Source organism: Paenibacillus diazotrophicus, assembly GCF_042610465.1.
This window is the reverse complement of the sequence record NZ_JBGJZN010000008.1, coordinates 115,344-171,693: the sequence shown is the minus strand read 5'-3', so window position 1 is coordinate 171,693 and position 56,350 is coordinate 115,344. Positions and strand designations below refer to the sequence as shown.

General features: G+C 50.5%; 67 protein-coding genes (2 of these 67 only partly in view). 14 read left to right on the top strand and 53 right to left on the bottom strand.

Translation table 11 applies throughout. The annotated features are described in order from the left end of the window. Positions 1–143: the end of a serine hydrolase domain-containing protein gene (locus tag ACAN54_RS25345; RefSeq protein ID WP_379162082.1), read on the top strand. The gene continues 895 nt to the left of window position 1, outside the view; the window shows 143 of its 1,038 coding nt (coding positions 896–1,038); its start codon lies off the left edge, out of view; it ends in the stop codon at positions 141–143. A gap of 375 nt (positions 144–518) precedes the next feature. On the opposite strand, the gene ACAN54_RS25340 is transcribed toward ACAN54_RS25345, so the two are convergent. The 10 genes from ACAN54_RS25340 to ACAN54_RS25295 form a co-directional block, all read right to left on the bottom strand. After that, positions 519–1,850, bottom strand: a complete 1,332-nt coding sequence (locus ACAN54_RS25340; RefSeq protein ID WP_379162079.1) for a pyrimidine-nucleoside phosphorylase — start codon at positions 1,848–1,850, stop codon at positions 519–521. Then, complete coding sequence (locus tag ACAN54_RS25335; protein WP_379162076.1) at positions 1,850–2,713, bottom strand: purine-nucleoside phosphorylase; 864 nt, start codon at positions 2,711–2,713, stop codon at positions 1,850–1,852. Before ACAN54_RS25335 ends, ACAN54_RS25340 begins: the two co-directional genes overlap by 1 nt. Before the next feature lie 64 nt (positions 2,714–2,777). Continuing rightward, a complete protein-coding gene (locus tag ACAN54_RS25330) occupies positions 2,778–3,602 on the bottom strand; it encodes a purine-nucleoside phosphorylase (RefSeq protein WP_379162073.1) in 825 nt (274 codons plus the stop codon). Between the two features lie 33 nt (positions 3,603–3,635). After that, entirely contained in the window at positions 3,636–4,814 is a 1,179-nt protein-coding gene (gene deoB, locus ACAN54_RS25325; protein WP_379162534.1) for a phosphopentomutase, read from the bottom strand. A 183-nt stretch (positions 4,815–4,997) separates the two neighbouring features. Beyond that, positions 4,998–5,891: a site-specific tyrosine recombinase XerD gene (xerD, locus tag ACAN54_RS25320; RefSeq protein ID WP_379162070.1), complete on the bottom strand. Its 894-nt coding sequence runs from the start codon at positions 5,889–5,891 to the stop codon at positions 4,998–5,000. 155 nt (positions 5,892–6,046) lie between these two features. After that, the gene (locus ACAN54_RS25315) at positions 6,047–6,280 is read right to left on the bottom strand and encodes a DUF4227 family protein (protein WP_379162067.1); all 234 of its coding nucleotides are present in this window, start codon (positions 6,278–6,280) and stop codon (positions 6,047–6,049) included. Positions 6,281–6,449: 169 nt separating this feature from the next. Beyond that, complete coding sequence (gene fur / locus ACAN54_RS25310) at positions 6,450–6,917, bottom strand: ferric iron uptake transcriptional regulator (protein WP_379162065.1); 468 nt, start codon at positions 6,915–6,917, stop codon at positions 6,450–6,452. A 129-nt stretch (positions 6,918–7,046) separates the two neighbouring features. Further along, positions 7,047–7,679 carry a stage II sporulation protein M gene (spoIIM, locus tag ACAN54_RS25305; RefSeq protein ID WP_379162062.1) on the bottom strand — a complete coding sequence of 211 codons (633 nt, stop codon included), beginning with the start codon at positions 7,677–7,679 and terminating at the stop codon, positions 7,047–7,049. A gap of 167 nt (positions 7,680–7,846) precedes the next feature. Further along, entirely contained in the window at positions 7,847–9,040 is a 1,194-nt protein-coding gene (locus ACAN54_RS25300; RefSeq protein ID WP_379162059.1) for an endonuclease Q family protein, read from the bottom strand. Next, on the bottom strand, positions 9,031–9,603 hold the full coding sequence (locus tag ACAN54_RS25295; RefSeq protein WP_379162056.1) for an NUDIX hydrolase: 573 nt from the start codon (positions 9,601–9,603) through the stop codon (positions 9,031–9,033). Before ACAN54_RS25295 ends, ACAN54_RS25300 begins: the two co-directional genes overlap by 10 nt. 77 nt (positions 9,604–9,680) lie before the next feature. On the opposite strand from ACAN54_RS25295, the gene ACAN54_RS25290 reads away from it, so the two are divergent. After that, on the top strand, positions 9,681–9,857 hold the full coding sequence (locus ACAN54_RS25290) for a hypothetical protein (protein ID WP_379162053.1): 177 nt from the start codon (positions 9,681–9,683) through the stop codon (positions 9,855–9,857). Between the two features lie 122 nt (positions 9,858–9,979). Here ACAN54_RS25290 and ACAN54_RS25285 read toward each other — a convergent pair whose 3' ends face one another. Continuing rightward, positions 9,980–11,107, bottom strand: a complete 1,128-nt coding sequence (locus ACAN54_RS25285) for a M20/M25/M40 family metallo-hydrolase (RefSeq protein ID WP_379162050.1) — start codon at positions 11,105–11,107, stop codon at positions 9,980–9,982. Between the two features lie 96 nt (positions 11,108–11,203). Here ACAN54_RS25285 and prli42 point away from each other — a divergent pair, with 96 nt between their 5' ends. Next, positions 11,204–11,305 (top strand): stressosome-associated protein Prli42, encoded by a 102-nt coding sequence (prli42, locus tag ACAN54_RS25280; protein ID WP_143186211.1) that lies wholly within the window; start codon positions 11,204–11,206, stop codon positions 11,303–11,305. Between the two features lie 79 nt (positions 11,306–11,384). On the opposite strand, the gene lipB is transcribed toward prli42, so the two are convergent. From lipB to lpdA, 5 genes are all read right to left on the bottom strand, one after another. Beyond that, positions 11,385–12,107, bottom strand: coding sequence for a lipoyl(octanoyl) transferase LipB (gene lipB, locus ACAN54_RS25275; RefSeq protein ID WP_379162047.1), 723 nt, complete (start codon positions 12,105–12,107; stop codon positions 11,385–11,387). Positions 12,108–12,160: 53 nt separating this feature from the next. Then, positions 12,161–13,585, bottom strand: a complete 1,425-nt coding sequence (locus ACAN54_RS25270) for a dihydrolipoamide acetyltransferase family protein (protein ID WP_379162044.1) — start codon at positions 13,583–13,585, stop codon at positions 12,161–12,163. A gap of 121 nt (positions 13,586–13,706) precedes the next feature. After that, complete coding sequence (locus ACAN54_RS25265) at positions 13,707–14,693, bottom strand: alpha-ketoacid dehydrogenase subunit beta (RefSeq protein WP_379162041.1); 987 nt, start codon at positions 14,691–14,693, stop codon at positions 13,707–13,709. Positions 14,694–14,696: 3 nt separating this feature from the next. Then, positions 14,697–15,728, bottom strand: a complete 1,032-nt coding sequence (locus ACAN54_RS25260) for a thiamine pyrophosphate-dependent dehydrogenase E1 component subunit alpha (protein ID WP_379162038.1) — start codon at positions 15,726–15,728, stop codon at positions 14,697–14,699. A 250-nt stretch (positions 15,729–15,978) separates the two neighbouring features. After that, complete coding sequence (gene lpdA / locus ACAN54_RS25255; protein WP_379162035.1) at positions 15,979–17,400, bottom strand: dihydrolipoyl dehydrogenase; 1,422 nt, start codon at positions 17,398–17,400, stop codon at positions 15,979–15,981. Between the two features lie 167 nt (positions 17,401–17,567). On the opposite strand from lpdA, the gene ACAN54_RS25250 reads away from it, so the two are divergent. After that, entirely contained in the window at positions 17,568–17,873 is a 306-nt protein-coding gene (locus tag ACAN54_RS25250; RefSeq protein ID WP_379162032.1) for a DUF2627 domain-containing protein, read from the top strand. A gap of 95 nt (positions 17,874–17,968) precedes the next feature. Here ACAN54_RS25250 and ACAN54_RS25245 read toward each other — a convergent pair whose 3' ends face one another. The 3 genes from ACAN54_RS25245 to ACAN54_RS25235 are packed head-to-tail and all read right to left on the bottom strand — an operon-like array spanning position 17,969 to position 21,768. Next, entirely contained in the window at positions 17,969–19,816 is a 1,848-nt protein-coding gene (locus ACAN54_RS25245) for an ABC transporter ATP-binding protein (protein WP_379162029.1), read from the bottom strand. Then, positions 19,797–21,542: an ABC transporter ATP-binding protein gene (locus tag ACAN54_RS25240; protein WP_379162026.1), complete on the bottom strand. Its 1,746-nt coding sequence runs from the start codon at positions 21,540–21,542 to the stop codon at positions 19,797–19,799. The genes ACAN54_RS25245 and ACAN54_RS25240 overlap by 20 nt, the downstream gene beginning before the upstream one ends. 19 nt (positions 21,543–21,561) lie before the next feature. Next, a complete protein-coding gene (locus ACAN54_RS25235; RefSeq protein ID WP_379162023.1) occupies positions 21,562–21,768 on the bottom strand; it encodes a hypothetical protein in 207 nt (68 codons plus the stop codon). A 185-nt stretch (positions 21,769–21,953) separates the two neighbouring features. Between ACAN54_RS25235 and ACAN54_RS25230 the strand changes: the two genes are divergently transcribed. Next, complete coding sequence (locus tag ACAN54_RS25230; RefSeq protein ID WP_379162020.1) at positions 21,954–22,523, top strand: thymidine kinase; 570 nt, start codon at positions 21,954–21,956, stop codon at positions 22,521–22,523. A gap of 76 nt (positions 22,524–22,599) precedes the next feature. On the opposite strand, the gene ACAN54_RS25225 is transcribed toward ACAN54_RS25230, so the two are convergent. Continuing rightward, positions 22,600–22,854 (bottom strand): hypothetical protein, encoded by a 255-nt coding sequence (locus ACAN54_RS25225; RefSeq protein ID WP_379162017.1) that lies wholly within the window; start codon positions 22,852–22,854, stop codon positions 22,600–22,602. A 48-nt stretch (positions 22,855–22,902) separates the two neighbouring features. Beyond that, positions 22,903–23,421: a DinB family protein gene (locus ACAN54_RS25220; protein ID WP_379162014.1), complete on the bottom strand. Its 519-nt coding sequence runs from the start codon at positions 23,419–23,421 to the stop codon at positions 22,903–22,905. 129 nt (positions 23,422–23,550) lie between these two features. Between ACAN54_RS25220 and ACAN54_RS25215 the strand changes: the two genes are divergently transcribed. The 5 genes from ACAN54_RS25215 (at position 23,551) to ACAN54_RS25195 (ending at position 25,588) form a co-directional block, all read left to right on the top strand. Continuing rightward, on the top strand, positions 23,551–24,207 hold the full coding sequence (locus ACAN54_RS25215; protein WP_379162011.1) for a hypothetical protein: 657 nt from the start codon (positions 23,551–23,553) through the stop codon (positions 24,205–24,207). After that, positions 24,204–24,719 carry an accessory gene regulator ArgB-like protein gene (locus ACAN54_RS25210; RefSeq protein WP_379162008.1) on the top strand — a complete coding sequence of 172 codons (516 nt, stop codon included), beginning with the start codon at positions 24,204–24,206 and terminating at the stop codon, positions 24,717–24,719. The genes ACAN54_RS25215 and ACAN54_RS25210 overlap by 4 nt, the downstream gene beginning before the upstream one ends. A gap of 1 nt (position 24,720) precedes the next feature. Beyond that, positions 24,721–24,840, top strand: coding sequence for a cyclic lactone autoinducer peptide (locus ACAN54_RS25205; RefSeq protein ID WP_379162005.1), 120 nt, complete (start codon positions 24,721–24,723; stop codon positions 24,838–24,840). A 29-nt stretch (positions 24,841–24,869) separates the two neighbouring features. After that, positions 24,870–25,196: a LytTR family DNA-binding domain-containing protein gene (locus tag ACAN54_RS25200; protein ID WP_379162002.1), complete on the top strand. Its 327-nt coding sequence runs from the start codon at positions 24,870–24,872 to the stop codon at positions 25,194–25,196. Positions 25,197–25,408: 212 nt separating this feature from the next. Further along, positions 25,409–25,588, top strand: a complete 180-nt coding sequence (locus ACAN54_RS25195) for a sporulation histidine kinase inhibitor Sda (RefSeq protein WP_379161999.1) — start codon at positions 25,409–25,411, stop codon at positions 25,586–25,588. A gap of 129 nt (positions 25,589–25,717) precedes the next feature. Here ACAN54_RS25195 and ACAN54_RS25190 read toward each other — a convergent pair whose 3' ends face one another. Next, positions 25,718–26,026 (bottom strand): hypothetical protein, encoded by a 309-nt coding sequence (locus ACAN54_RS25190; protein ID WP_379161996.1) that lies wholly within the window; start codon positions 26,024–26,026, stop codon positions 25,718–25,720. 117 nt (positions 26,027–26,143) lie between these two features. Further along, positions 26,144–26,803, bottom strand: a complete 660-nt coding sequence (locus ACAN54_RS25185) for a helix-turn-helix domain-containing protein (RefSeq protein WP_379161993.1) — start codon at positions 26,801–26,803, stop codon at positions 26,144–26,146. A gap of 274 nt (positions 26,804–27,077) precedes the next feature. On the opposite strand from ACAN54_RS25185, the gene ACAN54_RS25180 reads away from it, so the two are divergent. Further along, positions 27,078–27,476, top strand: a complete 399-nt coding sequence (locus ACAN54_RS25180; protein ID WP_379161990.1) for a TM2 domain-containing protein — start codon at positions 27,078–27,080, stop codon at positions 27,474–27,476. Positions 27,477–27,640: 164 nt separating this feature from the next. Further along, positions 27,641–28,363 carry a FlxA-like family protein gene (locus ACAN54_RS25175; RefSeq protein WP_379161988.1) on the top strand — a complete coding sequence of 241 codons (723 nt, stop codon included), beginning with the start codon at positions 27,641–27,643 and terminating at the stop codon, positions 28,361–28,363. 110 nt (positions 28,364–28,473) lie between these two features. On the opposite strand, the gene spo0A is transcribed toward ACAN54_RS25175, so the two are convergent. The 26 genes from spo0A to ACAN54_RS25045 form a co-directional block, all read right to left on the bottom strand. Further along, the gene (gene spo0A, locus ACAN54_RS25170) at positions 28,474–29,289 is read right to left on the bottom strand and encodes a sporulation transcription factor Spo0A (protein WP_379161985.1); all 816 of its coding nucleotides are present in this window, start codon (positions 29,287–29,289) and stop codon (positions 28,474–28,476) included. Between the two features lie 196 nt (positions 29,290–29,485). Then, positions 29,486–30,595, bottom strand: a complete 1,110-nt coding sequence (spoIVB, locus tag ACAN54_RS25165; RefSeq protein ID WP_379161982.1) for a SpoIVB peptidase — start codon at positions 30,593–30,595, stop codon at positions 29,486–29,488. Positions 30,596–30,733: 138 nt separating this feature from the next. Beyond that, positions 30,734–32,461 (bottom strand): DNA repair protein RecN, encoded by a 1,728-nt coding sequence (recN, locus tag ACAN54_RS25160; protein ID WP_379161979.1) that lies wholly within the window; start codon positions 32,459–32,461, stop codon positions 30,734–30,736. A 41-nt stretch (positions 32,462–32,502) separates the two neighbouring features. After that, complete coding sequence (ahrC, locus tag ACAN54_RS25155) at positions 32,503–32,952, bottom strand: transcriptional regulator AhrC/ArgR (protein WP_379161976.1); 450 nt, start codon at positions 32,950–32,952, stop codon at positions 32,503–32,505. A 30-nt stretch (positions 32,953–32,982) separates the two neighbouring features. Further along, positions 32,983–33,507: a hypothetical protein gene (locus ACAN54_RS25150; RefSeq protein ID WP_379161972.1), complete on the bottom strand. Its 525-nt coding sequence runs from the start codon at positions 33,505–33,507 to the stop codon at positions 32,983–32,985. Between the two features lie 120 nt (positions 33,508–33,627). Beyond that, positions 33,628–34,506 carry a TlyA family RNA methyltransferase gene (locus ACAN54_RS25145; RefSeq protein ID WP_379161969.1) on the bottom strand — a complete coding sequence of 293 codons (879 nt, stop codon included), beginning with the start codon at positions 34,504–34,506 and terminating at the stop codon, positions 33,628–33,630. Between the two features lie 46 nt (positions 34,507–34,552). Next, positions 34,553–36,457 (bottom strand): 1-deoxy-D-xylulose-5-phosphate synthase, encoded by a 1,905-nt coding sequence (dxs, locus tag ACAN54_RS25140; RefSeq protein WP_379161966.1) that lies wholly within the window; start codon positions 36,455–36,457, stop codon positions 34,553–34,555. Between the two features lie 98 nt (positions 36,458–36,555). Continuing rightward, entirely contained in the window at positions 36,556–37,503 is a 948-nt protein-coding gene (locus ACAN54_RS25135) for a polyprenyl synthetase family protein (protein WP_379161963.1), read from the bottom strand. Continuing rightward, positions 37,490–37,747 (bottom strand): exodeoxyribonuclease VII small subunit, encoded by a 258-nt coding sequence (gene xseB / locus ACAN54_RS25130; protein ID WP_379161960.1) that lies wholly within the window; start codon positions 37,745–37,747, stop codon positions 37,490–37,492. Before xseB ends, ACAN54_RS25135 begins: the two co-directional genes overlap by 14 nt. Next, entirely contained in the window at positions 37,731–39,104 is a 1,374-nt protein-coding gene (gene xseA, locus ACAN54_RS25125; RefSeq protein ID WP_379161957.1) for an exodeoxyribonuclease VII large subunit, read from the bottom strand. Before xseA ends, xseB begins: the two co-directional genes overlap by 17 nt. A gap of 9 nt (positions 39,105–39,113) precedes the next feature. Continuing rightward, a complete protein-coding gene (gene folD / locus ACAN54_RS25120) occupies positions 39,114–39,977 on the bottom strand; it encodes a bifunctional methylenetetrahydrofolate dehydrogenase/methenyltetrahydrofolate cyclohydrolase FolD (RefSeq protein ID WP_379161954.1) in 864 nt (287 codons plus the stop codon). A gap of 63 nt (positions 39,978–40,040) precedes the next feature. Continuing rightward, a complete protein-coding gene (gene nusB, locus ACAN54_RS25115) occupies positions 40,041–40,490 on the bottom strand; it encodes a transcription antitermination factor NusB (protein WP_379161951.1) in 450 nt (149 codons plus the stop codon). Between the two features lie 197 nt (positions 40,491–40,687). Continuing rightward, complete coding sequence (locus ACAN54_RS25110; protein WP_379161948.1) at positions 40,688–40,921, bottom strand: DUF2273 domain-containing protein; 234 nt, start codon at positions 40,919–40,921, stop codon at positions 40,688–40,690. Positions 40,922–40,936: 15 nt separating this feature from the next. Further along, on the bottom strand, positions 40,937–41,476 hold the full coding sequence (gene amaP / locus ACAN54_RS25105; protein ID WP_379161945.1) for an alkaline shock response membrane anchor protein AmaP: 540 nt from the start codon (positions 41,474–41,476) through the stop codon (positions 40,937–40,939). Between the two features lie 73 nt (positions 41,477–41,549). Further along, positions 41,550–41,966 (bottom strand): Asp23/Gls24 family envelope stress response protein, encoded by a 417-nt coding sequence (locus tag ACAN54_RS25100; protein ID WP_379161942.1) that lies wholly within the window; start codon positions 41,964–41,966, stop codon positions 41,550–41,552. Positions 41,967–42,081: 115 nt separating this feature from the next. Then, positions 42,082–43,425 carry an acetyl-CoA carboxylase biotin carboxylase subunit gene (gene accC / locus ACAN54_RS25095; RefSeq protein WP_379161939.1) on the bottom strand — a complete coding sequence of 448 codons (1,344 nt, stop codon included), beginning with the start codon at positions 43,423–43,425 and terminating at the stop codon, positions 42,082–42,084. 56 nt (positions 43,426–43,481) lie between these two features. Beyond that, a complete protein-coding gene (accB, locus tag ACAN54_RS25090) occupies positions 43,482–43,988 on the bottom strand; it encodes an acetyl-CoA carboxylase biotin carboxyl carrier protein (protein ID WP_379161936.1) in 507 nt (168 codons plus the stop codon). A 179-nt stretch (positions 43,989–44,167) separates the two neighbouring features. Next, positions 44,168–45,058: a SpoIIIAH-like family protein gene (locus ACAN54_RS25085; protein WP_379161933.1), complete on the bottom strand. Its 891-nt coding sequence runs from the start codon at positions 45,056–45,058 to the stop codon at positions 44,168–44,170. 52 nt (positions 45,059–45,110) lie between these two features. Beyond that, a complete protein-coding gene (spoIIIAG, locus tag ACAN54_RS25080) occupies positions 45,111–45,755 on the bottom strand; it encodes a stage III sporulation protein AG (protein ID WP_379161930.1) in 645 nt (214 codons plus the stop codon). 30 nt (positions 45,756–45,785) lie between these two features. Continuing rightward, the gene (spoIIIAF, locus tag ACAN54_RS25075) at positions 45,786–46,577 is read right to left on the bottom strand and encodes a stage III sporulation protein AF (protein ID WP_379161927.1); all 792 of its coding nucleotides are present in this window, start codon (positions 46,575–46,577) and stop codon (positions 45,786–45,788) included. Between the two features lie 77 nt (positions 46,578–46,654). Further along, the gene (spoIIIAE, locus tag ACAN54_RS25070; RefSeq protein WP_379161924.1) at positions 46,655–47,908 is read right to left on the bottom strand and encodes a stage III sporulation protein AE; all 1,254 of its coding nucleotides are present in this window, start codon (positions 47,906–47,908) and stop codon (positions 46,655–46,657) included. Positions 47,909–47,959: 51 nt separating this feature from the next. After that, the gene (gene spoIIIAD / locus ACAN54_RS25065; protein WP_039875230.1) at positions 47,960–48,349 is read right to left on the bottom strand and encodes a stage III sporulation protein AD; all 390 of its coding nucleotides are present in this window, start codon (positions 48,347–48,349) and stop codon (positions 47,960–47,962) included. Between the two features lie 9 nt (positions 48,350–48,358). Beyond that, positions 48,359–48,562 carry a stage III sporulation protein AC gene (gene spoIIIAC, locus ACAN54_RS25060; RefSeq protein WP_020426549.1) on the bottom strand — a complete coding sequence of 68 codons (204 nt, stop codon included), beginning with the start codon at positions 48,560–48,562 and terminating at the stop codon, positions 48,359–48,361. 13 nt (positions 48,563–48,575) lie between these two features. Next, positions 48,576–49,094, bottom strand: a complete 519-nt coding sequence (gene spoIIIAB / locus ACAN54_RS25055; RefSeq protein ID WP_379162531.1) for a stage III sporulation protein SpoIIIAB — start codon at positions 49,092–49,094, stop codon at positions 48,576–48,578. Further along, positions 49,087–50,091, bottom strand: coding sequence for a stage III sporulation protein AA (gene spoIIIAA, locus ACAN54_RS25050; protein ID WP_379161919.1), 1,005 nt, complete (start codon positions 50,089–50,091; stop codon positions 49,087–49,089). The genes spoIIIAB and spoIIIAA overlap by 8 nt, the downstream gene beginning before the upstream one ends. Before the next feature lie 83 nt (positions 50,092–50,174). Beyond that, positions 50,175–50,438 (bottom strand): YqhV family protein, encoded by a 264-nt coding sequence (locus ACAN54_RS25045; protein ID WP_379161916.1) that lies wholly within the window; start codon positions 50,436–50,438, stop codon positions 50,175–50,177. Positions 50,439–50,754: 316 nt separating this feature from the next. Between ACAN54_RS25045 and ACAN54_RS25040 the strand changes: the two genes are divergently transcribed. Continuing rightward, complete coding sequence (locus ACAN54_RS25040; RefSeq protein WP_379161913.1) at positions 50,755–51,621, top strand: YitT family protein; 867 nt, start codon at positions 50,755–50,757, stop codon at positions 51,619–51,621. 55 nt (positions 51,622–51,676) lie between these two features. On the opposite strand, the gene ACAN54_RS25035 is transcribed toward ACAN54_RS25040, so the two are convergent. The 4 genes from ACAN54_RS25035 to ACAN54_RS25020 all read right to left on the bottom strand — a co-directional run bounded on the left by ACAN54_RS25035 (position 51,677) and on the right by ACAN54_RS25020 (position 55,362). Beyond that, complete coding sequence (locus tag ACAN54_RS25035; protein WP_379161910.1) at positions 51,677–52,930, bottom strand: aspartate kinase; 1,254 nt, start codon at positions 52,928–52,930, stop codon at positions 51,677–51,679. Between the two features lie 195 nt (positions 52,931–53,125). Beyond that, complete coding sequence (gene efp / locus ACAN54_RS25030; protein ID WP_379161907.1) at positions 53,126–53,683, bottom strand: elongation factor P; 558 nt, start codon at positions 53,681–53,683, stop codon at positions 53,126–53,128. A gap of 45 nt (positions 53,684–53,728) precedes the next feature. Beyond that, entirely contained in the window at positions 53,729–54,796 is a 1,068-nt protein-coding gene (locus ACAN54_RS25025) for a M24 family metallopeptidase (protein WP_379161904.1), read from the bottom strand. A 74-nt stretch (positions 54,797–54,870) separates the two neighbouring features. After that, a complete protein-coding gene (locus ACAN54_RS25020; RefSeq protein WP_379161901.1) occupies positions 54,871–55,362 on the bottom strand; it encodes a YqhR family membrane protein in 492 nt (163 codons plus the stop codon). Between the two features lie 206 nt (positions 55,363–55,568). On the opposite strand from ACAN54_RS25020, the gene ACAN54_RS25015 reads away from it, so the two are divergent. After that, positions 55,569–56,350: the 5' portion of a DUF1385 domain-containing protein gene (locus ACAN54_RS25015; RefSeq protein WP_379162528.1), read on the top strand. The gene runs 166 nt beyond the window's last position; only the first 782 of its 948 coding nucleotides appear in the window; the start codon lies at positions 55,569–55,571; its stop codon lies off the right edge, out of view.

Genomic DNA, 56,350 nt, shown 5'->3' with positions numbered 1-56,350 from the left:
GCTACGACCCCGGTGTATCTTTCCATTCTGCACACTATCCTGCTAACGGTATTACAGCGTCTGCGCTCAGTAATCACAGCCAGGGGGCATACCGGATGATGCGAGCTATTGAGGAGTGCCTGGACCCGCAGGCGGATGTATGAAGCTTGAGATTCTTACGGGTGCAAACGGACGAAAGAGTTCTATAGTGCGAATTGTTGTACGAAGTGCAGGATTTTTATAACTTTGGCCTTCTCAGGTGGCCCTTTGTTGTACAAACTGCAAGATTTTCGCCATTTATGTGAGCTCGGCACAAACATTGTTGTACAGCGTGCAAGATTCACACCATTTCAGATTGTTAGAGCGAGTATTGTTGCATAATGTGCAGTATCTCCAATGGTTAACGGATTAGGGGGGGCTTCACCTTTCGAGGAGCCCGTTCCATACATCCAGCTTAAAAAAGCCGTACGAAGTTTTCATTCGTACGGCTTTAATCGCTCATATAGGATTCTGCTATTATGGTTACAATTCAACTCTAATCAATACCGGGTTACCCCATCCTTGGTAACCAAGGCGAACACCAGCGGCTGTGGAGGAACGGGTGCGGCGGAAATCAGGTAAGCTTCCAGCACCTTGGCTTCCGCTTCCTGCACCTTGCTCGCTCCGGCGTCGTTCACATGCAGCACGGCGAGCGTTTCACCTGCCGCTACAGCATCGCCGACTTTCTTGGACAGCTGGATTCCTACCGCCAGATCGATAACCGATTCCTTTGTTTCGCGTCCGGCACCAAGCAGCATGGCTGCGATGCCGATTTGCTCCGCTTGGATGCTCTCCACGTAGCCAGTAGTTTTTGCCTTCACTTCGATGAAGGTCCGTGCTGACGGCAGAGTATCAGGCGACTCCACCTGGGTAACGTCTCCGCCCTGGGCCAGGGCGATCTGCTTGAACTTGGCCAGTGCACTACCATCCTCAATATGGGACTTCAGGATCGCACGTGCTTCGGTCTCATCCTTCGCTTTTCCCCCAAGAACAAGCATCTGGCTTCCAAGAATCAGGCAGACCTCTTCCAGATCCTTAGGACCATGCCCTTTCAGGGTTTCAATACCTTCTTTGATTTCAAGTGCATTGCCGATGCCGTAACCCAGAGGCTGGTCCATGTCGCTGATGACCGCTACCGTGTTGCGCCCCAGATGCGTTCCAATATCGACCATAGCCTGGGCAAGGGCGATGGAATCATCAAGCGTCTTCATGAACGCCCCGCTGCCAGTTTTGACATCGAGCACGATGGCATCCGCGCCGGCGGCGATCTTTTTACTCATGACGGAACTCGCGATCAACGGAATGGATTCCACCGTCGCAGTCACATCACGCAGCGCATACAGTTTCTTGTCCGCAGGGGTGATATTACCCGACTGACCGATGACAGCCGCACCGATCTCGCCAACCTGGGTGAAGAACCGTTCCCGGTCCATTTCCACAGAGAAGCCGCTGATCGACTCCAGCTTGTCCAGTGTGCCACCGGTATGCCCCAGACCTCGGCCGGACATTTTGGCTACCGGTACTCCTGCGGAGGCTACAAGAGGAGCAAGCACCACAGTTGTTTTATCGCCTACCCCGCCTGTGGAATGCTTGTCTACCTTAATGCCAGCAATCGGACTAAGGTCAACCTGATCCCCCGACATAGCCATTTCCAGGGTGAGATCACCGGTTTCACGAGCATTCATCCCCTGGAAGTAGACAGCCATCGCCCAAGCAGAGATTTGATAATCCGGAATCTCGCCTTTACTGTAACCCTGGATCAGATAAGCGATTTCTTCACGACTCAATTCTCCACCGTCTCGTTTCTTCTGAATCAGATCCACTGCGCGCATTATACCTGCACCTCACGTACAAAAGCCCGAACCAGTCCAATAAATTTCGGCTTCGTCAGATTAGCTACCTTCACAACCTGCTCATGGGTCAGCGGCTCCAGCTCATCCCCAATGGCCATATCTGTAATACAAGTAATGCCGAGTACCCGAAGCTTACTGTGGCTGGCAACGATCACTTCCGGCACAGTGGACATCCCGACGGCATCTCCACCGAGGTAAGCAAGCATTTTCAGCTCAGCCGGTGTTTCGTAGGTAGGACCGCTGATTCCAGCATATACACCTTCCTGCAGTACCAGTGCTTCGCCGTCCACACCTTTGACTTCAGCGGACAGCTTTTTGGCCAGAGCTATATATTCGGGATCATAGGCACGGGACATATCCGGGAATCGCACGCCCAGCTCGGGATCATTGGGTCCGATCAGGGGGTTGTCGCCAGTCATGTTCAGATGGTCACTGATCAGCATCAGATCTCCGGCCTTGAATGAACGGTTCATTCCGCCGCCCGCATTGGTAATCACCAGAGTACCTACACCCAGCTTGGCCATTACATATACCGGCAGGACAACCTTCCGCATGGAATAACCTTCGTAGTAGTGGAAACGGCCTTGCATAATTATAACGTCTTTGCCTTCCAGCTTTCCGATGACGAAACGTCCGGCATGACCTTCCACCGTCGAACGCGGAAAGTGTGGGATCTCCTCGTAAGGCAAGTACACGGCATCCTCAATCTGATCGCCCAGATCGCCAAGGCCCGAACCCAGAATCAGACCTATCTTTGGAGCATAGGCACCCAATTTGGATTGAATATACTCAGCGGCTTCTTTGACCTGCATGCCGTAAGGAGTATTTGCGTGTTGTGTCATATGTGTAACGTCCTCCCATTATCGATTGTGTATTGTGTAAGGTCCGTCCAACTGAGGTTTCAGCCTACATCTTCGGAATAAACGCCAGAACCAGCTTCAAAAAGTGCTCGCGCACACGGTCCGCTGTCTCCATAACCTCCGCATGGTTCAGCGGCTGATCCAGAATGCCTGCGGCCATGTTGGTAATGCAGGAAATGCCCAGCACTTCTATGCCGGCATGACGGGCAACGATCGTCTCCGAAACGGTAGACATCCCGACTGCATCCGCACCCTGGCGGCGCAGCATCACGATTTCAGCCGGTGTTTCATAATTCGGTCCAAGCAGCCCGGCATAGACGCCTTCCCTGAATTCAAAACCCTGTGCTGCAGCAGCTTCTCTAGCCACTGCTATCAGACGGGGGCTGTAGGCTGTAGACATATCCGGGAACCGTACACCCAGCGCATTATCATTGGGACCAGTCAGCGGATTGCGTCCGGTCAGGTTCAGATGATCGGTGATCAGCATCAGATCTCCTGGTTTGAAGCCCGTGTTCACACCTCCGGCAGCATTGGTTACCAGCAGGCTGGCAACACCCAGCTCCTTCATCACACGAACAGGAAAGGCCGTTGTTTCGGGACCGTAGCCCTCATACATGTGAAAGCGGCCCTTCATCATGACCACACGGCGTCCTTCGATCATACCGATCAGCAGTTCACCCTCATGCCCTTCCACCGTTGACACCGGAAAATGGGGAATTTCATGATAGGGAATGACCACTTCATCAGTGATCAGATCCGCCAGCACGCCAAGACCGGAACCGAGGATCAGACCGATCTCCGGGGCAACCGGACATTTATCTTTGATATAGATCGCGGCTTCCTGAATATTACTCTGGGTTACTGCGTGCATATGTTATTTTGCCTCCTAAAGAGTGTGTGAGGATTATTTCAATTCCGCCAAAAAGCTTGTCCCGTACTGAGGTGCTTTCGCCCCAAAGTTGTCGGCAATCGTCGCTGCCACATCCGAAAAGGTCTGGCGGATACCCAGGCTGCCCGGATTCTTAAACCGCGGGCTGTAGACCAGCAGCGGCACATATTCACGCGTATGATCGGTTCCGCTGTGGACCGGATCATTCCCGTGATCTGCCGAGATGATCAGAAGGTCGTCTTCTGTTAACGTGGAGAGCAGCTCCGGCAGAGCCTGGTCAAATACCTCCAGAGCATGTCCATATCCCTCGGGATCACGCCGGTGGCCGTACAGGGAGTCGAAGTCTACCAGATTCGTGAACAGAAAGCCGTCAAATGGCTTGCGCAGCTCCGCAATCGTAATTTCAATACCATGCTCATTGCTTTTGGTCGGATAGGAGGCCGTAACCCCTTCACCCGTAAAAATATCATTAATCTTACCGACAGCAATCACGTCTTTGCCGATATCCTGAAGCGTGTTCATAATAGTTGGCTCCGGTGGCTTCACTGCGTAGTCGTGACGGTTCGGCGTGCGTACGAAATTCCCCGGTTCGCCCACATACGGGCGGGCGATGACGCGCCCTACCGAGAATTCTGGAGCCATCGTCAGCTCACGGGCAATAGCACAGGCACTATATAGCTCTTCCAGCGGGATTATATCCTCATGTGCGGCAAGCTGAAATACACTGTCTGCGGATGTATATACAATCCAGGCGCCAGTCTTCATCTGCTCCTCACCGTACTCCACCAGGATTTCGGTGCCTGAAGCCGGTTTGTTACCAATCACCTTGCGGCCGGTAGCGGCTTCAAACTTCTCGATCAGTTCAGCCGGGAATCCGTCAGGGTAAGTATTGAAGGGAATCTCAATTTTGAGTCCCATCAGCTCCCAGTGGCCAGTCATCGTATCTTTGCCAACCGAAACCTCCTGCATTTTACCGTAATACCCGGTTGGGGCAGCTACAGGTTCCAGCGGCGGCAGAGATGCGATATTCGCAAGACCGAGCTGCTGCAGGTTAGGGAGCTTAAGACCCGGCACCCGTTCCAAAATATGACCCAGCGTATGGGCCCCTTTATCTCCAAAACTCTCGGCATCCGGCGCTTCACCGATACCTACACTATCCAGTACAATAAATCCGATTCGTTTAAATGATGACATTGCCGTCTTCACTCCTTTAGTAGTATGCATTTCTCCAGGACGCTGATCTTTCATTAGAGTTCCACCAGGTGGAGCCATAGTTTTCAGTATGATTCCATCATAGCGATCTTACTCACAAAAAGCACCTTTTGCCGGCAGTCCCTTAATTCTTGTAGTTACATCTTCAGATAGGGTACTTCTTGGTTATCTAGCCCGCGGATGATGGCTCTCATAGACTTCCTTCATATTTTTGCGGGCAATCCCGCTATAAATCTGTGTGGTCGAAATATCAGAATGTCCAAGCATCTGCTGAACGGAACGCAGATCAGCCCCACCCTCCAGCAGGTGTGCCGCAAAAGAATGCCTTAAGGTATGCGGTGTAATGTCCTGCTCTATTTGGGCCTCGCGGGCGTATTTTTTAATGATTTTCCAGAATCCCTGACGGGTCAGCCTTCCTCCCAGACTGTTCAGGAACAAGGCGGGCTCATCCGAATTGCCGCGCAGGAGCTTGTCCCGCATGCCGCCAGTGTACTGGGCTACACATTCAGCAGCCATCGTCCCCATGGGAATGATCCGCTCCTTGCCGGAAGAACCGGTGCAGCGCACATACTTCATTTCTGTATGAACATCCTCTACATTCAGCGAGATCAGCTCGGACACACGGATTCCTGTAGCATAGAGCAACTCCAGCATCGCCTTATCGCGTTTGCCAGGGGGGGTATCTTCACCAGGTGCATCCAGCAACCGCTCCATCTCTTCCACACTCAATATCATCGGCGGCTTGCTGCTTGGCTTGATTTTGTCCATATCCAGCGTCGGGTCCTGCCCGATCATACGCTTCTTCAGTAAATAATGAAAAAAAGCCCGGAGTGACACCGTATTCCGGTTCACCGTTGCGGCTGCACGCCCTGCTCCCCGTTGTTCTGCGAGGTAGAGCATAATATGTGATCTTTTGATCTCTTCAGGCGAGGCTAGGCCCCGTTCTTCCGCAAACTCCATAAACTGCAAAATATCCCGTCCGTAGGACTCAAGTGTGCTTGGCGACAAGCCTTTGTCTTCGGACAAATACTGCATAAACGGCTGCAAATGTGACTTCATCAATCCACGCTCCTGTCTAACTCAGGCTGCTCTTCACGATTCTGCAGCATTCTAGGCATAAGGCTTACGGCAGGCTTATAAGGGCAGGCCCTGTCCGGTCCCACCCTTGTCTTTTTCGACAGACTCTCAGCTATTTCCTGCTTATGAAGTAGTGCTCACTCCCCATACCAGTAATAAAACCGCAATCTTTCCCCCGCGCCAAGCGCTTCGGGACTATGCGGAACCTCCTGAAATGCCCGGACAGCCGTGCCTTCGGGAATTTCATTATATTCATAAGGGTTGATCCAACTGCTGATCCAGTTCAAAGCATAATAGGCAAGGCAGCTCATGGCTACCAGCAGCGTCATAAAATACAAACGGCGCATGGTCTTGGGTACAGAGACAATCATCAGGACTCCTCCTAAAAGTTATATGAAGCAAGTTAGCCCCACCGACTCGTCCTACACTGTATGCGCCGCTGACTTCTATTATGTATGAAGCTTCTGTAAATCATTTAAAAAGCCCCCTCCGGTACATCGTACCGGTGAGAGCTTATGTGGTAAAACTTCATCTATAAGCTTATTCGGAAGGGCTGCTGTCCGTGTTGTTCTTGTCTTTGCAGCGGTAGCAGATTCCGTGAAAATCAAGTCTATGATCAAGCACGGTAAAATTATATTCATTCTCCAGCCGCTCTTCCAGCGGTCCGAGCCAATCTTCGCGGATCTCATCCATCGTTCCACACTGCACGCAGATCAGATGGTGGTGGTGATGCTTCGCTGTATCCGTACGAAGATCGTAACGGGCAACGCCATCGCCAAAATTAATCTTCTCCACGACATGAAGCTCGCTTAGCAGCTCCAAGGTACGATAGACAGTGGCGAGACCAATCTCAGGGGCCTTCTCTTTAACCAGCATGAACACATCTTCTGCGCTTAAGTGGTCTTCCTCATTCTCCAGCAGTACTCTTAAAGTCGCTTCCCGTTGGGGTGTGAGCTTGTATCCTTGGGATTGTAGTTGTTGCTTAATCTTATCTATCCGGGCTTCCATTGTCTGCCTCCCCCTTGGAAAATTACCGCACCGGGCTTCAAATCACTTCTTCCATTATAGGGGGAGTCGGTTTGAGAAGTCAAACGCTTTTGGAACAGAGTGATCCGACGAAGAAGAGGATAATCCCTGTTATCCTTTGGGAACCAGCATAGGTGTAACCCAGCGCATCATTGATGGGGTGACCCAGGCTTCGAAGCCGGACACGCCCAGCACCAGAACTGCCAGTCCGAGGGAGAGCAGTGTGTACATAGCGAATGGCCGGGTTACCGGAGAACGCCGCTGGCCCAGCACCCGGCTGCGGATCATCAGCAGGGAAAATGCAATCGCTGCCGCGCTGCCAACCAGCAGCACCGGAATCAGCACGAGATTATGCGGCGCAACCGAGACCAGCGCGAACAGCATTCCGTGCCAGGAATATTCGCTGACCAGGCAGCCAACAGTGAATCCGATCAGTACGCCTTTGAGAAAATCAAGGATCAGTATGCCGGGCAGTCCGATCACAGACAATCCGAGAATCCAGATCAGACCGATCCATTTCAGATTCAGCGCGGCAATATCCCAGTAAGAATCCGGAGCCGCAGGAAGCCCGTGTTGATCAACGGTGACGAAGAAATTACCCAGATAATCCCCAAGCTCCTGCTGCTGATCCAGCGTAAGTGCACTCACAATCAAAGCCCCGAAAACGACCCCAACCAAAAACAATACCGCGACAAAAATATAAAGAGGCGTCTGTTCCTTCATCATCAGCCGTAGACTACGCATCGGGACGTTCTCCTTTCCGGTCATATGTTACACCATATGAGGAAACGTCCCGCTCTATGACTTGTCCTTGAAGGCTGAGTAACTACTTTCAGCCGCATATACACGTTGAAATCAATAAAGCTGTCTCATCAGCAGTTAGTGTACTGCTGCTGTGACAGCCTTCGCCGTTAGCTTTTCACTACCTTGCCGTAAGTCCCGCCGCCGCCGGACGACAGCTCCAGCGTGCCGGAACGGGCTTTCACAATCTGCGCGGCCAATTCCGCTCCGGCTACAGCGGCCAATTCCGCCTCACCGGCAGTATGCAGAATCCTCATCTCAGTACCAAAAGCCTGCAGCAATAGCTCCAGCTTGCGCTTGCCTAACCCCGGAATAAACTCCAAGGGCACCTGATAATGGTATGGCGGCCGATGTAAAGGAATCACAGGCTCCTTGCGGTCAGCTATGGCCAGAATCCGGTCTAGTACGCCCTGGACCAATTTTTGGCTTCCGCAATACGGACAACGCTCCGAGGTCGCATATGCCTCATCCACAATGCTGCCACAGCCCGCACAATAAGTACGGTGGTACTTGCCAAGCCGCGGATTCAATCCATAGTTAGCGCTGACCCTGCGCCCTTCCTGACGTGCCAGCGCGAGCCGCAGCTCAGCGAAAGAGGGCCTTTCCATTTCAATCACATTATACTCGCGGCCGATTTTACCAAGTGAATGGGCATCAGAATTGGTCAGGAAGGTGTAAGGGTCAAGCTCGGAAATATAACCCGCCATTTCGGAATCGGCGCTTAGCCCAAGCTCCATCGCAGCGATCCTGTCCAGATCAAACAGCTCAGCCATCCGTTCAGCGGCACACCCGTACAGTCCTTTATGTGGGGTGAAAATATGTGCCGGAATGAGTATCCCGCCCCGACCGCAGATTTCATCCTGCAGCTCCCGGGCCGGCACATATAGCCGCTGAGAGCTTAGATTGATGTTACGCATATGCTTGCTCATCCAGCTACTGAATTCTTCCATCGCCGCAAGGTCTGGCAGGAAGGCCAGGACATGGCACTCTTTTCGCCCGGGCTCACGAATTTCGATTTCCGTTCCCAGCACAATCGTCGTCCCCTGGTAGGCAATTCCGCCTCCATCCGCTTCGCTCATCTCGCCGGAAGCCAACAGTGTGCGGATATCCGCCTGAACGCCTGGCGCATGACTGTCAATAATGCCGATCAGTTCCATGCCTTTGCGCTGCGCAGCCTCTTTGGCGATATTGGCAAATGTAAGGCTGCTGCTGCCGCTGATTTTAACAGCTTGCCCTTCAGAGGTCCGCCCGATATGCACATGAAGGTCACAATAAAAACTCTGTAGCTTAGCTTCTAATGCCATTGGCCTGTAAGTGTAAATAAGTGCCAAGCGTAGACAGCCATCATCGTCTTGGCGTCGGCAATGCGCCCGTCCGCGATGTATTGATACGCTTCCTCCAGAGTCAGCTCCGAAACCTCCAGGAACTCGTCTTCATCCAGCGCCATATCTCCCGGCTGGGCATTGTCGGTGACATACAAGTGGATGATCTCATCCGCAAAACCGGGAGAAGTATAGAACGACTTCAGCAGCTTTAGCTCTCCGCTGTGAAAACCCGTTTCTTCCTGAAGCTCGCGTCCGGCTGCAGCCAGGGGATCTTCGCCTTTATCCAGCTTGCCTGCAGGAATTTCCACTTCGGTGCGGTGCATAGGCTGACGGTACTGCTCAACCACAAGCATTTTGCCCTTGTTCAGTGCCAGCACAGCTACAGCACCGGGATGCTTCACAACCTCACGTGTGGCGGTATTGCCATCAGGCAGCTTAACGGTATCCACCTGAAGCGTAATGATTTTACCTTCAAAAATCGGTTGTGTGGACAAGGTTTCTTCATCCAGGGCGGGATTGCGGTTGATTTCATCTTTTTTCATAGGTTAATGGTCTCCTTTGGCTTCAATATGCATAGGGTGTATTATAGCAAACTTACGAGGAAAGAAGGAATGCAAGCATGAATGATATCCTTGTCCGTACAAGCTCATCCGCCGTCACAATGGTAGGCAGACCCGAGCATATTAAGGCTGTGATCGCCGGGTGGATGAAGCAATATGGACGTGATATGCCTCTGGCTTATATCCTGATGCTGCATTCCGAAGGACAGAAAAACAATGTGAACAAAGCCGGTTAATCTTTCTTGCATACTTCCCTGGTATTCGGCCAGGCGAGTAAACATAAGGAGCTGTTCCCGGGGAGGACCGGAGACAGCTCCTTCATGTATTTACTGCTGAATCCTAGCCGCTCGTGACTGGATTAGCCCTGTACACTTTCCTTGACTATAGCCACAACGAGTTCAGCTACCTTAACGATATCCGCGGCTTTGATCCGTTCTTTGGTGGTATGAATATGCTCATAGCCTACGGCCAGATTTACCGTTGGAACCTTCAGCCCATTGAATACATTGGCATCGCTGCCGCCGCCGGACGCGAACAATCTCGGGGTCAGCCCAAGCGAGGTAATCGCACGTTCCGCCAGCTTCACCACAGGATCATGCTCATTGAAGCTGAACGCCGGATAAATGATTTCACTGCGGAACTCACTTTCCGCACCGTATTCACGGGTCGTTGTCTCCAGTGCTTCACGCATGGAAGCAATCTGCCGCTCTACTTTTTCCTGTACAATACTGCGAGCTTCCGCATCCAGCTGCACATGGTCACAGACCACATTCGTCGGACCGCCTCCGGCAAACTTGCCGATATTCGCTGTCGTCTCATTGTCGATGCGTCCAAGCTTCATCGCGGAGATGGCTTTGCTGGCGACTTGAATCGCGCTGATTCCATCCTCCGGATTCACTCCGGCATGAGCGGATTTGCCAAAAATCTGCATCGTCACCTTAGCTTGGGTCGGCGCAGCCACAGCTATAGCTCCCACTTCACCGTTGGAATCCAGCGCAAAGCCGAAATCGGCATCCAGATGGCTCGGGTCCATATTCCGGGCACCCAATAGTCCTGATTCTTCACCTGCAGTAATAACAAACTGAAGCTGTCCATGGGCCAGATTGTCCTCCTGAATTACGCGAATGGCTTCGAAGAGAGCAGCGAGTCCAGCCTTGTCATCCGAGCCAAGAATCGTGCTGCCGTCACTGGTAATCCAGCCGTCTGCACCCAGGGTAGGCTGAATATTTTGACCGGGAACTACGGTATCCATATGGCAGGTGAACAGCATCTTCGGTGCTGAAACCCCCTCTACAGCTGGCCAGGTAACGAACAGATTGCCCGCTCCATGACCTGTACGTTCCTTGGAATCATCTTCAATGACAGTAAGGCCTAGGGCGCTGAATTTATCTTTGAGGACATCGGCAATCTGCCGTTCATTTCCTGTTTCACTATCTACACGGACAAGCTCCATGAATTCCTGAATCAAGCGTTCTTGTGAGATCATCGGACTTCCCTCTCTTTCACGGATACGTTACAATAGTAGTATTGTGCTGAACATTCCATATGCTTTTAACTTAAACTAATTTCAAAGGAGTCACTCATGCAACGTCAAAAATGGTTCCGCATCGTTATCTATGTTATGTTGATCGCCATGATCGCATCTACTGTGCTCTTCGTTCTAGAGCCTTTCCTGGCTGGTTAAGTCCCGCCTTAGCCCCGTTAATAATAGCGTCCGGATATCCGGGCGCTATTTGACTTAAGTGTACTTGTGAATCTTCAGCTTATTCAGTCAGTTGCGATTCCGGCTGTATTACAGCACCAGACGTTTCATAAGGAAAATGCTTCAGGAAATAAGGAATCAGTTCCCCGGCTACTTCCTCTAGCTCAAAGGTTCGTCCTGTACATTCCTCCAGCGAAGTGACCCCGTATTCGGCAATCCCGCACGGAATAATGCCCTGAAATCCCTGTTCTCCAATCCCTGCAGTGATATTAAAAGCAAAACCGTGGCTGGTGATAAAACCTTTGCGGAATTTGCTCTTATTGAACTTTACCCCAATGGCACAGATCTTCTCATCACCAACCCACACACCGGTATATTCCGGTTTGCGGCTGCCTTCAATCCCGTAATCAGCCAAATAATCAATAATTACAGACTCCAGACGGCGCAGATAGCCGTGCAAATCCACCTTGCCATCCACCCCAAGCTTCAGCAGAGGATACCCGACCAGTTGGCCGGGACCATGATATGTAATATCTCCTCCCCGGTCGATTTCAAACAGCGAAATACCTTTTTGCTTAAGCTGCTCGGCACTGAGGAGAAGATGTTCCGGATGGTGCTGGGAGCCGATGGTATAAGTAGGCGGATGCTGCAAAAGAATGAGCCGCTCCGGCCCTGTTCCGGCATCAATCGCCTGAACAGCCTCTTTCTGCAGATTCCAGGCGGCCCCGTATTCCATCAGCGGGAGATATGAAACATCCAGTAAGCTTAAATCCTTGCTGCTCATACGCTCAGGTCCCCTTTGTACTACAGTCTCCTGTTACTGGGTAATACCATTAGTTAATACAGCTTCGAGTCTGGTGTATAACCTTCCACATTATCCTTGACACGCTGCAGGAAACGTCCGCAAATGACACCATCGAGAATCCGGTGGTCCAGCGACAGACAGATATTGGCCATCGAACGCACGGCAATCATATCGTTGATCACTACAGGCTTTTTGACGATAGATTCAAAGGTGAGAATAGCTGCCTGCGGATAGTTAATGATCGGATAAGACAGAATAGAGCCGAATGATCCGGTATTGTTGACGGTAAAGGTGCCGCCCTGCATATCCTCCAGGCGCAGCTTGCCTTCACGGGTCTTCAAGGCCAGTTCGTCGATTTCGCGGGCAAGCCCGGCAACATTCTTCTGATCCGCCTTTTTGATGACCGGTGTCATCACCGAATCCTCGGTACCTACAGCCAGTGAGATGTTGATGTCGCGTTTGACGATAATTTTATCAACCGCCCAGACCGAGTTCATGATCGGATAATCCTTAATGGCACTAACCACAGCCTTCATTAGAAAAGCCAGATAAGTCAGGTTAATACCTTCCTTGCGCTTGAACTCATCCTTCAGCTTGTTGCGCAGCACCACCAGATTGGTTACATCGACTTCGATCATCGTCCACGCATGCGGAATCTCGGAGACACTCTGACGCATTCTAGTCGCAATCGTATTGCGGATTGGGGTTACATCGATCAGATACTCCGAACTGCTGCCCCGTCCGCCCTCTACTTCAATTGTAGGAATACGCGGTGTTTCACTAAGATGAAGCCCGGAATGGCGGACCGGCTCCGGGGCTTCCTGCATGTCGTCGTTATAAACCTGTGGCACAAGCTGTTGTGCACCTTCAGGTGCATGCTGCCCCACAGAAGCTGCTGCAGCCGGTAAGCCGTTAGCTGATGCACCGCCGTTATCAAGGAACGTGAGCACGTCCTTGCGCGTAATGCGGCCGCCAAGGCCGGTCCCCGGCACAGCCGTGAGATCAATGCCATGCTCTGCGGCGAGAGTCTGCACGGCCGGGGAATACCGGGAGCGCATCGGTGCGGATGCGTCTATGGCAACGGCAGGGACAGATGACCTGCTCGCTGCCGGAGCTTGTTTGGGCGCGGCCGGACGGGACGCAGCTTGTGCTTGCGGCGCAGCGCTCACAGAAGGAGCCGCCGGCGCACTTGACGCGGCTGGCGCTGCTACGGCTATGCGCGCAATTACCTCGCCTACGCTCACGGTCTGTCCTTCTTCAGCAAGCAGCTCCACCAGCGTACCATCCACGGTAGCAGGCAGCTCCGCATTGACTTTATCCGTAATCAGATCACAGAGCGGTTCGTACTGCTCGATGGGATCCCCAGGCTGCTTCAACCATTTACCGATCGTCGCCGACACCAGCGACTCCGCCAGCTGCGGCATAATCACATCGGTCAGCTTTGTGTTGTCAGACATAATGTCACTCCTTAAAGTTTTGTAAGCAATTGCTTACAGATATTACTTCGTACAAAACTCACTTCGGAAGCCTAAGCTTAAGTTTTGTAAGCATCTGCTTGCAGCTACCTAGAATGGAAGCCTAGTACTGTGCCAGACGCAGCATTTCTGCTTTCACTTTATCCTTGCTCAGCATGAAGAACTTCTCCATCGGCGGGCTGATCGGCATCGCCGGCACATCCGGCCCGCAGAGGCGGAAAATCGGGGCATCCAGCTCAAACAGGCAGTGTTCAGCGATAATCGCCGCCACTTCACCGCCGATGCCTCCGGTCTTGTTGTCCTCGTGGACAATCAGCACCTTACCAGTCTGGCGGGCAGCGGCAATAATGGCTTCGCGGTCCAGAGGCTGCAGGGTTCGCAGATCAAGGATATGCGCGGTAATGCCTTCCTCACGCTCCAGTTCTTCCGCAGCCTGCATGGCAAAATGCAGCGGCAGACTGTACCCGATCACGGTAATATCGCTGCCTTCACGCAGCAGGTTGGCTTCACCGATCGGAACCGTGTAATCTCCTTCAGGCACATCTTCCTTAATCAGCTTATAGCACTTTTTGTTCTCGAAGAAAAGGACCGGATCAGGATCACGCACAGCTGCTTTTAGCAGCCCTTTGGCATCATACGCCGAGTACGGGGCTACGATCTTCAGCCCTGGCGTCCCGAAGAAGATGGATTCCGGACACTGTGAATGGTACAGCCCGCCGAAGATCCCTCCGCCAATCGGCGCACGTATAACCACCGGACAGCTCCAGTCATTATTGGAGCGGTAGCGGATTTTGGCAGCTTCACTGATGATCTGGTTCGTCGCCGGAAGCATGAAATCGGAATACTGCATTTCGGCAATCGGCTTCATTCCGTACATTGCTGCACCGATAGCCACACCGGCAATCGCGGATTCTGCCAGTGGCGTATCCAGTACGCGTTCATCCCCGAACTGCTCCTGCAGCCCTTTGGTGGTGGTGAATACCCCGCCCTTAACGCCGACATCCTCGCCGAGCACGAACACCGATTCATCGCGCTCCATTTCTTCTTTCATTGCCAGCCGGATGGCATCAATATATTCCATAATCGCCATGGGTTAGGCTCCTCCCTTGAGGTCAGGTTCACTGTATACATGCAGCAGCGTATCTTCCGGTTTCGGAAACGGTGCATTATCAGCGTATTCAATCGCTGCTTTGAGCTCCAGATTATATTCGGCGGCCAGATCACGTTCCTGCTCGTCACTCCAGAGTCCAAGTTCAGTCAGATAGGTACGGAAGGCGGCAATGCCGTCTTTTTTCCAGTTGGCATCCACTTCTTCCTTGGTCCGGTAAGCCAGATCATTGTCAGAGGTCGAATGTGGCGACAGGCGGTACATCATCGCTTCAATCAGCGTTGGTCCCTCACCCGCAAGCGCACGTTCCCGTGCTTCCTTCACTACTCGGTATACTTCAAGCGGATCATTACCGTCTACCCGGATCCCCAGGAAGCCATAGCCCTGCGCACGATCGCTAACCTTGCCTCCAAGCTGCTTGTGAGCTGGAATAGATATGGCATACTGATTATTCTGGCAAAAAATAATGACCGGCAGCTTATTCACCCCGGCGAAATTGCAGGCTTCATGGAAATCCCCCTGGTTGCTGGAGCCTTCCCCGAAGGTGACAAAAGATACAAATTTCTTCTTCTGCATCTTGGCAGCCAGAGCAAAGCCAACGGCATGCGGCACCTGTGTTGTCACCGGACTTGACCCGGTCACAATCCGCAGGCGTTTACTTCCAAAATGGCCCGGCATCTGCCGCCCGCCACTGTTAGGGTCTTCCGCTTTGGCAAATACGGACAACATCAGCTCACGCGTAGTCATACCGACAGTCAGCACAAAAGCATAATCGCGGTAATACGGCAGGAAATAATCGTTTTCACGGTCTAGTGCAAAAGCTGCTGCTACCTGGGCCGCCTCCTGGCCAATGCCGGAGACATGGAAGTTGATCTTGCCGGCGCGTTGAAGAAGCAGGCTGCGTTCATCGTATTTCCGCCCGAGCTGCATATATCTGTACATATCGATGACCTGGCCATCACTGAGTCCAAGCGGCTTATGTCTGTTAACGGTCTCTACAGTACCTTGGGATTCCATATGAGGTACCTCCTAAAAGTTTTGTAAGCATATGCCCTGACGATCTCTTCATCCCAAATTCGCACAGGGAAGCATACACGCAAGCCAATCTATGCCCTGATCTTAAAACCAGGTACTAAATCGTACTCCAGTTCATTATAATCCCTTTCCCTGCAAAAAGAAAAGCCACGAAAAGCCGGTTTGGAGCCGTTTTGACGCAAAAGTCGCCTTCAGCTCCATCCGGCATTCCCGTGGGGGCATTCATCGTTCACTAGAATCCGATTGCTCTTCCATCCACTGCGAGCATCGCTTCCCCAATGATCTCGGAAAGCGTCGGATGAGCATGAATCGCTTCCCCGATTTCCCAAGGCGTAGCATCCAGCAGCTGCGCAAGCGCCGCTTCTCCAATCAGATCGGTAACATGGGGACCGATCATCTGCACACCGAGAATATCTCCGCTGGTGCGATCAGCCACGACTTTGACAAAGCCGTCTTTCATTCCGTAGACAATCGCTTTTCCAATGGCTGAAAACGGGAACTTCCCAGTGACCACATCCGCTCCTAGCGCCTTAGCCTCTTTTTCCGTATAACCGACACTTGCCACCTCAGGACGCGTGTAGACGCAGCGCGGAACCAGATGCGGATGATAAGGATGAAGCGTCTCCCCTGCCAGATGGTTCACTGCACGTATTCCCTCATGACTCGCTGCATGGGCCAGCTGGAGACCGCCGATGCAATCACCGATCGCATAGATATGTGGTTCATTGGTCTGCATGTTGGCGTTAACTTCAATTACACCTTTATCAAAATGGATATCGGTATTCTCCATACCAATGTTCTCAATATTCGCCACTCTGCCTACGGATACCAGCAGCTTCTCTGCCGTCAGAGTCTGGCTCTGTTCACCCTTGCGGGCTTCAATGGTAACTCCTGCTTCCGATACCACACAGGTCTCAGCATCTACAGTTGTCCCGGTCAACACCTTAACGCCGCGTTTCTTCAAGAGCCGCAGCAGTTCATGGGCAACTTCCTCATCTTCTAAAGGCAGCAGTTGGCCTGCCGTTTCGACTACAGTAACCTGTACGCCAAAATCGGCCAGCATCGAAGCCCATTCCACGCCGATGACTCCGCCGCCGACAATGATCATGGAGGCCGGCAGTTCTTCCAGCGTCAGTGCTTCCTCACTGCTCAGAATGACCTTGCCGTCCGGCTTCAGCCCAGGCAGCACGCGGGGGCGCGAACCGGTTGCTATAATGAGATTGCCGGACACCACAGTCTCCATTTCGCCATCCTCCAGCTCCACCGCGACGGCTCCGCTGCGCGGAGAGAATATCGAAGGGCCGATAATGCGCCCTTTTCCCTTCAGTACCTGGATTTTATTTTTGCGCATCAGAAACTGTACGCCCTGGTGCAGCTGCTCGACCACAGCTTCCTTGCGGGCCTGCACCTTCGGGAATACAAGCTGTACTCCCGTAGTCTCGATGCCATAACTCTCACTCTCTTGTATTTCAGCGTATACCTCGGCACTGCGCAGCAGCGATTTGCTGGGGATGCAGCCGCGGTGCAGACAGGTTCCACCCAGTTTGTCCATTTCAATAACAACCACGGATTTCCCCAGCTGGGCTGCGCGGATCGCCGCCACATAACCTCCGGTACCTCCGCCAAGAATGGCCACATCACATGAAATCGTCATATATGTATCCTCCAGTCATCACTCGTAAATTCTAAATTAACCTATTACATTGTACTCTCTTTTATCCCCATAACAAAGCTTACAAACGTCATATATACATGGACTTTTACCCAATGAAACGTTATCATATGGGTGAAATGAATGGGATTATGGAAAAGGAGGAACTCATGAAACTGCTCACTACACGCTTCATTGCCATCCTGATTCTGGTTATTCCCGGCCTCCTCGCGATGAAAGGCTTCCTGATGATGAAAGATGATATATTCAACTATATTTCCATGCATGGCGACGATCAAGCCACTCCTGTTTTTGCCTGGCTGCACTTCGGCGGCGGCCTCTTGCTCTTCCTGGCCGGAATGAGCTTTCTCGGGGGCTGGATTCTCACCCGTGACCGGAAACGTAATTACGTGGGGCCCCGTTTCAGGGAGAAGCAAAAGGCTCAGCAGTCCTCTTCACCGGATGCCTCCCGTTAAGAGATAATAATCTCTGCTGAGTCTATCTTAATAGCTTCCCATATAAACAGCAAAGGCAGCTCCGATGAATGTCGGGCCTGCCTTTTTTTTAGGTTCTAGCCTGTCGCCGAATCCGATGATCCCCGCACCAGCTGGCTGTATAGTCCACCCTCTTGGAGCAAATCGGTATGTGACCCCTGCTGAAGCAGCCGTCCACCCTGAAGCACCAGAATACGGTCAGCCGCACGGATCGTACCCAGACGGTGGGCAATTACGAAGCTGGTCCGCCCTTTCATTAACGCCTGCAGCCCTTCCTGAATCTTAATCTCCGTTACAGTGTCGATGCTGCTTGTCGCTTCATCCAGCACCAGCATGGACGGATCGGCAAGAATTGCGCGGGCTATAGCCAGCAGCTGCTTTTGACCCTGGCTGATACCTGAGCCGTCTACGGACAACATCCGCTCGTAACCGCCTTTCATCCGCATAATAAAAGAATGCGCATTAGCCAGCTTCGCGGCTTCCTCCACTTCCTCGTCACTGGCATCCAGCCTGCCGTATCGGATATTGTCCCGGATCGTTCCCTTGAACAAGAAAGAATCCTGAAGTACAAAGGCCATATGGCTTCGCAGACTCTCACGGCGGATAGATGACAGGTCCCTGCCATCCAGCGTAATACTCCCTTTATCTGGATCATAGAAGCGGGACAGCAGGCCGATCAACGTTGTCTTACCTGCCCCGGTTGGTCCCACTAGAGCAATCATCTCACCAGGCTTGGCCTCAAAGCTGATATCCTGCAGTGTGTCTGCGCCGTCATCATACGAGAAAGACACTCCGGAGAATTTCACTGACCCCTCCACGTGATCCAGCCTTACCGCTGCCCCTTCATCCTTGGCTTCGGCGCCTTCATCCAGCACCTCGAATACCCGCTCCGCACCAGCAATCGCCGACAGCAGCGTGTTCCACTGGTTCGCAAGGTCATTCAGCGGCCGCGTGAATTGGCGTGTATATTCCACGAACGCGATTATGACACCTACGGTAACCAAATCCCGGATGGCCAGCAGACCGCCTACACCAGCCACAATGGCAAAGCTCAGATTGTTCAGGCCGTTCATGAGCTTTGGAATGAAGCCTGAAATGGCCTGAGCCCAGTAGCCTGACAGCATGATCCGCGTATTTCGTTCACGGAAACCCGCAATCACCCGTTCCTCCTGCGAAAAAGCCTTGATGATTCTTTGTCCGGACAGCGTCTCTTCAATATATCCGTTAAGCTCGCCCATATTGCGCTGGCGTTCCTTGAACAGCGGACCTGTCCGCCGAGTAATCCAGCGCATGCCGAGGATCATTAGCGGCACAACGATGAAGGTCAGTAATGTTAACAGCGGACTTAGCCATAGCATCACACCCACCGTACCCAGTAAAGTCAGCACACTTGAGAAAATCTGAATGGCCGAGCTGTTCAGCGTGGAGCTGATATTTTCAATATCATTGGTCAGACGGCTCATGATTTCACCCTGCTGCCTGCGGTTGAAGAATGGAATCGGCAAACGGTGCAGGTGCGCGAACAAATCGGTACGCATACGGAGTACTGTCTCCTGGGCAATCTCGATCATCCAGATGTTCTGCAGCCAGGAGGTCAAGGAATTCAGCACATATACTGCGGCAAGTGTGACCAGGAAGATGCTCCAGGTTCTGCCCCCGTCACCTTCTAGATAGTGATCCACCGCTCTGCTGATCAGATAAGGTCCGAGCAGGGCAAGACCGGAGCTTAGAAATACCATAACCAGTACAAGTGCCAGTTTGGCCTTGCGTTTCGCTAGATAACTCCAGATTCTCCGGAGCGTGGCTGACCAGTTCTTGGCTTTCGCCTTGGGTCTGCGTCCTCCCGGCGATCCGAAACTTGCCGCATCACCAAGTCCGACATTCAGCTTCGGGTGGCGAAAAGGCTCAAGTAATGCTTTGAACATGCTGCGCCCCCTCCCTGTCTTGAGATTCATTGATTTTCCGGTACAGATCCGAATCCGACATCAGCTCATCATGTGTTCCCTGTGCAATTAATCTGCCTTCATCCAGCAGCAATATAAGGTCAGCAGATACGGTCGAGCTGATCTTTTGCGTGATGAGAAAAGTTGTACAGGACATGTTCTTCAGCTCTGTCAGCAGCCGGCCTTCAGTAACAGCATCCAGCGCGCTGGTGCTGTCATCCAGAATCAGAACCGCCGGCTTTCTCACCAGCGCTCTGGCAATGGTCAACCGCTGCTTCTGCCCGCCGGAGAGATTGACGCCCCGCTGCCCGAGCATGGTCTCATACCCGTTCGGCAATTCTTTTACCGTATCATGGATCTGCGCGGCTGCAGCAGCCTGTTCAATCTCCTGCTCGGTAGCATCCGGGTTGCCCCAGATAATGTTCTCCCGCACCGAACCGGTAAACAGCAGGACCTCCTGGGGAACATAACCGATGGCTCCGCGCAGTCTGGAGATATCCATCTCAGAGCTTGCCGTTCCATCGATCAGGATGACACCACTGTCCTGATCGTACAGACGGGGGATCAGACCTACCAGAGAAGATTTGCCGGAGCCGGTTGCTCCCATAATCGCGACCCGTTCTCCCGGCTGCACCGTGAACGAAATATCCTCCAGTACTGCAATGTCACTTTCCGGATAGTGGAAGCTAACATGCCGGAACTCGACTTTGCCCTGAATAGGTTCGGTCTTATTTGTTGTTTCCACCACAGTATCCTTACCTTCCAGGTGATCAGCCGACATAACCTCCTGAATCCGCTGTGAAGAAGCCTTAGCCCGGGAAAAGGTTGCCATAATCCAGGACAGCGCTGACAAGGCTCCAATGGTACGCAGGGAATAATTAATTACGGCCACAGTCTGTCCCAGAGTTGCGTCACCAGCCGAAATCTCAATACGTCCGAACCAGAGCACCAGCATAATACCCGCATTCACAATCAGCATAATAAGGGGGGCCGAGGTCTCCGTCAGCCGAAGCGCAGCTACAGTGGATTCCATCAGTTCTCTGCTGTAAGCAGCAAAACGGTTAGTCTCATGACCCATGCGCACGAACACCCGAATCAGCCGGATGCCGGTAAGGTTCTCCTGAATTACACTGTTGACTCCGTCCAGCCGGGTCTGCACACCGCGGAACAATGCCGAGGCTCTTTTCATCACCCACACCAGGAAGACAATGAGTACCGGAAGGGTTACCGCCAGGAGCAGCCCCAGTCTCACATGCACGACCAACGCCATCACCACACTGCCCACGACAACGAGTGGTACACGGGTCATGAACCGGAGTCCCATGAAGATCGTATCCTGTAGCTGTGACACATCTGCCGTAAGACGCGTGATCAGTGAGGACGTGGGAAAACGGCTGAACACAGCATAGGCGAAGGACTGAACCTTCTCATATAACTTATCCCGCAGGTCAAAGGCAAATCCCTGACTGGCATGAGACGCAAAAAAAGAGCTGAGCACACCCGCAATAAACGCCAACACAGCGCTTACCACCAGTACACCGCCCCATAACCAGACAATCCGGTTGTCCTGTTCCCTGATTCCGTCATCAATAATTTTGGCAATCAGCAAAGGCTGGGACAGCTCCACTGCCAGCTCGATCACCATCATCACAAGTGCGGCGATGGCAGCTACCCTGTATTTGTTAAGATAATCGAAAATGATCTTCATCAGCGTTACCCCATTTTGTCTATTCGTAGAGCGCTTCACGCAGGCGGGTGGACATCGATGAGGATTGTCCCTTAAGAATCACCCGGCGCAACGCCTTGTTGCTTCGGTTCAATTCCGCAAGCTCGTCCAGCATCTCCGTCAGCAAGCTTAACGTTTCCGATGTCAGCTCCCCTTTTTCTTGCAGAGCAGCTATCTTCTCTTTGTAACCTTCCATTTTGTCTGTCAACTGTAAGCCTTCTTTCTGTAAACGTTCTTCTGAATAAATACACATAACCGCGATTATTATAACATTCTTTAACCATTACCCGAAATGATTTCACTGGCTTCCTTTACTGAGAATATGCTACTCTAATAAAGTCGCATTTTTAAGATGATGATTCATTAGGTTGATTAACGAAAGGATAGATGGACGTGGCACAGTTGTTTTTCAAGTATGGAGCTATGAACAGCGGCAAATCCATTGAGATTCTCAAGGTTGCGCATAATTACGAGGAGCAGGGCAAGTCGGTGCTTATCTTCACTCCATCCCTTGACGACCGGGACGAAGTCGGGTATATCTCTTCCCGCATCGGTCTGCGCAAGCAAGCTATCCCTATAGATGAGAATACGGATATATACAACATTGTCAGCAGCAATTTACCCAAACCCCATTGTGTGCTGATCGACGAATGCCAGTTTCTGACCAAGGACTGTATCCTCCAGCTGGTGCGGATTGTCGACGAGCTGAACATTCCGGTCATGGCTTTCGGGCTTAAAAATGATTTCCAGAACAATCTGTTCGAAGGCAGCAAATATATGCTGATCTATGCAGACAAAATCGAAGAAATGAAAACGATCTGCTGGTTCTGTGAACGCAAAGCCACTATGGCCCTGCGCGTCGAGAACGGCAAGCCTGTATACAGCGGCAAGCAAATTCAGATCGGCGGCAATGAAGCCTATTACCCGGTATGCCGTAAATGCCACAAGAATCCACCGCTCTAAAAATGCAATTAAAAGCACACATTCTCTGGCAATGGCAGATAGTGTGTGCTTTTATTATGGATAGCGAAACTTTCCATTAATGTATCGCCTGTGCTGCACGGTGCTCATCTTCCTTGCGCACATAGAAATCATGCTGAACAGAAGCGTTGCCGCCAGTAAAGGCACGCTGACCTGGAGCTTGAGTACCTCCGTTGATTTTGGAACGATGGGGGATACCCGCTGCACTCAGACGGCCTTTGGCTCTGAAATACTGAGCCTGATCAAAAGTCGTGTATACCAGTGTGCGTTCACTTGGAATGAAGAAATGCAGTATGCCTTTGAATAAGCCCACTTGCAGCTTCCTCCTTTTCTTAAGTTCCTTCCATTTCTGCCATGACCCTTACTTCAAATAACGCTCCTTCAGAACATTCAGATGATGAAGTTCATGCCCAATAATCACACAAGCGATGGCCCGGACTGAAATAGGAGCATTGCTGGCGGTTCCGATCCGGGTCCAGGCTTCCTCAGGGAGGCTTTGAAAGAGGGCAAGGGTAGACTTACGAACTATCTTGTAGTGCTGAATCATGTCACTCAGCGTGAAGCGGTCAAATGCTCCTGCCGCCGCATAATCATTTTCCTCGTACCCTGGAAGTGGAGCCTTTTCTCCTCTGGCAATAGCCAGCATACGGTAGGACATAATGCGGTCGTTGTCGGTGAGATGACCTAACAGCTGCTTGACGCTCCATTTCCCCTCTGCATAGCGGTAGTTCCCCTGCTCCTCGCTAAGCCCTTCCAGCAGTTCAAAGATCCGATCAGATTGTTCTCTCAGAAGAGCCGCAAGTTCCCCTTCAGGAGGCACCAATGCAATGTAACGGGCCGGGAATTCACTATACTCATTGGGTTCAGGACGCTGGTTCATAATTTAACCCCTCTCTTATGAAGAAATATTTACCGGTAAGTGTTAAATGCTGTTGTTGTATTTTAGTCCATTATGTATAATATTTGCAAGAATAGAAGTTGAGTAAACCTGATCTTCGGGAGTGTAAGCATGCTGGAATTTTTGCTGTATATTGTTTTTTCGGTATTGGAAAGCTCCGCTTTATTTTACCTTGGTTTCAAGATTTTCAAGATCGATCTTTATCCCAAAGAAATCATATTCGCAGGATTGATCATGGCCTTCTTCTCCTATTTCATCCGGGTCAATAATGGATTCGCAGAATTAGATGTCTTAACGCAATATGTACTTGTTTTTTGCTTTTTCTGGTTATTATTTCGTATTCATGTTTTTTATTCAGCAATTATGACCGGCATGTCATACCTATTGTACATGTTATTTCAATCCACCTTTTATTTATTATTGAATTCCACTCCTATTTTTAGCCTTCACTTATTCGGGATTTCTATAGGGATATACTTCTTGCAGTTGATTTCTGCGCTGTCGGCTTTCGCTTTTGGTTTTTATATCGGCAAAAAAAGAAAGGGATTCGATTTTATTCCTGACAAGCCCGATGAGAAAATCATTATTGGCATTCATGAAAAAATACTATTTTCACTAAGCTTCCCTTCTATAATCGTGGTATTGCTAATGATATATTTCTTTGAGAGTTATTCCCGATTTTTTATTGTTGTCCCCTTATTTTTTGTAGTGCTGCTGTTCGGTTATCTCAACTTCTCAATAAAAAAGAACCGCGGTGAAGAATTTTGAACAGCCTTGCCCTAAAGATATCTGCCGCTATCAAACGTGCCAATCCAGAAGAAACCTCTTCTCTTGAAGTTATGCAATATGCATTGAACATTATTCTGAATACGCTTTTCACGTTCTTGGCTGCGATGGTAATTGGTTTGTTCTTCAATAATGTATTGGCAACTATTGTTTTTTACATAAGTTTTTCCTTGCTACGCATCTGCTCTGGCGGTTTTCACTTAAAAACAGCCTGGGCCTGCAATATTACTACGGCTTTGTTATGCTCACTCACTCCGCTGATGAATCCTGTAGGACAAGCCCTTTGGATCCTTAACGTTGTAAGCGTAATAATAATGCTTGTGTTTGCACCCAATCCGGATAAAAACGCCCAGATTCCCCTTCGCTGGTTTCCGGCATTAAAGTTAATTTCTGTTGGACTTGTAAGTGTGAATTTTCTAATTGGTTCGTCTGTCATCGGATTGGCATTTATCGTCCAGTCCTTAACAGTAATCCCTTGGAAAAGGAGGTTATGAGATGAAAGCATCGATGGCCAAACAGGCTTCTGCAGCGCTTGAAGCTTCTGCCCGTTTCTTTGCATCGGTTATGAAAATTGGATTACACAGTCCAGAAGCGCCCAAAGAATTGCGGAAGTAATTGACAAGGATGGGGAGAACATGCGGGTCTTGTTAAACGACGGGTCCTCCCGGGATATCCAGGAAGAAGATATATTGTATTTCTCCAGCTATAAGAATACAATATTCGTCCATACGAAAGAAGGCGAGTTTGTTCTCCCTACCACACTTTCTGATCTTTTGGCTGCCTATAAGGGCAATGGTTTCGAGCGTCTTGACCGCAGCAATGTAGTTAGTCTTAATCATATTCAAAGTTACGATTCAGAACGTAAGATTGTTACGTTTGAAGAGGGAGAACAATTCGCCACAGTATCAGAACCAAATGAAACAAGGCTCAAACGACTTTTAGCATCACGAAAAGAACCCTCTGAATTATAACGCCACATCAAAAAAGCCATCCCGACAACCTTCGGTTTCGAGATGGTTTTTTGAACATCGCTAAAAAAACAATTATTATCCCACACGACGCGTCAATTGTAAAGACCAATTCACAGGGCGAATGACAGGAGACGGGTTACCTTCCAAATGGTACCATTTAAATAGATTCGCAGTATTTTCACAATCTACAAAATAACCGATGGAGGAATCTAATGGATTATTATTTTCATCCTTCTCCGCGCCCCTCATCCCTGGAGCTATTGTCTGACGAACAATTGTTGAACATCTACGAATTGGCAGTGGAGGCTAAAGCTTCGCCCGATTTCATCGAGATTATTGAAACCGTTCTGACCGGGAGAAACATGGGTGACTTTGACCGTTCCGAAGAATGACCGTTACTATTTTCAGCATTCCTACATATATTTTAAGTCCACATGTCTTTGAACAGCTACCCAACAGCAAAGAAGCCAGCTCACTTTATCAGTGGGGCTGGCTTCTTTGCTGTATTCAGTTACAAACAACTACTCGACAAACTCCGTTTTGAAGACATTCTCCAGCTTGCCGCCCAATCTTTTTTTCAGGGGAACCTTAATATCCCGGCCCAGCTCCTTGAAAAATGTATCTACATCACACTTCACATTCTGAGCCATGGCTATAACCGTTCCGTCACTAACAATATTCTGGTTCACATCAAGAGGCACATCAACTTCAATGTCGTATTTCTTGGACAATGTTTTGATATATCGGGCAAAGATCTCAAGTAGCTCTTCATTGTTGAAATTCTCAATCGCGGCTTTACCCTTGCTGGTAAATTTCATAGTAACTCTCATTAGGATTTCCCCTTTTCTGTCATACCATTTTTAGTTGTTTGCTATATGGTTCAAGATGAATAGATGGCTGCAAGAAAGGGCAACATTATTCATTATTGAAAACGGAGGAGGCAGCTGTCATTTGAAAGCTCCGTTAACCTGCTGCACTTTAAACTGGGTGAATTGCTTAAGATCTTGAATAACCTGATCCTGCTCGTCTTCCTTCAGCTCGTAGATACATTCCCTGAGCCACTCTCCAAACATGTAGGCCTGCCTGCCTTTACGCGGCTGCTTACGCAAGGAGTCCAGACTGCCCTCAAACTTATCGTTCAGTACATCATTAAGATTATATTTCTCAATTTTTTCTATTACCATTCCTGCCCCATATTCCGTTTCATAAACGATTACCTCGTTCGAATCAAACGATACATAAGAGGTTTCTTTGCCTTCCTTCGCCCGAAATTCCTTCAGCTTGTTAAAAGCTGTCTCATAAATATAGTCCTGCGACTGATTATGCTGCGGTTGCTTATATCCCTGCTTGAGTGTCTTGATATATTCAAGGTCAGGCATATAATCTGCGAGATGATACATCCGATTCTTGAGATCTGCTCCAAGCGCCTCAATAATCTTATCCAGATTATCTTTTAGCGGAATACTCTCGCCCCGTTCAATCTTGCTGAGCTGGGAATAGCTGATGCCGCTCTTCTCCTCCAGCCCTCTTAAGGTCAGCCCACGTGTTTTTCTGAAGTGCCGGATGAAGTTCCCCAGCTCATCGGGATAGTTATCGAAATCGTTCATAGGAGTCACCTCTACCTCTATCATAACACAACATAACACTTTGTGTTTCATTATAACAATTAATACCGTAAAAAGTTTGACTACGTTCACTAATTATTGGTATGATAATTGCCGATCCGGAATGCAATACATAAAAATGGTAATAAGTTTAAAGTTGAATATGTAAAATTCAATATATGACATTAATTAATAAATTCTCCCTCTATTTCAACAAAATATGATAGAATATTCCTAGGTGGAAATACCTATATTATATTTACTGGGGGAGTACAAGATGTCCAGTTCAAATCTAGAAAAAGCACAACCCAATGCTTCAGGACAAACCAAGTTTTGTCTACACTGCGGAGAGAAAATTAACGTTCAAGCTGTGGTGTGCAACAAGTGTGGACTACAGGTCGAAGAGTTGAAAGGAGCTGCTTCTCAGCCCCAAATCGTTATCAACAACTCTAATATGAACACAAATATCAATAACAATGCAGGTCTTGGAAGACCAAAAAGCAAGTGGATTGCTGTCTTGCTCTGCTTCTTCTTGGGAGTCTTCGGCGTACATAGATTCTATGAAGGAAAAATCGGCACAGGTATTCTGTACTTCTTCACCGGTGGATTATTAGGAGTAGGTACGCTGGTTGACTTCATCATCCTTTTATTCAAGTCAGATCCTTATTACGTTTAGGCAAAAGTACAAAAAGTCCCGGCTCACAGAGCCGGGACTTTTTGGTGTGTACTATAAATCGACTTATTTCATTGTGCCATCACAACCATAACTAACTTTCCACCTTACTCTTGTCGATATATCTTCCAGATGGTAAAAAATTCATTTAATTAGGAGGGAATTTCATGTCTTCTATCTCATCAATCTCATCGAACTCGACCCATAAGTCAACCTCAGCTAATCCAGCCACAACCTCTCTCAAAGATAAAGAGATCCAAAATTTACTGGATAGAAAATCTAAATTAAATGAAGAGATTCAAGCAGTGAAAACTAATGATAAATTAAACTTTGAACTAAAGCAGGAACGTATTCAGTCCTTAAATTCATCGATACAGGATATTGATGCGCAAATTACTCAAATCAAAGCTGAACAAATGCAAGAAAAAAAAGACCGAAACCAACAAGATCAAGCGGAGACTAAGAAACCCGAACCGGACATAACTGACTTATCCATGGATGTATTAAAAAATAGTATGACTTACGATAAGTTGGGTATGCTTGTTGGGATTAACAAGCGTCTAGAGGGTTCAATTGCTACCCTCAAAATCGAAGCAAAATTAAACGGATCAAGACATTCCGCCGGTTCAACCGATGATTCCGGGAAACAGATCCAGGATATTAAGTCTAAAATAAAAGCCATTGATTATAAAATCGGTGATTTACTTGGAGAAATGAATAATAAAATTGATAATAAAGAAGATCTGACCAGAGTAACCCGTCCCGAGGATAGGAATAATAACGTGCAAAATAATTCTTCTGAAGAGACATCAGCTTCAAGTGAGGAGCAGCCCATTTTAACAGAAACCGAAACACCTCCCACTCTTTTATCTATTGATATTCGAGTATAGCAACAATTTTTCTCACCAGGATATATACATAAAAAAACCGCGATGGCACGGGATGTTACAATTCCCGATACCATAGCGGTTTTTTACTTTCTTCACTCCTCCTTACCCTTTCAAGACACCTTATGCTCAATCCGCAGCTTGTCGGCTACCATGGCAATAAATTCCGAGTTAGTTGGCTTGGATTTGGAGATATTAATGGTATAGCCGAACAAGTGGGAGATGCTGTCGATGTTGCCACGGGTCCATGCGACTTCGATGGCGTGACGGATGGCGCGCTCTACACGGGACGGCGTTGTCTTGAATTTCTCGGCTATAGCCGGGTATAGGGTCTTGGTGATGGCACCCAGGATCTCGATATTGTTATATACCATGGTAATGGCTTCACGAAGGTATTGATAACCCTTGATATGCGCAGGAACGCCAATTTCATGAATGATCGAGGTAATATTAGCATCCAGATTCTTGCCTTTGGAGAGCGGAACCACGTTGTTTCCTCTGGAGCCGGAGTAATTGGACATGCTGGATGAAGAACTCATGCTTCCCTGTGTACCAACGAGTTGACGCACACGGTTGGCAAGAACCTCCATATCAAATGGCTTAAGAATATAATAAGAGGCGCCAAGCTGTACAGCACGCTGAGTGATGTTCTCCTGACCGAAGGCGGTCAGCATAATGATCTTGGGTTCTGGCTTCAGATCCAAATCGCGCAGTCGCTCCAGAACACCTAATCCGTCCAGATGAGGCATGATGATATCTAGAATAAGGACATCGGGAATTTTGCGTGCTTCGCTCAGCATTTGAAGTACTTCTTCCCCATTATAGGCGATGCCCGTCACGGTCATATCTTCTTGTTCCGTAATGTACTCAGCAAGCAAATTCGTAAACTCCCTGTTGTCATCGGCCAACAACACTTCAATGTTCTGCACTGGCTGCTTCCTCCTTATTTATATCTGCTTTTCGAAAATAATATTTATCTTCGCTCCTTACAGTTTCGACATGCCGATTCAATATCCTTCTGTCGAAAATTATTTTTCTTTATTTTTTTTCAGTGTTGGATTATAATTGAATATTTATTTCACGATTCGATCTTGTTCGTTAGCCTTCGACAAAAAAATCTTAAGGCTAAACCGCCTTAAGATTATAGGGAAAGGTATGTTCTTGTTGAACTACGCCGGAATCCTGAAGCATCCATTCGATAAAACAGCCATACCCTGATTTGGGATCATTAACGAATACATGGGTTACTGCACCGACTAAACGTCCATTCTGAACAATCGGACTGCCGCTCATACCTTGGACAATACCACCGGTCTTATCGATCAGACGGGGGTCGGTTATACGAAGCACCATTCCTTTGGTTGCTGGAGAATCCTGACGGGCTACATGAATAATCTCTACGTTAAATCGTTCCACCTGCTGTCCATCCACAACCGTCAGTATTTGCGCCGGCCCTTCTTTGACCTCATCGCTCATAGCGACCGGAATGGGTTCCTCATAAAGGCTGTGCTCCGGATTACGGGTCATTTTACCGAAGATTCCGAAATCCGTATTACTCTCCACATTCCCGAGGACCTGACTTTCTTTGAGAAAATGGGCACGTTTCTCCCCAGGATCGCCATCCTGGCTTTTGGAAATTGAGGTCACACTGGATTGCACAATGTGCCCGCTGCCAACAACGATAGGGGTTCCGGTATTCATGTCGGTTATAACATGGCCCAGTGCACCATACACACCCTGCTCCGGTGCATAAAAGGTTAAGGTTCCTACACCCGCCGCAGAATCGCGGATATAGAGTCCCAGACGCCAAACCTTATCATTGCGGTCATATGCCGGTGTGAGCTTGGCTGTATGCTCTTTGCCGGCACGTTTGTAGATAACGGTAAGGGGTTGATGGGTTATACCTGCATGCTCCACCAGCTTGGAAACCTTGGACACCTCATCCAGCTTCACCCCATTGATGGAGATCATCAGATCTCCGGGCAGTAAGCCGCTGTTCTCTCCAGGGGATAGCTTGGTCTTCTGTGACACTTCGATCAAATGATGTCCGACAACAAGTACGCCTGCAGACTTCACTTTTACACCAATCGTCTGCCCCCCGGGGATCACCTTAAGATCACGGGTTTCCCCCTGAACGGTCTTATCAGGCGGGTTATCCAGCTCTGCGGCATAGCTCTGATGAGGTCCCGTTATGCCTGATAAGCTAAGAAAGAAGGCAAATAAAAGGCCGGGCATTAATTTCCTGAGGTTCGGCTTCAATGGCTGTCACGCTCCCTTTTGCTTCTTTCGCTTGACGAAAAAGGTGGTCGCCAATTGCGTACCTATAAGATAACCTTGCCCCCAGGCTTTTATTACTGTCAATCATTGTCCCGCTTACCCTGCAGCCGCCTTGCTGGCCTCAGCCAGACCGAGCATTTCCTGTGCATGGTGTAAGGTTTTTTCGGTAATTTCCACACCGCCCAGCATTCGGGCCAGCTCCATAACCCGGCCCTCCAAAGGCAGCGACTCCACTTCGGTCATGGTGCGCCCGTCTTCAACTTTTTTGCGGATAAGGTACTGGTGATCTGCCATGCAAGCCACCTGAGGCAGATGGGTAATGGAGAACACCTGACAGGTAGACGAGAGCTTGTACAGCTTGTCTGCAATGGACTGGGCTGCCCGGCCACTTACACCGGTGTCCACTTCGTCAAAAATGAGTACAGGGATCGCATCATGCCGGGCAAAAATACTCTTCATCGCCAGCATAATCCGCGACAGCTCCCCACCGGAAGCGATTTTGCCCAGCGGTCGAAGCGGTTCACCGGGATTCGGTGAGATCATGAACTCTGCACTGTCGATCCCTTGCCGGGTCAGCCGGTAGCGGCGCTCCTGGTATTCTACTCCGCGCGGGTCCTCCATGATGTCAAGCTTAACCTGAAGCGAGGTTCGTTCCATCTGAAGGTCTTTCAGTTCACTTTCCACCTGGATTGCCAGATCAGACGCACACTGACGGCGTGCATCACTAAGTGCTTCAGCCGCTTCCATTAGCGTGCTCAGGAGACCGTTACGCTTCACCGTGAGCTTTTCAATATATTCGTCCTTATTCTCCAGCAAATCGGTCTCCCGGCTAATTTGTTCATAATAAGCCAGAATCTGCTCCACGCTGTCTCCGTATTTACGCCGAAGTCCGGAAATCTGATCCAACCGGTTCTCAATATCCTCTAGCCGTGCCGGGTTGAACTCAATTTCGTCGCGGTAATCCCGCAGCTGAAAGGCTGCATCCTCCAGCTGATAATAAGAGGATTGAAGCTGTTCCAGCACAGCTTTGAGACCCTTCTCATCGTATTTCACTGCATCCTCCAGCCGTGAAATCACATTGCTGATCGATTCCAGCCCCTGCCGGTCATACAGCAGCTCGTATGCGCCGGATACGGAATCCATCATTTTCTCGCTGTGGGATAGTTTGACCCTTTCTTCGGCAAGTAATTCATCTTCCCCGGGTTTTAGTCCTGCGGAAGAAATTTCCTCCAGCTGAAAACGGTACAAGTCCAGCATTTGATAAGCCTTCTGGCTGGTTTCTTGCAGCTCACGGAGTTCTTTTTCCACCTTGGCAAATGCGGTATATTTCTCTTGATAGTCGGCCTTAAGCGGCCCGATAACAGCTTCTCCGTAAGTATCCAGCAGGCCCAGATGGCGCTCTGCCTTCAGCAGATTCTGATGCTCATGCTGTCCGTGAATATTAACCAGCTGTTCGCCGATTTCCCGCAGCATGCTGAGGTTTACCATTTGCCCGTTAACACGCGAGGTGCTCTTACCCTGTGAGGTAATCTCACGGCGGATAATCAGGTGCTCCTCCGGGTCTGCAGTGATGCCAAGACGCTCCAATGTCTCCCATACCGGATGGGATACAGGCAGACTGAAGAGCGCTTCCATCTCAGCCTTATCCGTGCCGTAACGGATGGAATCTGCGGAGCCGCGGCCTCCGACTACAAGCCCTAAAGCATCGATAATAATAGATTTCCCTGCCCCAGTCTCCCCTGTCAGCACGTGAAAACCCGGATAAAAATGAACATCCACCGCTTCAACAACGGCAAGATTACGGATCGATAATGTATCTAACACGAATACAGCACCTCCGAAAAGATGATTGCTACATCTATTTTCTAGGATATATATCCCATGATTTGTGAAATAACTTCCTTGCTGTTCTCCGGCTGGCGGCAGATAATCAGGATCGTATCGTCTCCGGAAATAGTGCCCATAATCTGCGGCCAGTCAATATTATCAATCAGGGCAGCGACTGAGTTAGCCGTACCCGGAAGACATTTCATCACCACAAGGTTGGCGGAGGAATCAATATTCACAAAATTGTCTACTAGCACGCGCTTCAGCTTCTGTGTTGGATTGTAACGCTGATCCGTAGGCAGGGAGTATTTGTATCTGCCGTCATCCATAGGAACTTTTATCAGCAAAAGCTCCTTGATATCCCGCGACACCGTAGCCTGGGTAACTTGAAAACCGGCTTCGCGCAAGGCTTCCACCAAATCATCCTGTGTCTCAATTTCCTGTTGTGTAATGATTTCTCGTATCTTAATGTGCCTGTGACCCTTCATTGTTGCCTCCTGTATGGTTAAGTTAACTTTCTAAGTGGATTCGCCATCGTCTCTGCCAAGCCTAATCTCATGGATCAGGGAAGCGGTGGTGTTGACATACAGTACTCCGCTGCAGTCCGGATAAATCAGCAGATACGGCAAAAGCGAATCCCGGAGGCTGCTTCCTGTAAAGTCGAGTGTCTTGCGCGGACGGGAGAGGATTACCAAATAGTAGGAGTCCTCTTCTTTGCTCACAACATAATCAATGAACAACCTGCTATACATGGAAGCCCCGTCCACTGAAAAAGACAGTGGAATCTTCAGTTTGCCTCCAATTACTTCGTAGCCAGCGGCTTCCAGTAAATCCAAAGAGGGATGAGGCAAAATATCTTTATTAAGCGGCAGCCTGTCCTTAATGAACGAACGTGGAGAGCTTTGCAGCCATATGTAAATCCGGTAAATGATAAATATTGCGACCGTTAGTCCAATTAGCACCATTACGGCTTTATCAGAACCCGCCAATTTCATCACCTCGGAGATTAATTCGCGTGAAACCTGCGAAAATCCTGCTTCCACTGAAGAAATCCCGGCTGAACATATGGGTGTCCTGATTGATTCTAGAGGAAATATAAGGCTAGACTACCTTATTCCCCGGGATTTTGCAAAAAGACTTTAATACAGTCAAAAAGAAACTCATCACTTAGATGAGTTTCCAGATTTACTGACTTTGAATATTGCTGCAGCTTCCTTAACCACGGTCTCGGCCAGCGCTGCGAAGTTGAGCGGCTGTAATTGATCAGGAGACTGTTCATCGCCAGGTTCAACTACTTCAGGCAAGAGCTTCCAGTGCGCCAAAAACTCGATATTCCCTTCACCACCGGTAATGGGTGAGAAGGTTAAGCCTTCCAGTCGGTATCCCAGTTCAGCAGCCATTCCCAGAACGTTCATGAGCACTTCCTGATGGACAGCCGGTTCCCGGACCACACCGGATTTGCCCACCTTTTCCCGTCCCGCTTCGAACTGAGGTTTGATTAATGCAACAATATCTGCTGGTCGTTCAAGAAGGGCCTTTAACGGCGGTAATATAATCTTCAATGAAATAAAGGATACGTCTATACTTGCAAAGTCGGGGACAGGTCCCTTCAGGTCAGTTGGGGTCATATAACGGAAATTGGTCTGCTCCATCACACTTACCCGATCATCACTCCGCAGGCTCCAGTCCAGTTGGTTAGAACCCACATCAATTGCATAGACATGGCTCGCACCGTTCTGGAGGGCGCAATCCGTGAAACCTCCTGTAGAAGAGCCAATATCCAGCATGATACGCCCGTTCAGGTCAATCCCAAACTGCCGCAGTGCCTTCTCCAGCTTCAGTCCGCCGCGGCTGACGTAAGGGTGAACAGCACCTTTCACCCTCAGGGTAGCACTGCGAAGCACCTTCATCCCAGCCTTCTCAATCCGTTCCTCATTCGCGAGCACAAGCCCCGCCATGATCGCAGCCTTGGCCTTTTCCCGGCTCTCATAAAAACCTTGTTCCACTAACAGTACATCAATTCGTTCCTTAGGGTGTTCCATGGTCATCTCCCGATTGTTCTTAGGCTTACCGCTTCCACTGTCCTGTTCAGGAGGTAGAGGTCGTCTTATAGGCAAATGCGCTAGATGCCTTCATCGCTTTGATCCGGCTAACTACTGCTTCGACAGTCAGTCCGGTCTGCTGGCGCTGTTCTTTGATGGATCCATGCTCTACAAAGATATCCGGCACACCCATCAAATGAACCCGGGCATCGTAAATTTCATGCTCTGCGTAATATTCAAGCACCGCACTGCCCAGACTCCCCGCCTGACTGGCTTCTTCCAGCACGATCATGCCTGTTCCCGCATGGGCCAGGTCCAGCAGCATAGAGCTGTCGAGCGGCTTCAGGAAGCGGGCATTGACAACACTGAGCTGAATACCTTCACGCTTCAGTTGCTCTGCCGCTTCCTCAGCGACCTGAACCATCGGTCCGCAGGCAAGCACAGCATAGTCATCACCTGGACGCAGCCGCTCCCAGGATCCGATTGGAAGGACCTGCAGCTCTGCATCGAGTTCCACACCCGTGCCGTCAATACGCGGATACCGGTAAGCAATCGGACCGTCATTATATTCAAGCGCGGTCTTCATCATATGGCGCAGCTCATTCTCGTCTTTGGGCATCATCAACACCATATTCGGAACATGGCGCATAAAGGCGACATCATATACCCCCTGATGGGTCTCACCATCAGCACCAACAAAGCCTGCACGGTCAATGGCGAACATGACATTGGCGTTGTGGCGGCAGATATCATGTACAATCTGATCATAAGCCCGCTGCATAAAGGTAGAATACACCGCATAGACCGGCTTCATTCCCTCCATCGCTAAGGCTGCACATAAGGTTGCCGCATGCTGCTCGGCAATACCTACATCAATCATCCGGTCGGGAAATTCCTTGGCGAACGGGAACAATCCCGAGCCGCCAGGCATAGCCGGAGTCACTGCGATTAGCCGTTTGTCCTCACGTCCAAGCTCGATTAGTGTCTGGCCAAACACTTCGGTATACATAGGATTTCCTACAGCCTTCAGGGACTGGCCGGACTCGATTTTATAAGGAGAAATAGCATGTGATTTATAGAAATCGGTTTCAGCTGGCTTGTATCCTTTGCCTTTGGTAGTCAGAACATGCACCAATACAGGACCGGATACATTATCCGCCTGATGGAAAGTTTCAATCAGCTTCTCCATGTCATGTCCGTCGATAGGCCCCAGGTAGGTGAACCCGAGCTCCTCGAACAGCACGCCGGGAACCATCATATATTTAAGGCTGTCCTTCACATTCTGAGCTGTCTTGGCCAGTCTTCCGCCGATCGCTGGAATCTTCTTCAGAAGTCCTTCGACCTCATCCTTTGCACGCAGGTAATGACGGTCCGAACGGATCTTGCTCAAATAGTTGTGCATCGCACCCACATTCGGCGCAATAGACATCTCGTTGTCATTCAGGATAACCATCAGCTTGCGGCGCTCATGGCCGATATGATTCAGCGCTTCAAACGCCATCCCGCCCGTCAGTGCCCCGTCTCCGATTACGGCGATAACCTTGTTGTCCTCGCCTTTCAGGTCACGGGCCATGGCCATTCCCATTGCCGCAGACAGGGAAGTGCTACTATGCCCGGCTTCCCAGACATCATGCTCACTCTCTGAACGCTTCACAAAGCCGCACAGTCCGTCTTTTTTGCGCAGCGTGTCAAAACGGTCCTGGCGGCCGGTCAGTATCTTGTGGACATATGCCTGGTGTCCTACGTCGTATATCATTTTGTCCCGGGGACTATCATAACAGTAGTGCAGGGCCAGCGTGAGCTCCACTACCCCCAGATTGGAGCCGAGGTGCCCGCCGGTTACAGTGAGCTTCTCGATCAGAAACCGGCGGATTTCCTCCGCAAGGGTAGCCAGCTCCTCGACTGACAAAGATTTAAGTTGCTGAGGATCATTTATTTGTGGAAGCAGCACGAGTATTCCCCGCTTTCCTAGATGTTGTAAAATATATATAAACCCCATTATAACACAAACGAAACGGCTGTCGAAATACAGCCGTTCCGGTATGAATGCTAGTGGTCTCGCTTCATTAGGTATTCCGCGATATCCAGGAGGCGCGTATGGTCCTGAAAGCAGCCTTCCAGCACAGCAGTGCGGGCCGCCTCTGTCAGTCGCTGCACCTCTTCGCGTGAAGCGTCCAGCCCGATAAAGTAAGGATAAGTCACCTTTTGCTGCTTAACGTCGCTGCCCGTTTTTTTGCCCAGCTTGCTTTCGTCGCCAACCAGATCGAGAATATCATCCTGAATCTGGAAAGCAAGTCCGATATGTGTCCCGAAATCACGCAGCGCCTCTAACTGTCTGCTGTCAGCCCCCGCAATACGCCCTCCGGCCACAAGGGAGAATATGATTAGATCCCCTGTCTTATGCTGGTGGATGTACTGAAGCTGCTTCAGATCGGTAAGCCCTTGTTCACCTTCCATATCAGCGATCTGACCTCCAACCATCCCCCGGGGACCCGCCATTTCTGCCAGATCCTCTATAACGGAAAGGACATTGTCCGCTGACACACCATGCTTCCGAGAAGCCTGGACGATACTGAAAAAGGCATGTGTCAGCAGCGCATCTCCGGCCAGAATAGCCGTTGCCTCGCCATAAACCTTATGGTTCGTCAGTTTACCGCGCCGGTAATCATCATTATCCATTGCGGGCAGATCATCGTGGATCAGGGAGTAGGTATGCACCATCTCGATAGCAGCCGCTACCGGAAGAGCCGCTTCACGGCTGCCTCCCAGCGCCTCACAAGCGGCGACCACCAGCAATGGACGGAGACGTTTGCCACCGGCTTGCAGTGAATAGCTCATCGCATCCTTCAGACTGCCGGGTACGTTCCATTCAGCAGGCAAAGATGCTTCCAGCTCCCTCACAACCAATCCGCTGATCTCGGCGATATATTCGTTCAGAGGCTGACGCTCCTGATTCCCAACAGCCATAGACTCCTGCTTGGGCTCAAAGCGATTCATCGCCTTCACCTTCCAGACGGGCACCGAATGGTTTCTTGCGGAGCTCGCCGTCCATTTCGGTAATCATTTCAATCTTGCGCTCCACCTGCTCCAGCTTGCTGCCGCACAGCTGTGAGAGCTTCATTCCCTGCTGGAACAAATCGATCGCCTTTTCAAGGGGAACGTCACCGTGCTCCAGCTCACGCACGATTTCTTCCAGCTGCTCCATGGCTCCTTCAAAATTAAGTTCAGCTTCCTTCGCCATTCGTTATGCCATCCTCCTTCATGCCCCATACCTGGCAGCTTAGCTGTCCGTCATTTAGCTTTATGTTGACCATATCGCCGAGCTGTACTTCGTTCAGCGACTTGATTAAATGCTCTTCTTGCTCATCATAGACGAGACTGTACCCCCGCGACATCACCTTAAGCGGGCTGAGCGCATCGAGATGGCGCAGCTCGGCGGCGAAGCGCGAGCGCTTCTCCTGCAGGCGCACCTGCATGGCACCCGCAAGCTCGCGGGTGATGCTCTCGGTGCGCCGCCGCGCAGCGCTGACACTCGCCTGCGGGTGGAAGCGCTGCAAGCTGTGGTGCAGCACGGCCTGGCGCTCCCGTGCGCGGCCGTGCCGGTCTTTCGCTGCGCGAAGCAGGCCTGCGCGCAGCATGTCCAGCCGCTGCGCGTGCTGGGCCAGCTGGCGGCGAGGGCCGACCAGCGCCAGCGAGCGCTGCAGCGAGGCCAGGCGCTCGCCGCCGCGCTGCGAGCGGCGCAGCAGCCCTTGGCGCAGGCGCTGCTGCGCTGTGCGGAGCTGCGCCGCCAGCTCGGCGGCGTGCGGCACAGCCAGCTCGGCCGCCGCCGTCGGGGTTGCCGCCCGAAGATCGGCGGCGATGTCGGCGATCGTGAAATCGGTCTCGTGGCCTACGGCCGAGATGACCGGAATGCGGGAGGCCGCAATCGCGCGGGCTACGGCTTCCTCATTGAAAGCCCACAGCTCCTCAAGGGAGCCGCCCCCGCGGCCGACAATGAGCACATCGGCTTCGCCCATGGTGTTCAGGTTCTCGATGGCCTTCACAATGGAAGGCCCTGCACCTTTCCCCTGTACCAGAACAGGATACAGCACAATAGCAACCTGCGGAAACCGCCGCTGAAGCGTGATGATAATGTCCCGTACGGCTGCGCCTGTCGGAGAAGTTACTACCCCTATGCAGCGGGGAAACCGCGGGAGCGGACGTTTGCGTGCCGCCGCGAACAGGCCTTCCAACTCCAGCTTGTTCTTCAGCTGTTCATACGCCAGATACAGACTGCCGATGCCGTCAGGCTGCATATGAGTGGCATAGAACTGGTACTGCCCGTCCCGTTCATATACAGTCACATTGCCTCTGGCGATCACCTTGGTCCCTTCCTTAGGGGTAAAGGGTAACCGCTGGTTATGGGAAGCGAACATGATCGACTTGATCCTGCTGCTCTCATCCTTCAGCGTAAAATACATATGACCGCTGCCATGGTGGGTAAAATTGGAGATTTCCCCGCGAACCCATACATCGGAGAGCACCACATCCGAATCCAGCTTCATACGGATATAACGGTTAAGCTCCTTGATTGAATATACCTGCCGCTCTGCCGCCATGGGCGCTACCTATTCCTTATCCAGGCCGCGCCGGCGTTTGGCTGCAGTCAGCGTGTTGGCCATCAGCATGGTAATGGTCATCGGTCCTACACCACCAGGTACCGGGGTAATGTATCCTGCTACTTCCTTCGCGCTTTCATAATCCACATCTCCAGCCAGCTTGCCGTTGTCCAAACGGTTCATACCTACATCGATAACTACCGCACCCGGCTTCACAAAAGAGCCGTCAATGAAGTTAGCCCGGCCAATCGCCACAACCAGAATATCTGCCTGGCGGCTTAGTTCAGCCATATTCGCAGTCCGCGAGTGGCACATGGTTACCGTAGCATTCTCGCGCTGGAGCAGCAGGGATACCGGTTTGCCGACAATGTTGCTGCGTCCGATGACAACCGCATGCTTGCCGGACATTCCTGTGCCTGTACGCTTGATCAGCTCGATTACACCTGCAGGCGTGCAAGGCAAAAGACTATCATCCCCAATAACGAGGTTGCCGACATTGATCGGATGGAAGCCATCTACATCTTTCTGCACAGCAATGGCATTAATTACAGCCTTCTCGTCAATATGCTTAGGAAGCGGCAACTGAACCAGGATGCCATCAATTTCATCCCTGCGGTTCAACTCAGCTACAAGTGCCAGCAAATCTTCCTGGCTAGTCGCAGCATCCAGTCTATGCACTTCGGAATGGAAGCCCAGCTCGGTGCTGGATTTCTCTTTATTACGGACATAGACCTGAGATGCAGCATCTTCACCAACGAGCACAACAGCAAGACCAGGCTTTACGCCCCGTTCGGCTAATAAGGCAACTTCCCGGGCAATGTCGATACGAATTTCGTCAGATACTTGTTTACCGCTGATGATTGCTGCTGTCATGTAATTCTCTCCCCTTTATCTATCCTGAAATATGATCTGCAAATCCATCACTTGATTATAATCCTACAGGTCGGTCTTCAGCGTATCAATCTCCTGAATCATCTTGCCAAGCACACCATTAACAAATTTACCTGAATCCTCTGTCCCAAAATGTTTGGCCAGATCAATGGCTTCATTGACAGCAACCTTGGCTGGCACATCATTCCCAAAGACCATCTCAAAGGTGGCAAGGCGGAGAATCTGGCGGTCCACCCGCGACAGACGGCTCATCTGCCAGCCTTTCAGGTAATGCTCCAGCATATCATCAATGGCCATCTTATGTTCCCACACGCCGTTCACATGCGCTACTACATAAGTCTTCAGCTCAATTTCATCTGTAATCACACGCTCGGTCTCATTTTCTTCCGAAGCTTCAGCGATCAGCATTTCTACCGCTTCTGCACTTTCCACTTCATTCATTTCCATCTGATACAGGCTTTGGACAATAATCTCTCTTGCTAAACGTCTTTTCATGTGTTCCTCCTACAATCTTATCTGGATTGCTTATATTGGTGTTTCATTGTTTCTTCTTGCAACTATTGTAAGCTTAATGGAGCAGATTCTATCCTCTCTGAGAGCCGCTGCTGCAAAAAAAACCGCGTGGCCCTCCTTCCGGCATCAGGCAACTCATACATACGGGTTCCAGGCTCCGGAAGAAAAGCTATCGCGGTTCATTTGAAGGGGCGCCAGCGTCCGGACAACCTCTCTATCAACTCCTGCCACTGAAACAGCGGGGGCTGTGCGGTGTCCTTTCTTTTGCCAAGCGTATAACCTATGAACACAACCAGTGCAAAGAACAGCATATCCCAAAAACCGCTAATTAAATAAATCAACCCGAGAACGACACCGAAGGTGACTCCGGCAATTCTACCCCCGTGACTTTCCCATACTGCTTTCCACGACATAAGGGAAACTCACCTCTATTCCACTCGACTTTTGAAGCTTGGAGACTGTGTGAGGTTAGCAATGTATACTGAGACGTCCGCAACCGGAATTCCGGTAGTATCCTGCACAAAATCATGCACCTGCCGCTGAACCTCGGTGGTCAGCAGCGGAAGAGAATGCTCTCCGTCCACCACTGCGCGGATCATAATCTCAAGGCCTGCCTGTGAGACACGGATACGAGACTTCAGGTCTCTGATGCCTTTGACTTTGCCGGCAGCCTTCAGGCTCAGGTTCTCAATGGTTTCCATGGAGATCTGAATATCCCCGTACTCTGTACGCTGATCGACTGAAGGCATGGAAGCCCGGTCACGGCGCAGCGAGATGTAGAAGAAACGGATGCTGAGCAGGAACAGAATAACAGCCACAACGATGGCGGCGATATAGGCCTCAGGTTTGTCCAGCATGTCAAAAGAGTCCGGAATGGCACCGCTTAACAGGAGGATGGCAATTACAGATAATATTCCGATGCATAAGCTGTAGAGGAACAGCAGGAGCCTGTCCAAAATTTTTGCCACGAGTCTCATAACCTCCTTAAATTAGAGTAAACCCTCGACGGTGCTGTCGGGGGTTTATGGAAGAAATCTGTCTTTATTTCACGCGGAGAACCGCATCCGTTTCTTCGTTCTTGTCTACAGTAGTGTTGCTGCGGAACTGAACATCATGAATATGCACATTCACTTCAACTACCGTCAGACCGGTCATGGTCTCGATCGAACGCTTCACGTTGCGCTGAATTTCAGCAGCCACTTCAGGAAGACGGTTACCGTACTCGATAATTACGGATACGTCCACTGCAGCTTCGCGTTGTCCAACCTCAACCTTTACACCTTTGGAGAGGTTCTTACGGCCGAGGAGTTCAACGATGCCTCCGGCAAATCCGCCGCTCATGCCTGCTACGCCTTTTACTTCCACGGTTGCCAAACCTGCGATCACCTCAATCACTTCAGGAGCGATCTGGATTTCACCGATTTCCGTACGTTCGTATTCTGTCGGCAATGTACTCATTGTGGACTCACACCTTTCAAAGAAAAGTTGTTCAATATTTCAAGCGCCAAGCACGTCTCTTATTAAACATACTATATCATTTGGCGAACTTTATGACAAACAAAGCACAGCCGTCCTAAATTTCATATTCTTCCAGGAATTTAATATCAAAATTACCGTCCAAAAACACCGGATGCTCCAGTAATTTCTGGTGGAATGAAATCGTGGTATGTATGCCTTCCACAGCAAATTCGGAGAGCGCACGCTTCATCTTGGCGACAGCTTCCTGGCGGGTCGGGGCCCATACAATGAGTTTGGCAATCATGGAGTCATAAAAAGGAGAGATTGTGTACCCCGGATATGCTGCGCTGTCCACCCGTACTCCCAAACCTCCCGGCGGCAGGTAAAAGCCGATTTTGCCCGGTGAAGGCATAAAGTTCTTATCGGGATCTTCAGCATTGATGCGGCATTCAATCGACCATCCATTGATATGAATGTCTTCCTGGGTAAAGGACAATGGATTGCCTTCCGCAACAGAGATCATCTCTTTGATCAGGTCTACACCTGTGACCATTTCCGTTACCGGATGCTCGACCTGAATGCGGGTGTTCATTTCCATGAAATAAAATTGTCCATCCGGTCCAAGCAGGAATTCGAGCGTACCCGCACCAGAGTAATTCACGGCTTGTGCGGCACGTACAGCAGCCTGGCCCATGGCATCGCGAATCTCCTGAGTCAGAACCGAGCAAGGTGCTTCTTCAAGTAACTTCTGGCGGCGGCGCTGTACGGAACAGTCCCGTTCACCTAGATGCACTACATTGCCATGGTTATCGGCAATAATCTGAATCTCTACATGCTTCATACCCGTCAGGAATTTCTCCAGGTATACCCCGGCGTTGCCGAATGCCTTTTGCGCTTCCTGCTGGGCAGCTGTAATCTGCTTCACCAGAGACTCTTCATCCTCGGCAATGCGGATACCCTTGCCTCCGCCGCCTGCAGTTGCCTTAACGATAATCGGATAGCCGATATCGCGTCCCAACATAACGGCTTCCTCAATATCGCCCACAAGCCCGTCTGAGCCCGGAATAATCGGAACGCCTGCCAGCTTCATCGTTTCCTTGGCTACTGCCTTGTCACCCATGCGGGTAATGGCATCGGGCGAAGGACCGATAAAAGTGATGTTGCAGGATTCACAAATCTCCGCGAAATCCGCATTCTCGGCCAAAAATCCATAACCGGGATGAACAGCGTCACACTCCGTCAAAGTGGCCACACTCATAATATTGGTAAAGTTCAGATAACTGTCCTTGGCTGGCATCGGGCCAATGCAGTACGCTTCATCAGCTAGCCGGACATGAAGTGAATCCCGGTCAGGCTCCGAGTATACCGCAACGGTGGATATGCCCAGTTCACGGCAAGCTCTGATAATGCGGACCGCGATTTCACCACGGTTGGCAATCAACACTTTTTGAATGTTCATGCATTTCCTCCCAAAGTTTAACGAAGCTTGCTAGCTCCTCATGATTCTCGCGGCTGTTACTCCGGTTTCACCAGGAACAGCGGCTGTCCATATTCAACAAGCTGGCCGTTCTCCGCGAGTACGGACACGATCTCGCCTCTAACTTCCGCTTCCAGCTCATTCATCAGCTTCATGGCTTCAATGATGCAGACCGTTGACTTCTCACTAACCCGGTCGCCCACATTCACAAAGGATGGGGTCTCTGGCGAAGCGGCACTATAAAAGGTCCCAACCATCGGGGAGACAATTTTATGCAGTGTGCCTTCAGTGGTGGCGGGTTGCTGAGCTGCTGCGGGAATTTCAGTCACTGCAGCAGGTACAACATACTGCTGGGTATGCGCCTGAGGGGCTTGCGTAAAGGGGTAGGCATAAGGAGTCGCCTGAATCGCCATTCCGTCCGTTTCAGAGCGGTCCGGTTTGCGGATCGCAAGCTTCATTCCTTCGCTTTCAATCTCCAGTTCGTGTACGGAGGAGGTTTGGTCCAGTAATTTAATCAATTCCTTAATCTCGCTTAACTTGAACATTCAATAGTTCACTCCTTCAGCTTTCTCTCGAAGCCACAAGCAAAAAAGGCTTCTCCGTTCTTCTCAGGAAGCGTATTCCAAGATAACTTTATGTATTATATCACAAACGCTAGAAATGGAAAGAGCCCGGGACAACCCGAGCTCTTTCGGCATATTCTGTTATTTTTCTCAAGCGGATATTATTGCTCGGATACATATTGGACTCTGATCTTATCCTGTGTGACGCTCAGTTCCTTCATGACTAGGTCAACAATTCCAACGGCTTGCTTCACATCAAGCTTGTCACTGAGGACTACAACAGTATAATTATCGCCGGATTCCTCTTTGACGATAGCTTCACCATACTTTTGCTGCAGCTGATCTTCAATGCTGGTGATTTTGGATTCTTTTTCTTCAAGCTTGTTTAGTTGCTCACTGGCTGCCGCATTCTCAGCAGGGGTTTTATCCATATCATTGATTGCGGCAAGCAGATCATTCTGGTTCTTCAGGTTCTTCTGCTCACGTTCATACAGGTAGTTGTTGAACAGGCTGCTGGCCGAAACACTTTGTGAAGCCACTTCATCCAGAATTGCGGCATCGTCTTTGGCTGGAGTCTTTTCTGTAGCGGCGGCTGCAGTGTCTTTGTCTGCTTTGGAGTCTTTTTTGTCTGTCTGGGAGGCTTTTGCGGTTTGGTCTATGGTCTGATCCGCGGTCTTATCCGGTTCTGCTGTAACCGCATCTTCTACGGCATTGCCGGCACTGGCAGATGTGCTGTCTTCGTCTGTTACCGCAGCCGCTGCCTTGTCACTATTATCTGGAGCTACGGCTGCACTGCTGTCATCCTTCGCTGCGGCATTGGCCGCATCCTCGCTAACCCCTTGCGTAGTGACTTCGTTGATGACCAGTCCGCTGTCCAGAGCAGGAGACTGGGCTCCATCGGCTCCGCCTTTTATGTTATCCACCTGCACACTGCCAGCCGTTTCCTTGGGAATGGAAGCTCCAGAATCTTCTGTGAATAAATAGTAAGCCGAGAGAACCACCATCAAGCTGAGCATGGAAACCAACCAAATTGTCTGCCGTTTGCCCTTCATTTTTAATTCCTCCTAAAAGTTTATTAGCATGCACTTCATACGAATGAATTTGCTATTCCTGCTTGCGCGGAACTACGGAAATCCGGTAGCTGGGCACGTTCAGGCCTTTTTCGATCGCTTCTTCAATCAGACCTCTGACGATTTTGTTCTCTGCGCCTTTGGCCACAACCAGCACTCCGCGCACCTGGGGTTTGATCCGCTTGGTGATAATCGGGGTTTCATCACCCGACTGGCTGTAGGTGACAATTTCTCCATCCCTTGTGTACTGGGTAGTATGACGCTTGCCCCCGCTGGCATCCGTCTCTTCGCTCTGCTGCTGTGAGTCGTTCATATTGCGCTGTACCACGATTTCCTCTGTAGAATCTACAGTAACCATAATGTCCACTGTACCGACGCCGACGATTTTCTCCAGAATTTCTTTGGTGCGGTTCTCCAATGCCTGCTCAATGCTGTCAAAAGAACCGGAGGCTGCTCCGTCTCCCTGCTGCAATGCCGCCTGTGAGCTTTCGATCGTTGGGGGCGGCTCACGCCCCGTATTCTCGCTGTCCAGCTTCTTCACATTTACAAAGGAGTTGAACAGCATAATTGCAGCGCCGAGCAGTCCAAGAATGATCAGCCAGCGGAAAGTATGACTCCGCTTCGGACTGCCGGAACCGCCGCCTGCCCATTGCTCCAGTTTTTTCAGCCAGTTGCCCATCTCTTATCCCTCCTGCAGAATTGCCTGGGTTTATAGTTTTGCTTCCTCGGAACTGCTCCTCTGCACCTGAATGACTTCGCGGCTCAGATTCCAGTTCTGCTCCAGCAGCCTGATGACCGACTCGTCCTGATCTTTGTCCGTTCCCTTACCCGCAGCGGTAGTGCCGTCTGCAGGTACATCAGCCGGGGAGGCTGCGGATGCAGCGGCAGATTCAGCTTCGGGATCAGCGTCCAAGTTAACCTGTACCGGCTCTACCGGCGGGATAATAATCGGCTCCGCGGGCAAGCTGTCTGTGGCGCCCGCTTGCGTTCCGCTGCCACTTGAGGCAGCAGGGACAGCATCCGGAAGGAAAACCTTCACCGATGCAATCACTGGTACCGCTTCACCTCCGGCACTTTCGGAGGCTTTTCCCATCCCCAGCGTCACCGTAACCTTAGCTCCCTGAACCCCCGTGCTCCCGGCAATCTGGTCCCGCATCTCTCCTGCTACCTCCTCCGCAGCAAGCTTCAGGCTCTGCTCCTGTACTCCTGCGGCCAGCATCCGTCCGTCTGCCAGAATCTTCTCCAGGGAACCGGCACCTTTTACTGCTCCCGATAATACTCCGCCATTCTTCTCCTGCTGGTTCAGGGCCAGGCTAAGCTCCCCGGTGACATCGCCCTTCAGCAGGGTCACAATTGGACTAAGCAGGGTCAGCAGGACCAGGAGGCTGAGCACCAGCCTGGCATACCGCTCCATGGATTTGCTCGGCAATAGCATTTCCACAAAAGCAGCCAGCAGGACCACCAGAATAAGCTCCCTGAGCCAACCGCCCAACCAGGTCATTGTCTTTCCTCCTCGTTCTGTGCAGCACTGTATCCTGCAGTAACCTTTTTACATAACAGCAGCGAATCTATACAGCATCACCTCATCATGACGGTGACATTTCCGGCGGTCAGCATGATGGTGACGGCCAGGAAGAACATGAGCGAAACGGCAGCAAGTGCGGCGAACACGTAAATCATGCTTTTGCCGATCGTTTGCAGACAAGCAACAATTGGAGTATCACCCAAGGGCTGCATGACAGCCGCAGCCACATTGTAGATGAGGGCGAGCACGAGTATTTTTATGGCCGGAAATGCGCAAAGGAACAAAATGATAATGACACCCGAAAGCCCAATGGCGTTCTTCACCAGGAGCGATGCAGAAATCACCGTATCGGTGGCATCCGCGAACATTTTGCCGATGACCGGCACGAAATTTCCCGTAATGTATTTGGCGGCACGGAGAGTCACTCCGTCCGTTACTGAGCTGGTAATTCCCCTTACAGAGATGACTCCCAGGAACACCGTCAGCAGCACACCCAGCAGTCCGGCACCAACATTTCGCAGCAGATTGGCAAGCTGGGTCAGCTTGTATTTCTCCGACATCGCGCTCACCAGATGCAGTACCGCCGAGAAGAAGAACAGTGGAAAAATCACGGTGTGAATGAGCGTGCTCACGGTATGGATCATGAATACAATCAGCGGATGCGTGACAGAGACGGTCACGATATTCCCCATCGATGCCAGCAGTGCGAATAACAGCGGAATCATGGCCATCATAAAGTCAGTCATGTGGTCGATGGCATCCTTGGCATATCCTATAGCTACATTAAAACTATTAACGGCAATGACCAGCACAACCATATAACAGAGCATATAAGCGATTTTACTGACCGATTTGCGTTCAAAGGCAGTCTGCAGCGTCTCCAGAATCATGCTGAGCACACTGATCATAACGATCGTAACCAGCAGCTTGCCATTAAAAAGCACCTCATGCCACATGTAGGAGGTCAGCCCGGACAGCACGCTTTTGAAGCTTAGCCCATTGTCACCCGGCAGAAGCATATCCATCAGCGAAGGTGTTGCACCTTCCGGAAAAAATCCCCCATAGTCCTTCATCAGCTGATTCCAGTAGGACTCCACCTCACCTGTAGGCAGGTTCTCTACCTGCCCTTTAACCCAATGATCTACCGGAGAGGATGAGCCTCCCTGGCTAGAAGGCTGTGAAGACGGAACCGGCGACGGGACTGTCGCAGCAGCAAACGCCGTTCCTGAACACCATAGCAGCAGGCAGGACAGCAGGAGCAGAAGGGTGGCCAGTCTTGGTGGCCGAAAAACATTGCGCGCACACATACCTTTTCCCCCCGACCTGTTTCTAACTTTTCTTCCTGCCCTAATATTTGTTCAAGCCGGCAAAAGCTTCATTACTGTCTCGATAATAATGCTGATAATCGGCACGGCCAGCACCATGATCAGCACCTTTCCGGCTAGCTCAATCTTGGAAGCAATCGATTCCTGACCGGCATCGCGCACAATCTGCGCTCCAAACTCAGCGATATAGGAAATCCCGATGATTTTGAACACGGTTTTGATGTAGATCATTTCCATTCCCGAAGACTCTGCCACCCGCTCCAGCGTCCCCAGAATCGTTCCGATCTTGCCGATCAGGAACAGGAAGATCAGAATGCCTGCGGCAGTGGTCAGCAGAAAGGCGAACATCGGCTTTTGTTCCTTCAATACGAGTATTAGGACAGTCGACAAGAGCCCAATTCCCACCACTTGAATGATTTCCATAGCCTTGGCCTATTGAAAAAGAAAAATTGTTTTAATTTCCTGGAGCAGGCCGTCCAGCATGCGAATGACCATAAACAGCACGATGATAAAGCCGACAATGGTTACCCAGTGGGCGATGTCTTCCTTGCCCATTTGCTTAAGCACCGTGTGGATCATGGCGATAATGATGCCGATGCCGGCTATTTGGAAGATCGCGTTGACTTCAATATTCATTCCTGGCACCTCGCTAAAAGATCAATATGACGATCAATGCTCCAAGCAGCAGACCCAGGCTTTTGCTCATTTTTTCATATTTGCCCTGATCTTCCCTGGCCACTGTCTCCTCCTGTTTCAACTGCTGCAAAGCGAGCGCAATATGGGTGCTCTGATTCGACCTGTCACTGGTGCCCAGCGTACAGCTGAGCTGCCGGAGGATTTCCCTCTCCGTCCCTTTCAGCGAAGCCGCCTTCCAGTGCTCCTCCATCGCCTTCGTGATCGCTTCCTCGGCGCTGCGGTCCAGCGGGGGGCTCATCTCTACAGCCGCAGTAGTGAAAAATGCTTTCAGCGGCTCCTTCGACTGGACTCCGATCCGGCGCAGTGCCTCCGGCAGCGGAGTGTAGCCGTACTGGATCTCGGTCTCCAGCCGCTGCAGGGCTGCGATGAGTCCTCTGATATGCCTTGGCCTGTCTGCGTACTGGGCAGCCCGCTTGAAGCCGGCCATCGTGCCTGCAAGAACAATTAGCACTGCTCCGAAGAGCTTAAGCATGGCGTTCACCGCCAAGCGCTTCCCCGGGCGGGACCAGCAGCAGGCTGCGCTTCTGCCCGTCCAATATCCGGAAGGTCAGTCCCGCCTCTGTCCGGTGAAGAATGACATAACGCTCGAACATCCGGTGCTCCAGCAGTGCACCTAGTCCAGGCCGCCGGGCCAGCTCGGACACTTCTTTGCCATGGGCTGAAGCAACTACCGAGATGCCTGCGTGCAGCGCCTCGGTCACTGCTTCGGCATCCTCAAGGCGGCCGATCTCATCCGCGATCAGCACATCGGGTGAGAGCGAACGGATCATCATCATCATGCCTTCAGCTTTGGGGCACCCGTCGAGGATGTCCGTCCGCGGCCCGACATCAAAAGCGGGAATTCCGCGCCGACTACCGGCGATTTCGGAGCGTTCATCGACAATGCCAACCTTCAGGCCCGGCCGGTTGCCCTCGCGCATGTTCTTTCCGCCTGTTGAAATCTGCCGAGCCAGATCTCGCAGCAGGGTGGTTTTGCCATGCTGCGGGGGCGAGAGAATCAGCGTATGCATAATCCGCTGCCGTCCCTTGTCGAGCAGGTAAGGCAGTACACCATCGGCAAGGCCCTGCATCTCCCGTGCGATCCGCACATTGAAACCGGTGATGTCGCGCAGATGCTCTACCCCCCCGCCGCTCAGCACAGTCCGCCCAGCCAGTCCGATCCGGTGCCCGCCAGGGATTGTAATGAACCCTTTACGAAGCTCCTCTTCCATGGTATAGAGCGAGTGATTGCTGATCAGGTCCAGCAGACGGTGCGTATCTTCCCGGTCCGGCTTGTACGCTTCTCCGGGATTCAGTGTCAGGCTTCCGCCCGCACCGAGAAAATGGTATTTGCCCCCGGAATAATTCACCTCCAGCGGACGCCCTTCGCGAACACGGATCTCCTCCACCTTTTCAAGCAGCGACGCAGGCAAGCCCCGCAGGAGCGCTCTTACTTTTTCAGGAAACAATTGCAGCCATTCATTAGCCATACAGAGTACCCCCAAGTTGTCCTCTACTTTAATAGCTTTATTCCATACTTATGCTTGTACGTGTACTTTATGACTATCATCTATCATTTTTTTAGAATTCCGATTAAGAGAAAGGCTACCCCGCAGCCAATCCATCCCAGTTTGCCCCACGACAGCTCCTGCGCCATCCCTGTCAGACCGACTGCAGTGGTCAGAATCAGAATGGTCGGCCCTACCAAAGCCAACCCGGAATTGACCACCAGCGCTTTGTCCACCTGGTTCAGCTTCAGCATGATCAGGGCCGCTGTTATTTCAACACTGCCTGAGAGCAGCCGTAATGCCGCCATCCAGCTTACATACTTGTCCAATCTGCTTCACTCCCTTAAAAAAAATCTATCGCTAGGATTCCTGAGATATTTCGTGCTGTTATCCATGGATATGCGGGACGGGCTCACTTTAGACAAGAAGAAATGAACGAATATACTAAACAAGGTGTGAAAGAAATCATAGTGTACCCCTCTATAAAAAAATATCATCGGTATGATAAAATATATTTTGCGCGTTTTGAACAGGCTGATCTGGAAAATATAAGTGTGGGTTGTTGGACAGACTAAGACCTCCTTATCTTTTCAAGAAGTATCTAAAATGCAGATATAGACATCGGAAGAAGAGGGGATTTATGTCATGCAAGTTCGCAATGTAGTAGTACCGCTCATATCAGGGCCCGTAGCCAAGCAAGTGAAGGAAGTCGCCATCATCATTTTCTCGGCATTTCTAGTGGCGAGCGGGCTCCGTCTGTTCCTCATTCCCCATCAGCTGCTGAGCGGCGGGGTGGCGGGAACAGCATCTGTCATCGGTTATCTGACCCATCCAAAGTACATTTCGCTGTATTATTTCGGCATCAATCTGCCCATTCTGATTTGGGGTTTTGTTGCAGTGGGGAAAAAATACATTTTTTATAGTCTGCTGTCAGTCGTATCAACCACATGGTTTCTCAACATTATTCCGTTAATCAAGCTGACCAAGGACCCAATTCTGGCAAGCATCTTTGGAGGAGTCATCATTGCAGGGGGTGTAGGCTTCTCCCTTCGTGCAGGAGGTTCTTCCGGGGGATTCGATATCCTGGGCTCCATCATTACCCGCAAACGTGATATTCCGATGGGCACCGTGCTGTTTGTGATGGACGGGCTGGTCATTCTGAGTCTGGGTTTCTTCAAAAGCTGGGACTCCGCCCTGTACGCCATGCTCTGTATCTTCGTCAAAAGCCGCGTAGTCGATATGATTCATATCCGCCACATCAAGCTAACCTGCTTCATTGTCACCAAGGAGCGCGAAAAGATGCTGAACCGTCTCACTTGTCTGCCCCATGGTGTCACTGTAGTGAATGCAGAAGGCGGGTACAGCCATGAAGGTAACACGATGCTCATGACCGTTACTACCCGTTACGAGCTGGCCGAGCTGCGCAAAACCATCCTTGAGACCGACCCGAAATCATTCGTCAACGTGTTGGAGACCGTAGAGATTGTTGGCCGCTTCAGAAGGCTGGGATAAAAAAAATGCCCCGACGCCATTTAAGGCATCGGGGCATTTCATATGAACCAGACTTCTATCGGCGGTCCTTGGGTCCACCTACAAACGCCTGCTCTTCTGTATCCAGATTGTAGGCGGTGTGAAGCGCCTGGATGATCTTTTGCAGATTGCCGGACTCAATGACACAGGACACTTTAATCTCGGAGGTGCTGACCATCTTGATGCTCACACCTTCCTTCGAGATCACTTCGAACATTTGTGCAGCTACACCAGGATGGCTGACCATACCTGCTCCGACAATAGACACCTTGACCAGATTATCCTCAGAGGTGACTTCGCGGTAAGGGAGTTCGCTGTGAAGCCCCTCGATAACTTCTTTGGCATGTCCAAGCTCGCTCAATGCAACGGTGAAGGAAAAGTCAGCTTTCTCGTTCTGAACACCGCTCTGTACAATAATATCAACGTCAACGCCTTCTTCGGCCAGCTTGCCGAAAACCTGGGCCAGTACACCCGGCTCATCAGGCACACCCAGAATACTTACCCGTGCAACGTTCTTGTCATAAGCAATTCCGCTAACTACTACACCCTGCTCCATGCTTGCTTCCTCCTTCACAACAGTACCTTCATTATGATTAAAGCTTGATCTGACGACCAGCTTCACTTGGTATCGCTTTGCATATTCTACAGCCCGCGGATGCAGCACAGCAGCTCCCAGATTAGCGAGCTCCAGCATCTCGTCATATGAGATTTCCTTCAGCTTACGCGCTGTCTTCACAATACGCGGATCTGTGGAATAAATGCCGTCCACATCTGTATAGATTTCACAGACATCCGCTTTGATAGCTGCAGCCAAGGCAACGGCCGTTGTATCCGAGCCTCCACGGCCCAGTGTGGTGATCTCTCCGTCCAGGGTCATCCCCTGAAAACCGGCCACGATCACGATCTGTTCCCGCTCCAGAGACTCCAGTACGCGGCGCGGGACGATTTCATTAATCCGCGCCCGCCCATGCGTCTCATCCGTCCGGAATCCTGCCTGCCAGCCCGTATAGGATACTGCGCTGCGGCCAATCCCATGTAATGCAATGGAGAGAAGTGCTACGGAGATCTGTTCTCCGGTAGTCATAAGCATATCCATTTCCCGTGCAGGCGGCTGCCCGTTCAGCTGCTTGGCCTGATCGATCAATTCATCCGTAGTATCCCCCATAGCGGATACAACCACGACGCAGCGGTGACCCTCATCCTGCTTGTCTGCAATGCGCTTCGCAACGCGTTTCATTCGTTCAATGTCGCCGACGGAGCTGCCTCCGAATTTCATGACATAAAGTGACAAAGTCCATTTCACTCCCTATTTCGGTCTAAGTAACAGCTAAGAAATAATTTCGTGCTTTAAACCAGTATAATACGAAAGACGTGTCATGCGTTAATGGTTTCACAAAAAAATCCGCCTATTTTCTGAACAAGAAAAGCCCCCGCCGCATACGCGGGGAGGCTCGCTAAGAAAAATAGCATCTCTACTGGACAAGCATTACGCGCGGGAGATGTACTTTCCTTCACGGGTATCAACCAGCAGAACATCGTTTTCGTTGATGAACAGCGGAACCTGAACCGTATGGCCTGTTTCCAGTACAGCCGCTTTGGTTGCACCTTGAGCCGTGTTTCCTTTAACACCCGGTTCTGTTTCTGTAACCTTCAGCTCAACGCTGGTAGGCAGATTAATGCCTAAGATCTCACCTTTGAAGCTGACGATATTTACAGTCATGTTTTCTTTGAGGAAGTTAAGCTCCCACTCCAATTGTTTGGCGGACAGCTCGAACTGGTCATAAGTTTCATTATCCATAAATACATGGTCCGATCCGCTGGCATACAGATATTGTACTCCGCGGTTTTCGATGATGGCGCGGCCAATGGTTTCACCGGCACGGAAGGTACGCTCAACGGTGTTCCCGTTACGCAGGTTTTTAAGCTTGGAGCGCACGAATGCGGCACCTTTACCTGGCTTTACGTGCTGGAAATCGATGACGGTAAAAATGTCACCCTCTACTTCTACGGTCAAGCCTGTTTTGAAATCGTTAACTGAAATCACTAAAAATCCCTCCTGGAATCCATAATTTACCCTATTGATGCAGTCTTACAGTACCAAATAATCCTTTGAAGAATGAGTCAGCAGCGAAATGCCGCTCTCGGTGATCACGATATCATCTTCGATCCGCACACCGCCAAGCCCTGACAAGTATATTCCCGGCTCTACAGTCACGACCATACCCGGCTGCATAATTTCATCCGCCAGCTTGGACAAACGCGGGTATTCATGAACCTCCATACCCAAACCATGCCCTGTGCTGTGTCCGAAATACTCGCCGTAGCCATAGCGGGTAATAATATCACGCGCCAGTGCATCGCATTCCCTTCCGGTCATACCCGGCTTGATGTTTGCCAGCGTATGTAGCTGGGCTTCAAGCACAATATCGTAAATCTCTTTCAGCTTGGGATCCGGAGAGCCCAAAGCTATGGTACGTGTTACGTCCGAGCAGTAGCCGTCCAGCAGCGCGCCGAAATCGAAGGTTACGAATTCATTGTTCTGAATGACCTTGCTGCTTGCCACACCATGCGGCATCGCTGACCGTTCACCGGAAGCGACAATCGTATCGAATGAAGAAGAGGTTGCGCCATGGGTGCGCATGTAGAATTCCATTTCCAGATCCACATCACGTTCGGTCATGCCGGGCTTGATCACATTCAGAATGTGGCTGAACGTAGCATCTGCCAGATCAGCAGCACGCTGCATAACCGCCAATTCGTCTTCATCCTTGAATGACCGAAGATTCTCTACAGCCTTGGAGACCGGTACCAGCACCGCCGGCTGAAGTGCAGCAGCATAGGCAGTATAAGCACTGAAAGTTACATCATCCTGCTCGAAGCCGATACGGACATTCGCACCCTGCAGCAGCTCGCGGACAGTATCAATAAACTTCGAATCGTGCTGAACCACTTTCATGCCAGTTACCTGTTCAGCCGCCTGCGTCATATACCTGAAGTCAGTCAGCAGATAGCTGTCATCCCCGGTAACCAGAACATAACCGGAAGAACCGGTGAATCCGCTCAAATAGCGGCGGTTAATGCCGCTGGTTATTAAGATTGCATCCAATCCCTGTTCCTGCAAAACCTTCCGCAGCTTGGAGACACGCTTGTTGCCCATTTTCATTCTCCTCTCGAAATAGCCACATTGTATTTTAACATAGGGTCATGCCCTTGAGAAGTTTTTTCGGGCGTTCAGGCAAGCTTTGTCTGCTGTTCACGTTTCCGTTCATCCGTATACTCGATTGCCACCGTATATCCAATGAACAATCCCCACAATAAAAAGATGCAGAACTCACTGATTACAGAGTTCCACGGCAGCCGAAATGGGCGCTGTTGCAGGAACAGCCATGATCCGGCAAGGAAGATCGCCGACCACCACAGTACCCCGTATATCATTCCCGGCAGAGGTCCCTTCAGCTTACGGAAGATCAGCACATAAAGCAGGGTCACTATAACCGAAAAGGCTATAAAAAACAGATATCCTATAAGATGTCCTGCTGAGGTCTTCAAAAAATCATGCTTAAAAAATGGCTCGGCCAAAAATCCCGGGAGCACTTTAGTAAAATGCATCGCATACATCAACCAGCGCGCTCCTCCCCAGATCAGTCCGGCAAAATAACCCAGTTCCAAAGCGAATGTCCACAGGTTGGTATGCCCTGATTGTTGTGTGTTTGATTTGCTCATTCTGCTGCCCCGCTTTCAATAGATAGAATGCATTGTTGTCACTCTGTTGCCTGTTCCTAGTATGTACAGCAAAAGGCAATCCAACTAGCAATGTCAGCATAAATTAGTTACAATGTATTATATAAATCACATTAATACACGGGAAGGTGAATTGGTTGTCCCAGGAAACTCCAAGTTACGGCGGGCAGGCCGTCATTGAAGGCGTTATGTTCGGCGGCAAGCATATCAACGTAACAGCCGTAAGAAGGAAGAATCAGGAAATCACATTTTTGGAGGTGCCGAGAAGCGATAAGAGCTGGGTCGTCAAGCTGCGCAAGATTCCGCTTCTCCGCGGCCTTGTCAGTATTATAGATTCCAGCGCCAAAGGCTCCAAACATTTGAATTACTCTGCAGAATCATACGCAGAAGATGAGACAGAGCCGGAAGATTTGGCCAAACAACAGGAGAAAGCCAAGAAGAAAGAAGAAGGCTGGAGCCTGGGGATGATTTTTGGCGTTGCGGTTATGGGTATTTTATCATTCCTCTTCGGTAAGCTGATCTTCACTCTTGTTCCTGTCTTTGTGGAAACTTTTTTATTCAAGGATGCATTTGATGGCTACATTCTGCACAACCTCGTAGAAGGCGGAATTAAGCTGATTCTATTGCTGGTCTACTTGTGGGCTATTTCTCAGACCCCAGTGGTCAAACGATTGTTCCAATACCATGGAGCCGAGCACAAGGTCATTAGCGCTTTCGAAGCTGGTGAAGAGCTCACTGTAGCAAATGTCCAGAAATATAGCCGTCTGCATTACCGCTGCGGAAGCAGCTTCATGATGCTGACGATCATTCTCGGCGTCATTATCTACTCCGTGTTCCCTTGGGATAATCTGGTACAGCGCATTGTGCAGCGTATTGTTCTGCTGCCGGTGGTCATCGGTATCTCCTTCGAAGTTCTCAAAGGAACCAATGCCGTAAGAGATATTCCTGGACTCAAATACCTGGGCTATCC

Coding starts and splice junctions, on each gene's coding strand:
- spoIIIAA (WP_379161919.1), bottom strand. CDS start 50,091: ATGGCTAATGAATGGCTGCAATTGTTTCCTGAAAAAGTAAGAGCGCTC.
- ACAN54_RS25195 (WP_379161999.1), top strand. CDS start 25,409: ATGGATTATTATTTTCATCCTTCTCCGCGCCCCTCATCCCTGGAGCTA.
- prli42 (WP_143186211.1), top strand. CDS start 11,204: ATGCAACGTCAAAAATGGTTCCGCATCGTTATCTATGTTATGTTGATC.
- ACAN54_RS25040 (WP_379161913.1), top strand. CDS start 50,755: ATGCAAGTTCGCAATGTAGTAGTACCGCTCATATCAGGGCCCGTAGCC.
- ACAN54_RS25240 (WP_379162026.1), bottom strand. CDS start 21,542: ATGAAGATCATTTTCGATTATCTTAACAAATACAGGGTAGCTGCCATC.
- accB (WP_379161936.1), bottom strand. CDS start 43,988: ATGTTCAAGTTAAGCGAGATTAAGGAATTGATTAAATTACTGGACCAA.
- fur (WP_379162065.1), bottom strand. CDS start 6,917: ATGGAAGCCCGGATAGATAAGATTAAGCAACAACTACAATCCCAAGGA.
- lipB (WP_379162047.1), bottom strand. CDS start 12,107: ATGAGCAGCAAGGATTTAAGCTTACTGGATGTTTCATATCTCCCGCTG.
- ACAN54_RS25315 (WP_379162067.1), bottom strand. CDS start 6,280: ATGATTGTCTCTGTACCCAAGACCATGCGCCGTTTGTATTTTATGACG.
- ACAN54_RS25335 (WP_379162076.1), bottom strand. CDS start 2,713: ATGACACAACACGCAAATACTCCTTACGGCATGCAGGTCAAAGAAGCC.
- ACAN54_RS25330 (WP_379162073.1), bottom strand. CDS start 3,602: ATGCACGCAGTAACCCAGAGTAATATTCAGGAAGCCGCGATCTATATC.
- ACAN54_RS25025 (WP_379161904.1), bottom strand. CDS start 54,796: ATGGGCAACAAGCGTGTCTCCAAGCTGCGGAAGGTTTTGCAGGAACAG.
- ahrC (WP_379161976.1), bottom strand. CDS start 32,952: ATGAAGGGTCACAGGCACATTAAGATACGAGAAATCATTACACAACAG.
- accC (WP_379161939.1), bottom strand. CDS start 43,425: ATGAACATTCAAAAAGTGTTGATTGCCAACCGTGGTGAAATCGCGGTC.
- spoIIIAC (WP_020426549.1), bottom strand. CDS start 48,562: ATGAATATTGAAGTCAACGCGATCTTCCAAATAGCCGGCATCGGCATC.
- deoB (WP_379162534.1), bottom strand. CDS start 4,814: ATGTCATCATTTAAACGAATCGGATTTATTGTACTGGATAGTGTAGGT.
- nusB (WP_379161951.1), bottom strand. CDS start 40,490: ATGAAAAGACGTTTAGCAAGAGAGATTATTGTCCAAAGCCTGTATCAG.
- spoIVB (WP_379161982.1), bottom strand. CDS start 30,595: ATGCCCGGCCTTTTATTTGCCTTCTTTCTTAGCTTATCAGGCATAACG.
- lpdA (WP_379162035.1), bottom strand. CDS start 17,400: ATGACGATTTCATGTGATGTGGCCATTCTTGGCGGAGGTACCGGAGGT.
- ACAN54_RS25265 (WP_379162041.1), bottom strand. CDS start 14,693: ATGGCGATTATGGAATATATTGATGCCATCCGGCTGGCAATGAAAGAA.
- ACAN54_RS25020 (WP_379161901.1), bottom strand. CDS start 55,362: ATGAGCAAATCAAACACACAACAATCAGGGCATACCAACCTGTGGACA.
- ACAN54_RS25220 (WP_379162014.1), bottom strand. CDS start 23,421: ATGAACCAGCGTCCTGAACCCAATGAGTATAGTGAATTCCCGGCCCGT.
- ACAN54_RS25175 (WP_379161988.1), top strand. CDS start 27,641: ATGTCTTCTATCTCATCAATCTCATCGAACTCGACCCATAAGTCAACC.
- ACAN54_RS25215 (WP_379162011.1), top strand. CDS start 23,551: ATGCTGGAATTTTTGCTGTATATTGTTTTTTCGGTATTGGAAAGCTCC.
- ACAN54_RS25185 (WP_379161993.1), bottom strand. CDS start 26,803: ATGAACGATTTCGATAACTATCCCGATGAGCTGGGGAACTTCATCCGG.
- folD (WP_379161954.1), bottom strand. CDS start 39,977: ATGACAGCAGCAATCATCAGCGGTAAACAAGTATCTGACGAAATTCGT.
- xseA (WP_379161957.1), bottom strand. CDS start 39,104: ATGGCGGCAGAGCGGCAGGTATATTCAATCAAGGAGCTTAACCGTTAT.
- ACAN54_RS25135 (WP_379161963.1), bottom strand. CDS start 37,503: ATGAATCGCTTTGAGCCCAAGCAGGAGTCTATGGCTGTTGGGAATCAG.
- ACAN54_RS25290 (WP_379162053.1), top strand. CDS start 9,681: ATGAATGATATCCTTGTCCGTACAAGCTCATCCGCCGTCACAATGGTA.
- ACAN54_RS25245 (WP_379162029.1), bottom strand. CDS start 19,816: ATGTTCAAAGCATTACTTGAGCCTTTTCGCCACCCGAAGCTGAATGTC.
- spoIIIAF (WP_379161927.1), bottom strand. CDS start 46,577: ATGACCTGGTTGGGCGGTTGGCTCAGGGAGCTTATTCTGGTGGTCCTG.
- ACAN54_RS25110 (WP_379161948.1), bottom strand. CDS start 40,921: ATGTCGTGGAAAGCAGTATGGGAAAGTCACGGGGGTAGAATTGCCGGA.
- ACAN54_RS25205 (WP_379162005.1), top strand. CDS start 24,721: ATGAAAGCATCGATGGCCAAACAGGCTTCTGCAGCGCTTGAAGCTTCT.
- ACAN54_RS25260 (WP_379162038.1), bottom strand. CDS start 15,728: ATGGAATCCCAAGGTACTGTAGAGACCGTTAACAGACATAAGCCGCTT.
- ACAN54_RS25180 (WP_379161990.1), top strand. CDS start 27,078: ATGTCCAGTTCAAATCTAGAAAAAGCACAACCCAATGCTTCAGGACAA.
- xerD (WP_379162070.1), bottom strand. CDS start 5,891: ATGAAGTCACATTTGCAGCCGTTTATGCAGTATTTGTCCGAAGACAAA.
- xseB (WP_379161960.1), bottom strand. CDS start 37,747: ATGGCGAAGGAAGCTGAACTTAATTTTGAAGGAGCCATGGAGCAGCTG.
- ACAN54_RS25190 (WP_379161996.1), bottom strand. CDS start 26,026: ATGAGAGTTACTATGAAATTTACCAGCAAGGGTAAAGCCGCGATTGAG.
- ACAN54_RS25100 (WP_379161942.1), bottom strand. CDS start 41,966: ATGAGTACATTGCCGACAGAATACGAACGTACGGAAATCGGTGAAATC.
- ACAN54_RS25270 (WP_379162044.1), bottom strand. CDS start 13,585: ATGTCTGACAACACAAAGCTGACCGATGTGATTATGCCGCAGCTGGCG.
- ACAN54_RS25250 (WP_379162032.1), top strand. CDS start 17,568: ATGAAACTGCTCACTACACGCTTCATTGCCATCCTGATTCTGGTTATT.
- ACAN54_RS25285 (WP_379162050.1), bottom strand. CDS start 11,107: ATGATCTCACAAGAACGCTTGATTCAGGAATTCATGGAGCTTGTCCGT.
- spoIIIAB (WP_379162531.1), bottom strand. CDS start 49,094: ATGCTTAAGCTCTTCGGAGCAGTGCTAATTGTTCTTGCAGGCACGATG.
- ACAN54_RS25145 (WP_379161969.1), bottom strand. CDS start 34,506: ATGGAACACCCTAAGGAACGAATTGATGTACTGTTAGTGGAACAAGGT.
- spoIIIAE (WP_379161924.1), bottom strand. CDS start 47,908: ATGTGTGCGCGCAATGTTTTTCGGCCACCAAGACTGGCCACCCTTCTG.
- spoIIIAD (WP_039875230.1), bottom strand. CDS start 48,349: ATGGAAATCATTCAAGTGGTGGGAATTGGGCTCTTGTCGACTGTCCTA.
- ACAN54_RS25295 (WP_379162056.1), bottom strand. CDS start 9,603: ATGAAAAAAGATGAAATCAACCGCAATCCCGCCCTGGATGAAGAAACC.
- ACAN54_RS25085 (WP_379161933.1), bottom strand. CDS start 45,058: ATGAAGGGCAAACGGCAGACAATTTGGTTGGTTTCCATGCTCAGCTTG.
- ACAN54_RS25340 (WP_379162079.1), bottom strand. CDS start 1,850: ATGCGCGCAGTGGATCTGATTCAGAAGAAACGAGACGGTGGAGAATTG.
- spoIIM (WP_379162062.1), bottom strand. CDS start 7,679: ATGCGTAGTCTACGGCTGATGATGAAGGAACAGACGCCTCTTTATATT.
- spoIIIAG (WP_379161930.1), bottom strand. CDS start 45,755: ATGGGCAACTGGCTGAAAAAACTGGAGCAATGGGCAGGCGGCGGTTCC.
- ACAN54_RS25300 (WP_379162059.1), bottom strand. CDS start 9,040: ATGGCATTAGAAGCTAAGCTACAGAGTTTTTATTGTGACCTTCATGTG.